Here is a 44625-nt window from a genome sequence, read left to right as displayed (position 1 = left end):
TGGCCAGAAGGGCGCGCGAGGCGGCGTTATGCGGCAGACAGGCGGCCTCAAGGCGGTGAAGGCCTAGGGTGTTGAAGGCGAAGGTGTTCAGGGCCCGCGCCGCGGCCAGGGTCAGTCCCCGCCTGGCGAACGGCTCGCCGCACCAGTAGCCCACGGTCCCCATTTGGGCGACGCCCCGGCGGATGTTGGACAAGGTGATGCCGCCGGTCATGGCGCCGTCCGATTCCTGGAAGACGAGGAAGCTGTAGGCTGAGCCCACCTCCCGGTCCCGCGCATAGGCCGCCAGGCGCCGGCGAAAGGCCACCCGGGTCAGGTCGTCCGCCGGCCAGGTGGGCTCCCAGGGCTGCAGGAAGGCGCGGGAGGCGGCGCGCAGGTCACGCCACTCCGAATAGTCGGCGGCCCGGGGCGGGCGGAGGAAGACCCCTGCCCCATTCACCCGCAAGCCCCCTTCCGAGGCGATCCAGTCCAGCAAGGCCATGGTGAGATTGCGGCTCCGATTGGCCAATCCGTCAAGAGAGACGGCGGTCTAGAGGCCTGCAAAAGTCCTGCGGTCGTCTTGAGCCCCTGGGCGATAACTCGCCAGAGCGGCCTGGCGGTTCCCGGCGGACGATATTGCAGACGCTCAGCCGAACAGGACCCGGCTGAAGGCTGTCGCGGCGCCGGCGGCCTGGCGGGGTCCGAGGACCGCGACGGCGGCGCGCCCGCTGGCGCAGAGATCTGCGCCCAGGCGGGCGAGGTCCTCAAGGGTCACCGCCTCGATCCCGGCGGCGATCTCGGCCGGCGGCAGGGGGCGGTCGAACAGCAGGAGCTGGGCTGCGGTCTGTTCGGCCCGGGCCAGCGGCGATTCCCGCATCATGAACATCGCCCCCCTGATCTGCGCCTTGGCGCGGGCGAGCTCGGCGGGCGTCACCGAACGCCCCAGGCCTGCGATTTCGCCCGCCGCCACCTTGGCCAGCTCCGCCGCATCCTTGGCCGCGCAGCCGGCGAACACGCCCAGCACGCCCTGGTCGGCATAGGTCTCGCTATAGGCGTCCACCGCATAGGCCAGGCCGCGTTTCTCGCGGGCTTCCTGGAAGAGGCGCGAGGCCATGCCGCCGCCAAGGATTTCGGCGAACAGCCGCAGAACGAAATAGTCGGGATCGCTCACCCCCACCGTCGGCAGCAGGAAGACGAGGTTGGCCTGTTCCAGCCGCTTGGTCTCCACCGCCTCGCCGCCCGAGAAGCGGGCATCCGGCGCGTGAGCAGCAGCGGGGGGCGGGAGCGCGTCGCCGAAATGTCGGGCGGCCAGGTCCAGCAGCTCGGCCTCGTTGACGGCGCCGGCGGCGCTGACCACCAGGCTGGCGGGGTCATAGAGGCGGCCGCGCCAATCTGCGAGGCTGGCGGGGTCGGCCGCGCCGATTGAGTCCACCGTGCCGAGGATGGAGCGGCCCAGGGGCTGATCCCCAAAGGCGGCGGTCTGGGCCATTTCGAACACCAGATCGTCAGGGGTGTCGGCGGCCTCGGCGATCTCCTGGCCGACCACCTGCTTTTCCCGGGCGAGGTCCTGGGGGTCAAGGCGCGGCGCCTGCACCAGGTCGGCCAGGACCGCGGCGCCCAGCGGCAGGCCGCCGGCGAGGCACCGGACCTGATAGCTGGTGCGCTCATAGCCGGTGGCGGCGTTGATCTGTCCGCCCTGGGCCTCGATGGCTTCGACGATCTCCATGGCCGAACGCTCGCCCGCGCCATTGAAGACCATATGCTCAAGCAGGTGGGACCAGCCCGAGCGCGGCGCGTCCTCGAACCGTGCGCCACGGCCGGCCACGACGCAAAGGGCGCTGGTCTCCAGCCCTGCAATCGGGTCGCAGACGACCCGGACGCCATTGGGCAGGCGATGGACCTTGGCCAATCCCTTAGGTCTCGGCGAAGGCGCGGACGCAGGCCTTGATGGCGTCTGCGTCAGCCGGCAGCCGGTCGAAGCGTTCCGGGCGATCGGCCAGGCTCTGGGTCCAGCGGGGCAGGTCCGGGGTCACAGACGTGGCCTGGGCGACCGCTTCGGGGAACTTGGCCGCGTGCGCCGTGGACAGGACGATGACCGGGCCCGCCAGGTCGCCCGCCCGACGCAGTGCGGCGACGCCCACGGCCGTGTGCGGATCGATCAGCTCGCCGGTCTCATTCAGCGTGGCCAGCATGGTGCGGCTGGTCTCCTCCTCGCTGACCGCGACGCCGGTGAACAGCTCGGCCATATAGGCCTGGGCCTGGGGTGGGATGTCGATATGGCCGGCCTCGCCAAAGGCGGCGAAGGCGCGGGCGGTTTCCACCGGTTCGCGCCGGACCGCCTCGAAATAGAGCCGCTCGAAATTGGAGGCCGACTGGATGTCCATGGCCGGGCTCTGGGTGGCGGTCACCTCGCCGCGGGCGTAGCGGCCGTCCTGGAAGGCCCGGGCCAGGATGTCGTTGGAATTGGTCGCCACCACGATCCTGGCGATGGGCAGGCCCATTCGGTGGGCCACATAGCCGGCGAAGGCGTCGCCGAAATTGCCCGAGGGCACGCAGTAGGAGACGGGCCGCTCAGGCGCCCCGACGGCCACGGCCGTCGTGAAATAATAGACGCTCTGGGCCACGATCCGGGCGAAGTTGATCGAATTGACGCCGGTCAGATCCACCGCCTGGCGCAGGCTCTGGTCCTGGAAGGCGGCCTTCACGATGGCCTGGCAGTCGTCGAAGGTGCCCTGGACGGCGACGCAGCGGACATTGGCCTCGCTCGCCGTGGTCATGAACCGACGCTGGACCTCGGAGATACGGCCCTCCGGGAACAGGGCGCAGACCCGCACATGGGCCCGGCCTCGGAACGCCTCAACCGCCGCCCCGCCGGTGTCGCCGGAGGTGGCGCAGAGGATGGTCTGGACGCGGTTCTGCCCAGCCAGCACATGCTCATAGAGCCTGGCCAGCAACTGCATGGCCACGTCCTTGAAGGCCAGGCTCGGACCATGGAACAGCTCGGCCACGAAGGCGTCGGGGCTGATCTGGACCAGGGGGACCACGGCGGCGTGGGCGAAGGTGGCGTAGGCCTCCTCGCACATGGCGTTCACAGCATCCCGGGGGATCTCGTCGCCAGCGAAACGCGCCAGGACCTCGGCGGCCACATGGGCGTAAGGCTTGCCGCGAAACGCCGCGATCTCGGCCGTCGTGAAGCTGGGCCAGGAGTCCGGCACATAGAGCCCGCCGTCGGGGGCGAGCCCAGCCAACACCGCGTCCACAAAGCCAACCGCCGGGGCCTGGCCCCGGGTGGAGACATACCGCATCAACTCTTCCATCTGCGCCTGATCACGGCGGCATAGACGGCGATCAGGGCGCCCGCAAGGCCGAACCAGGTCAGGGCGTATTCCAGATGGCGGTTGGCGATCTCGCCCGGCAGCGGGGTCGGCTCCAGGGCTGGGAATTCGGGATTGGTCGGGGTTTCCGCCAGCAGGAAGACCGGCGCCGGCGCGCTGGCCCCCAGGGTGGCGGCCATGGCCGCCACGTCGCGGGAATACCAGAGGTTGGTGTCAGGCCGGTTGTCAGGGGTGACGAAGTTGGCCGGATCGGGATTGCGCAGCAGGCCGATCACCTCCACGGGCGCCGTCGCCTGGGGGTCGACGGGGGGCCGCTCGGCCACCGTGTCGGGCACGAACCCGCGGTCGACCAGGATCGCCTGATAGCCCCCGCCCGAGACCGGGCAGGCCGAGATCAGCCGCTGACCGGCCTGGCCGTCCTTGATGGCGTAGAGTTGGACGAAGGGGGCGGTGGCGAGGCCCGGGCAGGTGAGGCTGACCCGATAGAAGCCCAGGTCTTCGCCAGACGCGCCCAGGGTCAGGATTTCGCCGGCCGGTCGCGGGGCGGCGTCGGCCCGGCTCTCGATCTGAGCGAGAAGCTCGGCCTTCCAGGTCAGGCGCTGCATCTGCCAGACGCCCAGGCCGATCAGGATGCCTAGGGAGATCAGGGTCGCCAGGGTCAGGCCGATGGGCAGCCTGCGGCTCGGGGGGGTCTCAGTCATCGGAGCGGGCCTCCGCGGCCCGGTTAGAGAACTGGGCCGCCAGCATGATTCCCTTCAGCGGGCGTAGCAGACCGATGGAGACGAACACCGTCAGCGGGAGCCAGAGCACAAGGTGAAGCCAGATGGGCGGGGTGAAGGCGAGCTCCACATATAGGGCGGCGAAGGCCACCAGGAAGCCGGCGATCAGAATAACGAACACCGCCGGGCCATCGCCGGAGTCGGCCTTGCCCAGGTCATAGCCGCAGGTCGAGCACTGGGGCGCGACCTTCAGGAAGCCGGCGAACAGCGCGCCCTCCCCGCAGTTCGGGCAACGGCCGCGCAGGCCAGAAATGAGGGGATTGGGATGGGCCATTTAGCTAGGCCCGTCCCGGTTCAGGCGATCTGGCCTGAACCGGGCAGGAGACTTGAAGCCGGCGCGGGCGGGAGGCGCGCGTCATCCCGCTGCGGTCGGCCACGGGCGCCGGCCTAATGTCCGGCGCCGCCGAACACCACGTAGATGAAGGCGAACAGGAAGAGCCACACCACGTCGACGAAGTGCCAGTACCAGGCGGCCGCCTCGAAGCCGAAATGCCTCTCCGGGGTGAAGCCGCCACGCATCAGACGGATCAGGCAGACCAGCAGGAAGATTGTGCCCACCAGGACGTGGAAGCCGTGGAAGCCGGTCGCCATGAAGAAGGACGACCCATAGAGGCCCGAGCTGATCGCCGCATCGTTGTAGAAATAGTTGTGCGACAGGATGTGGTGGTACTCGTAGGCCTGGATGGCGCTGAAGATCACACCGAGGATCACCGTCAGGATCAGGGCGAACTGAGCGCCCTTGCGGTCGCCTTGCTGCAGGGCGTGGTGAGCCCAGGTCACCGTCGTGCCCGACAGCAGCAGGGTCAGGGTGTTGACCAGGGGCAGGTTCCAGGCGGGCACCGTCTCGATGCCGGCCGGCGGCCAGGTGGCCCAGGCCTGACGGACTTCCTCGATGCTCGAGAGCGTCCGGGCCTCATGGAAGAGGGCCATTTCGAAGAAGATCCAGAACCAGGCCACGAAGAACATCACTTCGGAGGCGATGAACAGGATCATCCCGTAGCGCAGGCCCAGCGACACCACCGGGGTGTGGTCGCCGGCGTTGGCTTCCTTGGTGACGTCGATCCACCAGCCAGCCATGGTGATCAGCACCAGGGTCAGGCCGGCGGCGAACAGCCACCAGGTGCCCGCGGGAACGCCGAAGAGGCCCTTCAGCCACATCACCAGGCCGACGGCCATGACGGTGGCGCCCACCGAGGCCACCAGGGGCCACGGGCTGGGATTGACCAGGTGGTAGTCGTGCTTGACGCCTGCTTGGGCCATTTCGGTCCTAACCCCTCATAATATCGTCCCGCCGGCTGGGCCTGGAGGCGCCGCCCGCGGGTGGTCTTGATGGTGCTATAGCCCCGCCCCTTGCGATCCGCCAAGAGGGGAAGCCGCGGTGGCCGCCGGCGCATGCGCGACGGGCTGGACCGCGGCGTCCTCATCGGACGGATAGAAGGTGTAGGACAGGGTGATCTCGGCCTTGTTCCGGGTCTCGAAATCGTCGGCGTATTCGGGATCGACGAAGTAGACCATGGGGAACTTGATGGTCTCTCCGGGTCCGATGGTCTGGTCGGAGAAACAGAAGCACTCGAGCTTCCGGAAATAGGCGCCGGCCGCCTCGGGAACGACATTGTAGACCGCTCGGCCGGTCATCGGCGTGGCGCCGTTATTGGTGACCTCGAAGAAGGCCAGGCCCGTCTCGCCGATCTTGAGCTTCTGGGCGACATGCTCGGAGCGGAAGGTCCAGGGCAGCGTCCGGACATTGGTGTCGAATCGGATGTTCAGGGTCTTGTCGAGGACCTGGGTTGGCGCGGCCTCGGCCTGGCTGACCGTGCCGCCGAATCCGGTGACTTGGCAGAAGGCGCGGTAGAGCGGCACCGAGGCGTAGGCCAAGCCGATCATGCCGACGAACACCCCGGTGCAGATCAACCCCAGCCGCAGGTTGCGGCGGGCGGGGTCGGGCGCAGGGCGCAGCGGTTCAGAGAGGTCTGTCGAGGACATTGGCTCCCAATCGAACAACGGTGACGAGGAAGACGAGGATGGCGAAGGCGATCAGGCCCAGCGCCAGGGCGATGTTGCGGCCCCGGCGGGCCTGGAACCGGGGGTCAGGCCGTCCAGGGACGGTCGGCTCGGCAGACGTGACATCCTGGGGCGCTTCAGGCTCGCTCATCAGACGCCTCCAGGGATCAGGTTCAGGAAGGTGGGCAGGCCCAGGCTCGCCTCGACCAGCAGGGTCGCGAAGATCAGGGTCAGATAGAGGATCGAGAAGGCGAACAGGTTCCGCGCGTCCCGGGCGCCGGCCCGCACGTCATACAGACGCCCGTCCAGCCGGGGATCGGCGCTGTCGCCCGCCCGGCTGCGCATCACCCGCCAGGCCAGGATGAGGAAGACCAGCCCGCCCATGGCGGCGACCGCCAGGTACGGCAGGCCGCCCAGACCGGTGAAGGCCGGCAGCAGGCAGATGGGCACAAACAACAGGCTGTAGATGAAGATCTGTCTGCGGGTGGAGGCTGCTCCGGCGACGACCGGCATCATGGGCACGCCGGCCTTCTCGTAGTCCTCGCTGGAATAGAGGGCCAGCGCCCAGAAATGGGCCGGGGTCCACATGAAGATGATGGCGCAGAGCAGCCAGGCGTTCAGCGGAACCTCGCCGGCCGCGGCCGCCCAGCCGATGACCGGCGGCAAGGCGCCGGCCAACCCGCCGATGACGATGTTCTGCGCCGTCCAGCGCTTGAGCCACATGGTGTAGACGACGGCGTAGAAGAAGATGGTGAAGGCGAGCAGTCCGGCGGCCAGCCAGTTGACGGCCACCCCCATGAACATCACCGACAGCAGGGAGAGGATGATCCCCATGGACAGGGCCTCGGCCCCCTTGATTCGTCCCGCCGGCACAGGCCGGCCGCGGGTGCGGCGCATCTGGGCGTCGATGTCGGCGTCGTACCACATGTTCAGCGCGCCGGACGCGCCGGCGCCCACGGCGATGCACAGGACGGCCACCGCCCCCAGCAACGGGTGGATCGGCGCCTTGGCGCAGACCAGTCCCGTGGCGCCGGTGAACACCACGAGCGACATGACCCGCGGCTTGAGCAGCTGCAGATAGTCCTGCCAGCGGGCTGGGGAGTCCGTGGCGTCCGGGGTGGCGGTGATGGCGCTCGTCATGGTCGCCAAAGACATACTCCTAAACGGGGCTCTCACAAGACGAAGGGGCGCGGTTCGGGTGTGACCGAACCGCGCCCCAGGGTCATGGCCGGGCCGGCCGGTCAGTGGTGGCTGTCAGCCTTGATGACCGGCGGCTCGTTGAACTGGTGGAACGGCGGCGGCGACGGCAGGGTCCATTCCAGCGTCGTGGCGCCTTCGCCCCACGGGTTGGCTTCGGCCTTGCGGCGCATGATGGCGGCTTCCAGCAGGATCAGCAGGAAGACCAGCACGCCCACCGCGGTGATCGCGTAGCCCACCGACGAGATGTAGTTCCAGTAGGTGTAGGCTTCCGGATAATCCACGTACCGGCGCGGCATGCCCTGGAGGCCCAGGAAGTGCTGCGGGAAGAAGATCAGGTTCACGCCGATGAAGGTGATCCAGAAGTGGAGCGCGCCGGCCCACTCGCGGTACTTCACGCCGAAGATCTTCTCGAACCAGTAGTAGAAGCCCGCGAAGATCGCGAACACGGCGCCGAGGCTCAGCACGTCGTGGAAGTGGGCCACCACGTAATAGGTGTCGTGGAGGCTGTAATCGATGCCGGCATTGGCCAGGACCACGCCGGTCACGCCGCCCACGGTGAACAGGAAGATGAAGCCGATCGCCCACAGCATGGGCGTCTTGAAGCTGATCGACCCGCCCCACATGGTGGCGATCCAGGAGAAAATCTTCACGCCGGTCGGCACGGCGATGACCATCGTCGCGGCCACGAAGTAGGCGCGCAGATTGATGTTCATGCCCACGGTGTACATGTGGTGGGCCCACACGATGAAGCCGACGAAGCCGATGGCCACCATGGCGTAGGCCATGGCGAGGTAGCCGAAGACCGGCTTGCGCGAGAAGGTCGACACGATGTGGCTGATGATGCCGAAGCCCGGCAGGATCAGGATGTACACCTCGGGGTGACCGAAGAACCAGAACAGGTGCTGGAACATCACCGGGTCGCCGCCGCCGGCTGCGTTGAAGAAGGCGGTGCCGAAGTTACGGTCGGTCAGCAGCATGGTGATGGCGCCCGCCAGAACCGGCAGCGACAGCAGCAGCAGGAAGGCGGTGATCAGCACCGACCAGGCGAACAGCGGCATCCGGTGCAGGGTCATGCCCGGGGCGCGCATGTTGAAGATGGTGGTGATGAAGTTGATCGCGCCGAGGATCGAGCTGGCGCCGGCCACGTGCAGGGACAGGATGGCCAGGTCCATGGACGGGCCGGTGTGGCCCAGCGTTGAGAGCGGCGGATAGATGGTCCAGCCGCCGCCGAAACCGCGGCCCGGGCCGCCATCGACGAACATGGAGAGCAGCAGCAGCACCCAGGCCGCCACCAGCAGCCAGAACGAGATATTGTTCAGGCGGGGGAAGGCCATGTCCGGCGCGCCGATCATGATCGGCACGAACCAGTTGCCGAAGCCGCCGATCATCGCCGGCATGACCATGAAGAAGATCATGACCAGGGCGTGGGCGGTGACCACGACATTGTAGCCGTGCTTGGAGGCGTCGATCCAGCCGAGCTGGTCGAGGAGCGAGCCCTCGACAAACACCTGGAGGCCGGGCTCAGCCAGCTCCCAGCGGATCAGGCCCGACAGGGCGCCGCCCACGATGCCCGCCATGATGGCGAACAGCAGGTACAGCGTGCCGATGTCCTTGTGGTTGGTGGACAGGAACCAGCGGGTGAAGAAACCCGGCTTGTGATCGTGGTCGTCGTGACCGTGTGCGGCGGCGTGAGCCATCTTTACTCTACCCCTGGTCAGTTCGCGGCCGCTGCAGCGGCGGGCGCAGCGGTCTCTGGCGGCGGCGAAACAGCCGCATCTTCGGCGACGCCTTCGGTCGCCGAGGCGTCCGTGGCGGTCTGGGCGACGGCGGGCGCGGTGGCCTCGGCCTCGGTGCTGGCCGCAAGGCCGGCCGGGTTGCCGCCCTTGGAGGCGACCCAGGCGTCGAACTCGGCCTGGCTGACGACCCGGATCTCGATGGGCATGTAGGCGTGGTCCACGCCGCACAGCTCTGAGCACTGGCCGTAATAGACGCCTTCCTTCTCGGCGGTGAACCAGGTCTCGTTCACACGGCCGGGGATGGCGTCGGTCTTGAGGCCGAAGGCCGGCATGGCGAAGGAGTGGATCACGTCGGCGGCGGTGACCAGGACGCGAACCGTCTTGCCCACCGGAACCACCATGGGTTCGTTGGCGGCCAGGAGGTAGGGGACGCCAGCGGCGCGCGCCTCGTCCTCGGGCAGCATGTTGGAGATGAACTCGCCCACCTCGTGGTCGGGATATTCGTAACCCCAGTACCACTGATAGCCCACCGCCTTCACCGTCAGGTCGGGGCGAGGCATGTCGTGATAGGTGAACAGCAGCCGGAAGGAGAAGATGGCGATGAAGACCAGGATCAGCACCGGCACCAGGGTCCAGATGACCTCAATGGTGGTGTTGTGGCTGAACTTGGCCGGCACCGGATTGGCCCGGGCGTTGTAGCGGAAGATCACCCAGATCAGCAGCGCTGCGACGAACAGCGTGATGATGGTGATGATCGGCATCAGAATCACATCGTGGAAGAAGATCGCGTCATGCTTCAGCGGCGCAGCCGCCGGCTGAAGCGCAATCCCCTTGGGCGTGGGCTGGCCCATCAGGTCCTGGGCGAGCGCCTGGACGCCCCAGAACGCCGTCATTGCGCCCGCTGCGGCCCCGGCCGCCAACGTCCGCATCCCCTGCAAGCTCGACTTCATATCCCCTCGGTCTCTTTGGCGGGGCCGGCGTCGGGGAAATGCCCTGAGCCGATCCGCGACTGAAACGAGGCTCACGCAGCGAAAAGGCGTCCGCCGCCAGGCCCTCAAGGCGCGTGCATACGCGCTCTCCCCCAAATTGCCAAGGCGATAGCCCGCCACAAGGGCCATCACGTTTACGAGGCGATTTCGGACCAAATGACGCACGCCGAACCGGCGCCCGGACGGCGCCCCGTGACGAGACCCCTACGAGACCCTATGTCTTTGAGCAGGCCAGCCTGACGCCCCGCCGAAGGACTTAATGATGAACGCCCATATTTCCGCGCCCTCGATCCTGGACTCCTGCGGGGTCGCCCCGGAGCGGGCCCGGGAAATCCTCGGCGAGGCCCTGGCCGGCGCCGATGACGGGGAGATTTTCGCCGAGCGGTCGGAGAGCGAGTCCTTCCTGTTCGACGACGGCCGGCTGAAGTCAGCGGCCTATGATTCGACCGAGGGCTTCGGCCTGCGGGTGGTGGCGGGCGAGACGGCCGGCTACGCCCATTCCAGCGAGATTTCCGAAGCCGCCCTGCGCCGGGCCGCGTCCTCAGCCGCCCTGGCCAAGCGCGGCTATGAAGGCGTCGCTGCGGAGGGCCCCCGGGCCACCAACATCCGCCACTATGGCGATGACGATCCGCTGGCCGCGCCGGACTTCGCCGAGAAGGTCGCCCTGCTGCAGGAGATCGACGCCTGGGCGAGAGCCCGCGATCCCCGCGTCGTCCAGGTCATGGCCAGCCTTACGGCCGAGCGACGCATCGTGGAGATTCTGCGGGCCGACGGCCGGCTGATCCGCGACGTGCGGCCCCTGTCACGCATCAATATTCAGGTGACGGTGGAAAAGGATGGCCGCCGCGAGGCGGGCTTCGCCGGCGCCGGCGGCCGCGCCGGCTACGACGCCTGGATCTCCCCTGAGGCCTGGCGCGAGCAGGGCGAAGAGGCTCTGCGCCAGGCCCTGGTCAACCTGGAGGCGGTCGCCTGCCCTGCGGGCGAGATGGACGTGGTCCTGGGCCCCGGCTGGAACGGCGTCCTGCTGCACGAGGCCGTCGGCCACGGGCTGGAGGGCGACTTCAACCGCAAGGGCACCTCGGCCTTTTCCGGCAAGATCGGTCAGCGGGTCGCCGCCCCAGGCGTCACCGTGTTCGACGACGGCGCCCTGGCCGGACGCCGCGGCTCACTCACCGTCGACGACGAGGGAACGCCCACTGAGCGCACCGTGCTGATCGAGGACGGAATTCTGGTCGGCTACATGCATGACCGGATGAGCGCTCGGCTCATGGGCCTGGCCGTCACCGGCAATGGCCGCCGCCAGTCCTACGCTCACATGCCAATGCCGCGGATGACCAACACCGCCATGGAAGGCGGCTCCACGCCGCAGGCCGAGATGATCGCCTCCACCAAGCGCGGCCTCTATTGCGCCAATTTCGGCGGCGGCCAGGTGGACATCACCAATGGCAAGTTCGTCTTCCAGTGCACCGAGGCCTATCTGATCGAAGACGGCAAGGTGACCCGTCCGGTGAAGGGCGCGACCCTGATCGGCGATGGTCCCTCGGCGCTGACCCGGGTGACCATGATCGGCGACGACTTCGCCTTCGATCCCGGCGTGGGGGTCTGCGGCAAGTCCGGCCAGAGCCTGCCGGTGGGTGTCGGCCAGCCGTCCCTGAAGATCACGGGACTGACCGTCGGGGGCACCAGCCTCTAGGCGCCCGACGGCCCAGACCCACGATCTGCGAATCTGTCTCAGATTTAACTAGGGCGTAGGCTCGACCCTGGATCATCTGCGCTCCAGGAGACGCCCAGATGTATCAAAGACACCGCCTGGCTGCCCTGGCCGCAGCCTGCCCGCTCATCATCCCCGCCGCCGCCCTGGCCCAGGCCCCCACGGAACAGGCCGCCCCCGCCAGCACCCAGGGGGTGACCAGCTATGCGCCGGACTTCTTTGCCGAGGCCCGCCCGACCACGGCCCTGGACATGATCCAGCGACTGCCAGGCTTCGTCCTCGACGGCGGCGACAATGTCCGCGGCTTCGAGGGCGCGGCGGGCAATGTGCTGATCGACGGACGCCGGCCGGCCTCCAAGTCCGACAGCCTGGAGGAAATCCTGCGGCGCATGCCCGCCTCTCAGGTCCTGCGGATCGATCTGATTCGCGGCGGGGCGCCGGGCATCGACATGCAGGGCAAGTCGGTGATGGCCAATCTCATTCGCGCCGAGACCAACACCCTGCAGGGCCTGATCGCCCTGGCGGACCGGCAGGTCTATGACGGCCGCAATCTCCTGGGCTTCCGGGCCGAAGGCTCGGGTCGGGTCGGCGACCTGGCCTGGGAGGCCGGCCTGGTGGGCGGCCAGGGCGTCGATGACGGCGCCGGTCAGGGCCCCCGGGTCCGGGTGGACGCCCAGGGGGTTCCCCTCATCCTCAGCGATGTGGACAGCGAGGGGCTGGGGACCAATGCGGCCCTCACCGGCGCCATCGAAAAGCCCCTGCTGGGTGGCCAGTTCCGGGTCAACGGCCGGCTGTTCGTCGACAACTTCGAGTATGACGAACGCAATCTCGGCCGGGCGGGCGGACCTCTCGAAGTCTCCCACGACGATGTTGAACTCGCCGAGACCGAGCTGGGCGCCGCCTTCACCCGGCCCCTGGGGACCCGCACCAGCCTGGAGCTGATCGGCCTGCGACAGACCGCCAATGAGACCTTCGAGGCCACCTTCAAGGACCCCCTCGAACAGGTGCGGTTCGCCCTTGAGAGCGACACGGTGGAGACCATCGGGCGCGGCGTGCTGCGCTGGCGCCAGACGCAGACCCTGTCCTGGGAGCTGGGCGCGGAGACGGCGCTCAACACCCTGGAGAGCCGCACGCGGTTTGACCGCAACGGGACGCCCGTCGCCCTGCCCGCCGCCAATGTGGAGGTGGAGGAGCGCCGCGCGGAGGTCTTCCTGAAGTCCGCCTGGCGGGCCACCCCGCGGCTGACGCTGGACAGCGCCCTGCGCTATGAGGCCTCCGACATCACTGCCCAGGGCGACGTGGTCCTGGAGAAGTCCCTGGCCTTCGCCAAGCCGCGGCTCAGCATCAGCTGGGCGCACGACCCCAGGACCCAGTTGCGCGTCAGCATCGAGCGCAGCGTCGGCCAGCTCGACTTCGACGACTTCGTCGCCTCCTCGTCCCTGAACACCGGCGTGCTGACCGCCGGCAATCCCGACCTGGACCCGGCCCAGGAATGGCTGGTGGAGGCGGCGTTGGAGCGTCGGTTCTGGACCAGCGGCGCCGCTGTGATCACGCTGCGCCGCGCCGAGATCACCGATGTGGTCGATCGGGCGCCGGTGCGTCTGGTGGGCGGCGGGATCTATGACGCCCCGGCCAATATCGGCGAAGGGGTGCGCGAGGAGCTCGCCCTGACCCTGACCCTGCCCCTGGAGCGGCTGGGGGTGAAGGGCGCCCAGCTGCGGGGTGAGGCCACCTGGCGTCGCTCGGCGGTGGATGATCCCACCACGGGCGAAAACCGGGAGATCTCCGGCCTGCGCGCCCTGGAATGGGAGGCCCACTACAGCCAGGACCTGCCCGCCTGGAAATCGGTCTGGGGGATCGATGTGTTCGGCGCCTGGCGGGAGACCTATTACCGCTACGACGAGATTTCCACGACCAAGCTCAAGACCTTCGTCGTGCCCTTCGTCGAATGGAAGCCGCGTCCGGAATGGGCGATCCGGTTCGAGATTCCCAACATCACCGAGCGGGGCATGCGCCGCACCCGCACGGTCTATGCCGGCCCCCGCGACACCGCCCCCATCGCCTATGTGGAGGACCGCGACATCCAGTTTGGCCGCATGTACCGCCTGCGGGTCAGCCGGACGCTCGGCGGCTGACGGACGGACGGGCGGGCGGCCAGACCGGCCGCCCGCTCAACCGACCTGAGACTACCGATCATCCCGCAGGGTCTGAGGGTTCACCGCCTGGCGTTCCCCATCGACGGTGGGCGCGATGGGTTCCGGCGAGGGTCCATGCCCGGTCTCCACCCCATGCGCCCAGCCCTTGATGAAGAAGCTGAGCACGATGAACACCGCCCCCGCCGCCAGGCCCCAGTAGCCGAGCATCTGGAAGACCTCGAGTGAGGTTCGCAGCGCCGCGGCCGGGTCCAGCACCTGGCCGCCCAGGGTTTCGGTCCCGGCGAGACCGGCGATCCAGCCGCCCACATACTGAGCGATGGCGCTGGAGAGGAACCAGACGGCCATCATGAAGGACACCACCGAGGCCAGAGATAGTTTGGTGATCTCCGACAGGCCGACCGGCGAGAGGAACAGCTCACCCGTGGTGTGCAACAGGTAGAGCAGGCCCAGAACCATCAGCGGCACGCGGAAGCTGTCGTCGGCGAGCCCTGCGCTCCACACCACCACCATGAAGCCGAGACCGGCCTGCACCATGCCGAGGCCGAACTTCATGGTCGGATCAGGGTCCAGGCCCCGACGGCCGAGGAACGCCCAGAGGGCGGCGAAGATCGGGGCGAAGATCAGGATGAAGCCGGCATTGAACGACTGAACCTGGGCCGCGGCGAAGCGGGCGTCGATCCAGCTCCACCAGCTGTCGGTAGCGACGCCCGCCGCCGCCAGCTGTTCGGGCGAGCCCATGGGGATACCGAGGAAGCTTGTGGCGCCGTCTGTGACCGAGAGGTCCACATTGCGGGCCGCAAACAGATTGAGCGAGGTGCCGGCCTGTTCGAACAGGGTCCAGAACACCACCGAGCCGAAGATCAGGACGGTGGCCAGCATCATCCGCTGCCGCTCGACCTTGGTCTGGCAGACCTTGAGGATCACATAGGCGATGATGATCAGCGACAGGATGATCGCCACGCTCAGCACCCAGCCCACCACGGCGTTGCGCTGGACCAGCCACCAGACCGCGCCGATGGCCGGGATGGTCGACAGGTAGATCAGCCATTCGCGGTTGACGGGCCCAACCACCGGCTTGGCCAGCAGCTCGGGATTGGGCGGCTCGCCCTTCCCTTCCAGCAGGGGCTTGCCGAGGACGAAGACGATCCAGCCCAGGGCCATGCCGATCCCGGCCAGGCCGAAGCCGTAACCCCAGCCGAAATGCTGGCCAAGCAGGCCGCAGAGCACCGAGGCCCAGAAGGCGCCGAGATTGATCCCGTAATAGTAGAGGGTGAAGCCGGAATCCCGGCGGGGATCCCCCTGCGGATAGAGCTGTCCGACAATGGTGGAGATGTTGGGCTTCAGGAAGCCCACCCCCAGAATGATCAGGGAAACAGCCAGATAGAAGACGTTGACCCCCACGGGATCGACCGTCTTGACCATCTCATAGCTGCCCGCCGGCAAAACGGCCGGCAAGGGTGCGGTCGCCGGCAAGCCGACAATCTCCAGCCCGCCGCCGGCGGCCGGACCAAAGCTGTAGGCGTCGCCCTCCACCATCAGCCGGACCTGACGGTCGTCCATGCGGCCCTCAAGCGAAACCTCGTAGGTCTGGCCGGCATAGGCCAGGGTCTCGCGTGTGGGTTCACCTTCCACCGCCATCGCCAGATGGCCCGCCACCAGCAGCAGGGCGCCGAAGGCGACGGCCTTGCGCGTGCCGAGATACCGGTCGGCCAGGATGCCGCCGATCAGGGGCAGGAGGTAGACCAGGGAGGTGTAGGAGCCGTACTGGGCGTTGGCGACGTCGTCGTCGAACAACAGGTGCTGGGTCAGGTAGAAGATCAGGATGCCCCGCATCCCGTAGTAGGAGAACCGCTCCCACATCTCGGCGAAGAACAGGACGATCAGGCCTCGCGGGTGGTTGCGCATCAGCTGCAGCAACACAGGAAGGCCAGTGAGCAGCGTGATGATCACGCCGAGCACGACGACGATGTTCATGAATCGACTTCCGCTTGATCTGCGTTGAGCCGGCCGGCAGGCCTGCGCCGAGGTTCATTCAACCCGGGCGGCCCGGGAAAGCGGGGAGAAGATCACGCGTTCGCGCCAGAGACAAGCAAGGCTTGCCCAGGCGCTGGCCGATCACGAAGGTCTGGAGCCATGCAGGCGGTTGCCGCGTTCACCAGAGGCCCGAAGGAGAGCGTCCATGTCCGACACCAGCCCGAACCACACCCTGCAGATTCGCCCCGCTGCGGGCCGCATGCGGGCGGCCTACCAAGGTCACATCATCGCCGACAGCAACGACGTCCTGATCCTGACCGAAGGCGCCATGGCGCCGGTGGCCTATTTCCCCACCGGCGACATCGAAATGGGCTATTTCGCCCGCACCGACCGCTCCACCCACTGCCCGTTCAAGGGCGATGCGGCCTACTATACCGTGACCCTGGAGGGCGAGGTGCTGGAGAACGTCGCCTGGACCTATGAGGACCCGCTGCCCGGCGCCGTGCAGATCGACGGGCGGCTGGCCTTCTATGCCGATCGGATCGAGGTCTACGCGGTCAGCGGCGACACCTCGCCCCATGATCACCGCACCGATGTGGACGCCGTGGTCCAGCACACCGACTCCGGCGGCGGCCAGAGCCAGAAGGACCACTGGCCCACCAATGTGGAAGAGCCCAAGGGCTGAGACCTAGAAGGCCATCGTCTTGTAGACCCTGGAGAGATCGCCGGCCCAGGCGCCATGATACTGCTCGAGCATCCGCTCGGCGGGCGTGAGGCCGGTGTCGGCGATGTCTTCGAGCTCGGCCAGATAGCCGGTCTCATCGACCATGCCGCCGCTGAGGCGGTTGCGCGCCTTCAGCCCCTGGCGGGCGATGACCAGGACGTCCTTGGCCACGTCCTGCAGGGTGCGTCCATCGATCTGCGCCTTCAGACCGACCCTGGCCGCCTGGGCGCGCAGACCTTCGTGGTCGGCCACCGACCAGCCCTTGCAGAGATCCCAGGCCGCATCGAGCGCCGCCTGATCATAGAGGAGCCCCGTCCACAGGGCCGGAAGCGCGCAAAGGCGGCTCCAGGGGCCGGCGTCGGCGCCCCGCATCTCGAGGTAATATTTGAGCCGGACCTCAGGGAAGATGGTGGTGACGTGGTCGGCCCAGTCCTTGATGGTCGGGCGCTCGCCGGGCAGCTCCGGCAGTCGGCCCTCCATGAACTCCCGGAACGAGCGGCCGGCCACGTCGATATAGCGGCCCTCGCGCTTGACGAAGTACATGGGCACGTCGAGGGCGTAGTTGGCGTAGGTCTCGAAGCCGAACCCGTCCTTGAACACGAAGTCCAGCATGCCGGTCCGGTCGGGATCCACATCGGTCCAGACATTGGCCCGGGCCGAGAGGAAACCGTTGGGCTTGCCCTCGGTGAAGGGCGAGTTGGCGAACAGGGCCGTGGCCACGGGCTGCAGGGCCAGGCTGGTCCGGAACTTCTTGACCATGTCGGCCTCAGAGCCGAAGTCGAGGTTCACCTGCACGGTGCAGGTGCGGAACATCATGTCCAGGCCCATGCCGCCGACCTTCGGCATGTAGTTGCGCATGATCTTGTAGCGGCCCTTGGGCATCACCGGGATCTGATCCCGCGTCCAGGTGGGCGTGAAGCCGAGGCCCAGAAAACCCAGGCCCAGTTCATCGGCCACGGCCTTGACCTCGGACAGATGGCCCCCGGTCTCGTCGCAGATTTCGTGCAGGTCCCCCAGCGGCGCGCCGGACAGTTCGAACTGGCCGCCAGGCTCCAGGCTGACATTGGCGCCGTTGCGCTCCAGCCCGATCAGGGTGTCACCCTCGAACACCCCTTGCCAGCCGAACCGCATCAGGCCGGTCAGCAGGGCGTGGATGCCATTGGGCCCATCATAGGGAACCGGCGAATGATCCTTGAGATAGAAGGGGAACTTCTCGTGCTCGGCGCCGATGCGCCAGTCGGCCTTGGCCTTGGAGCCGTCGGCGAACCAGGCGACGAGATCCTCGAACACCAAGGGACGCTCGTCGCAAATGACGTCGGCCATGTCTCTCTCCCCAGCCCGACAATATTCTCGCCACGGCCAAGGCCCGATAGCGGCGGCGTTCTTTACGCCGTTCGCTGAAGTGGGCGCAACGATGGCGAAGCGCAATGGCCCCTCAATCAGAGGCGGCGTCTTCGCGCCAGTCTCCGCAGACGCTTTGCCACAGGGTCAGCGCGCTGATGGCTGCGGTGTCGGCCCGCAGAATCCGGGGGCCGAGCGTTGCAGGCACGGCCAGGGCCAGGCCACGCAGCCGGGCGCGCTCAGCCGGAGAAAAACCACCCTCCGGCCCGATCAGCACGGCCCAAGGCCCCGTCGGCTGTCCGCGCAGCGCCTGCAGAACTGGGGGGGCGTCGCCTGCCTCATCGCAAAACAGAAGCCTGCGGCCGGCCTCCCAGGTGTCCAGCACGGCGCCCAGGCGGGTCGGTTCCGTGATCTCTGGCAGGTCGATCCGTCCGGTCTGTTCGGCGGCCTCCACCGCGATGGCGTTCAGCCTGGGGAGACGGATGTGATCAGGATTGGTCCGCTCGGTGACGACCAGGCGCACCCGCCGCGCGCCGAGCTCGCAGGCCTTCTCGATGATGGTCTCCAGCCGCGCCCGCTTGACGGTGGCGACGATGAGGTCGAGGTCGGGACTCTGGACCTGAGGCTTCGTCCGGGCCTCGACCTGAAGCACCGCGCCACGCTTGCCGCTCTCGGCGACCACGGCGCGCCACTCCCCGTCCCGGCCATTGAAGACCAGCAGCGGATCGCCGGACGCCCGGCGCATGACGGCGACCACATAGCGGCTCTGGTCCGGGTTGAGGCCGAGCCGGGCGCCAGGCGCCAGGTCATGGGTGACGAACAGACGTATCATGATGGTCTTCTAAACAGGCGGGCGCGCAGTCGCATAGATCATGGCGCACCGACCCGTCTCCGGCGTAGGCTTTTCCCATGAGCAAAACCGCCAAGACCGACGAGACCTATGACGAGGCCCTGCCCCGCTTGCAGCTGGCCCTCGTGAAACTGCAGCAGCAGGCCCTGGCCGAGGGCCAGAAGGTGCTGGTCATCTTCGAAGGCCGCGACGCGGCCGGCAAGGATGGGACCATCCAGCGGATCACCGAGCACATGTCGGTCCGCGCCACCCGGGTGGTGGCCCTGTCCAAGCCTTCGGACGTCGAGCGCACCCAATGGTATTTTCAGCGCTATGTCAGCCACCTGCCCGCTGGCGGCCAGTTCGTGATCTTCAACCGCTCCTGGTACAACCGGGCCGGCGTCGAGCGGGTGATGGGCTTTTCCACCCTGGCCGAACAGGAGGACTTCCTGCGCGAGGTCCCGCTGTTTGAGCAGATGCTGGTGGCGAGCGGCATCCGCCTGGTGAAGATCTGGATGGATGTCAGCAAGGCCGAGCAGGCTGACCGTCTCGCCGAACGCAAGGACGATCCGCTGAAGGTGCTGAAATCGAGCCCGCTGGATGAGTTCGCCCAGCCTCGCTGGGACGACTATTCCGCCGCCCGCGACGAGATGCTGCGGCGCACCGACACCGCCCAGGCGCCCTGGGTCTGCGTCAAGGCCGACCACAAGAAGACGGCCCGGCTGAATGTCATCCGTCATCTGATTAAGGCCCTGGGGGAACCTGGCCTGGCGCGCAGCGTCGAGCCCCCGGACTCGCAGGTGCTCTTTCCCTTCGAGATCGCCGCCCTGACCGATGGACGCCTCTGTCCCTGAGACGCCGCGCAACCCCCGATCGGTTTTCTGTGGCAGAGGCCCCGTCCAGGTGGCTAGGTTAGCCTCCAACCAACCAGGAGCCCGGCGTTCGTGTCGTTGATGGATGGGTCAGGTCAGTCGGGCTTGAGTGATCGCCTGGCCTTCTTGCGGTCAGGCGGGGAGACAGGCGCGCTGATCGCCCAGAGGGACTGGTCGGCGAGCCCCATCGGCCCGATCTCGGCCTGGCCCCAGAGCCTCCTGGGCGCCCTCGGCATGCTGCTGCATTCTCCCACGCCCATCGTCATGCTGTGGGGCCCGCAGGGCGTCATGCTCTATAACGACGCCTATTCCGTCTTCGCCGGCGCCCGCCATCCCAGGCTGCTGGGCAGCAATGTGCTGGAGGGCTGGCCCGAGGTGGCCGACTTCAACGCCCACGTCATGGAGGTCGGCCTGGCAGGGGGCTCGCTGACCTACAAGAACCAGGAGCTCGTGCTCTATCGCAATGGCAGGGCCGAGAATGTGGTGATGAACCTCGACTATTCGCCGGTCTTCGATGAGGCGGGCGTTCCGGCCGGGGTGATCGCCTTCGTCCTGGAGACCACCGAGCAGGTGCGCGCCGAGGCCGCCCTGAAGGACGAGCGGGACCGGGCTCGCAATGTGCTGGAGGGCATGACCGATGGATTCATGCTGCTGGGTCATGACTTCACCATCCTGGAAATCAACGCCGAAGGGATCCGGGTCGACGGACGCCCCCGGGATACGTTCATCGGTCAGAACCACTGGGATGTCTGGCCCGACACCTACGACATGCCGCTGGGGGCGCTCTACCGGCAGGCCATGAGCCAGCGGACCGCCTTCGCCTTGGAGAACCGCTACGAGTTTCCCGATGGCCGGGTCGTCTGGCTCGACGTTCGCGGCAACCCCGTCAACGAAGGCCTGGCGGTCTTTTTCCGCGACATCACCGAGCGGAAGCTGGCGGAGGAGCATCTGCGCCTGATGGTCCATGAGCTGAACCACCGGGTGAAAAACTCCCTGGCCACGGTGCAGGCCATCGCCGCCCAGACCCTGCGCGGCGGCGGCGCCACCCCGGAGGTGCGCGAAGCGCTCACCTCGCGGCTCCTGGCCCTGGCGAAGGCCCATGACGTCCTGACCGACGCCAGGTGGTCGGGGGCGCGCCTTGAGGAGATCGCCGCCCAGGCGGCCGAGCCCTATGGGACTGAGCGGTTCGGCGTCGACGGCCCCGCCGTGATCCTGCCCCCGCGCACGGCCATCGCCATGGCCCTGGCCTTCCATGAACTGGCCACCAACGCCGCCAAGTACGGCGCCCTGAACAGCGCCGCAGGCCGGGTCGATCTGTCGTGGACCGTCAGCACCGAACATGCCTCGCCCCGGCTCCAACTGACCTGGCGCGAGACTGGCGGGCCGCCGGTGACGCCGCCCACCCGCAGGGGTTTTGGGTCGCGGCTGATCCAGCGGGGCCTCGCAGCCGAATTCGTCGGCGAGGTGCGTATGGACTTTCAGGCGACGGGCCTGGTCTGCCAGGTGGACGTGGCCCTGCCTGCGCCGGAGCCAGGAGACTGGGCTGAGTGGCCGGAGCGGTGAGCGCGTCCGTCGGCGAACATCTCAGCGCCGCCCAGGCCCGCCGCATCGCCCTGGGCGCTCAGGGTTTCGGACGCCCCCGGCCAGCCGCCGCTGGCCGCCGGCATCTGGTCGACACCATGGGCCGCCTGGGCGTGGTGCAGATCGACTCGGTCAATGTGGTCTCGCGCACCCACTACCTGCCGTTCTTCTCCCGCCTTGGCCCCTATCCCCGCGACGCTCTGGAGGGCCTGGCCTGGGGGAAGCGCCCGCAGTTCTTTGAATACTGGGCCCATGAGGCCTCGCTCCTGCCCCTGTCGGCCCAGCCGCTGCTGCGTTGGCGGATGGAGGATGCGCGGCAGGGCGTCGGTGTGTGGAAGGGGGTGGCCAGGTTCCTGCGGGACCATGCCGCCCTGATGGACCGCGCCCTGGCCGCGGTGGCTGACCGCGGCCCGCTGTCGGCCGCGGAACTGGAGCTCGGCGCCCGCGGCGCCGGCGGCTGGTGGGGCTGGAGCGAGGCCAAGCGGGCGGCCGAATGCCTGTTCTGGACCGGCGGCCTGACCACGGCCACACGGCGGGCGACTTTCGAACGGGTTTACGGCCTGCCCCACGAAGTGCTGCCGCCGGAGGTCCACGGGGCGCCGACGCCGTCGCGCGAGGACGCTCAACGGGCGCTGTTGCGGATCGCCGCAAGGGCGCAGGGCGTGGCCACTGAACGGGACCTGCGGGACTATTTCCGCATGGCGCCGGTCGAGACCCGGGCGCGGATCGCCGAATTGGTGGAGGCCGGCGACCTGGTTCCTGTCACTGTCCGCGGCTGGGACCAAGGCGCCTATCTCGATCCGAGCGCCCGCCGGCCCCGGCAAATTGGCGGCGCAGCCCTGCTCTCGCCCTTCGACAACCTGATCTGGTTTCGGGAGCGGACGGAGCGGCTGTTCGGGGTGCGGGTCCGGCTTGAGATCTACACCCCGGCCGAGAAGCGCACCCACGGCTACTATGTCCTGCCCTTCCTGGAAGGCGAAGAGATCACCGCTCGGGTCGACTTGAAGGCCGACCGCAAGGCTGGCGTCCTCCGGGTGATGGCCACTCACGCCGAACCGCAGGCGACCCCCGACACCCCTGAGCGCCTGGCCGCCGAGCTGCGCCTGATGGCCGGCTGGCTGGGCCTGGCCGAGGTGCAGACCGAACCCTGCGGCGACTTCGCCCCTGCCCTGGAATCCGCCCTCAGGCGTTGAGGGATTTCGGCCGCATCACCAGCCAGGGCGTGGGTCCAAGCCGCCACTCCCAGACCGCCAGCAATTGATCGAGGTGGTTCGACGCCATCAGCCAGTCCGGCAGGGGCAGGGTCCGCCCGCCCATAGGCAGTTCGGTGACATGATGGGTCGAGGCGAAACGCTCGGTCAGCCTCGCGGCCACGCCCGGCCGGTAGACCTCGTGGGCCTCCACGATGAGGTGCATGTGGGCCAGCGCCGGACTGAGATCGGGCCGAAGCAGGTCGTCCTCGGCGCCTTCAACGTCCATCAGCACCAGACGACGGGCCCCGGCGAACGCTTCAAAGTCCTCGGGCTTGAGCGTCTCGCCGATACTCACCCGGTCGCCGACGCCGTTGAGCGCCGCCATCCGGGCGCAGGCGGCCCGAGCCTTGGGCTCGGTGTCAAAGGCATGCACCCGGGCGGTCGGCGACAGCAGCGCCATACCAACGGCGTAATAGCCCTCGGCGCACCCCACATCGATCACGCAGTCGAGCCCCTCGGCGGCCAGGGCCATCAGATAGGGGTGCAGCTCGGCCTCATAGGTCCCCAGCAGCCTTGGCGCCAACGCGCCTTCGGCGGCGCCCTCCACATAGGCCATGCCGGCGAAGGGGCCTTGCAGCACCTTTCGCCCGTGGCGGGCCACGAAGGCGTCCACGATCGCCGAGGCGCGCCAGAGGGCCAGTACGCGGAGGGCCAGGGCCAGCTCGCGGGGCTCGGCCAGGGGCGGCGCCCGGTCGAGCCGCTCCCGCAACCAGCGCACGACATTTTCGGCATAGCTCAAGGGGCGCTCCGATCATCCAGAGCCCCACCCCGAGCTGACAGATCGTGACCTATTCCGGCCCCGACGTCACCCGCAACCTAGCCGAACCCCTCGGTGACCGCGTGCAGGCGCGCATAGGCCCCACCCTTGGCCACAAGCTCGGCATGCCGACCCTCCTCCACCACCCGGCCGCCCTCAAAGACCAGAATCCGGTCTGCGCCGCGGATGGTCGAGAGGCGGTGGGCGATGACGATGGTCGTGCGCCCGGCCATCAGCTCCTCCATAGCGGACTGCACGTCCCGCTCGGTCTCCACGTCCAGGGACGAGGTGGCCTCGTCCAGGACCAGGATCGGCGCATCGGCCAGGAAGGCCCTGGCCAGAGCCACCCGCTGGCGTTCGCCGCCCGACAGCTTCACCCCGCGCTCGCCCACCAGGGTCTCGTAGCCCTTGGGCAGGCGCATGATGAAGTCATGCGCCCGGGCGCGCCGGGCGGCCGCGGCCACCTCCTCCGGTCGGGCGTCCGGCCGCGCATAGGCGATGTTCTCCGCAATGGTGCGGTGGAACAGGGCCGGATCCTGGGGCACGAGCGCGATGGACCGCCGCAGGGAAGCCTGGCTCACCTTGGAGATGTCCTGGCCATCGATCAGGATGCGGCCCGACTGCACGTCGTAGAGCCGCTGCAGCAGCTTGACGAAGGTCGACTTGCCCGCCCCCGTCGCGCCCACGAGGGCGACCTTTTCGCCTGGCGCCACGATCAGGGTGAAGTTTTCATAGAGCGGTCCGGCCGCGGCCTTGTAGCCAAAGGTCACCCGGTCGAAGGCGATCTCCCCCCGTTCGCCGCGGAAGATGGCCGCATCCGGGGCGTCGGCCACCTCGGGCTCGGTGACGGCGTAGCGGGCCACGTCCTCCACGTCATCCAGGCCCTTCTGCATCATGCGGATGTTCTCGCCCACATTTCGCAGATAGCCGCTCATCAGCATGAAGGCGGTGATGGCGAACACCACGTCGCCCGCGCTGGCCTGGCCTTGAGCCCATAGCCGCAGGAGCAGGCCGGTCAGCCCCGCCTGCAGGCCAACCAGCAGCAGGTTGTGCCACAGCCAGACATTGATGAACCGGGTCCAGGTGATCAGGGTCAGCCGCCGCCACAGGGCCGTGACCCCGCCGATGCGCGCCTCTTCCCGGGCCTCGGCGCCGAAGGCCTTCACCGTCGGGTTGGAGCCGATGGAGTCTGACAGGGCGCCGCCGATCCGCGAGTCCAGCGCCACCGACCTCAGGTTGGCCGGCCGCACATAGACCGTGGTCAGCCAGAGGTTGGAGACCAGATAGAGGATCACCACCGCCAGGGAGAAGAAGCCCACCATCGGCCAGCGGGCGATCATCATCACCGACAGGCCGATCAGCACGATCAGGGCTGGCCCCAGCCACAGGATCACCGCGTCGGAGACCATGTCATAGCCCCACATGCCGCGGCTGAGCCGCCGCACCGTGGAGCCGGCGAAGGTGTTGGCATGCCAGTCGGCGGAATAGGACTGCACCCGCTTGAAGCCCTCGTCGGTCATGTCCTTCATGTTGGCCGCGGCCATCGGATTCCAGAACCGGAAGGCGATGTTGCGCACCACGGTGAAGGCGAAGAAGACCCCGATGAAAATCGCCCAGGCCCGCCAGGCGAGGTCGGCCTGGTCGGGACCTGCGGCGACAATGTCCATCAGCCGGCCCGCCGCCCAGGGCAGGGCGAGATCGAAGCCGATGGCCACCAGGGTGAGCACGACCGAGGTCCAGAACAGGACCGGCCGCCGCAGCCAGAAAGCGCCGATAAAGCCCAGCACCTGCCGGTTGGAGAGGGTCCGCTCGGCCAGGTCGTCGGTGTCGTCATAGTGTTCAGTCATGGTCTTCTCGATCTGGCGGTCATTCGGCGGCTTCGGAGACGGCGTGCAGGCGGGCATAGGCGCCGCCGCGGGCGAGCAGCTCTCCGTGGCGGCCCTCCTCGATGATGCGGCCCCGGTCAAAGACCAGGATGCGGTCGGCGCTGCGGATCGTCGACAGCCGGTGGGCGATGACGATGGTGGTGCGGCCGGACATCAGCTCCTCGGTGGCGGCCTGGACCTGACGCTCGGTCTCCACGTCCAGGGACGAGGTGGCCTCGTCCAGAACCAGGATCGGGGCGTCGGCCAGGAAGGCGCGGGCGATGGCCACCCGCTGCCGCTCGCCGCCCGACAGCTTGACGCCGCGCTCGCCCACCAGGGTTTCGTACCCCTGCGGCAGGCGGGCGATGAAGTCGTGGGCCCGCGCCCGGCGGGCGGCCAGCCCCACCTCATCGGGGCTGGCGTCCGGCCGCGCATAGGCGATGTTCTCGCCGATGCTGCGGTGGAACAGCGAGGGGTCCTGCGGCACCACCGCAATGGCCCGGCGCAGGGACCCTTGCGTCACATGGGCGATGTCCTGCCCATCGATCAGGATGCGGCCGCCGTCCAGGTCGTGCAGCCGCTGGAGCAGCTTGACGAAGGTCGACTTGCCCGAGCCCGTGGGCCCGACCAGGGCGATCCGCTCGCCCGGCGCCACAGCCAGGCTGAAGTCCTGATAGAGCCGCTCCCCCTGGCCGGCATAGCCGAAGCTCACCCGGTCGAAGGTCACTGCGCCCTCCAGACCCTGGAAGGGCGGCGCGCCGGGCTTGTCGGCCAGTTGCGGATCGGTGCGCATGTAGACGGCCACGTCCAGCAGGTCGTCGAGGCCCTTCTGCAGCATGCGGGTGATCTCGCTGAAGTTCCGCATATAGCCGGCCATCAGCATGAAGGAGGTGATGGCGAAGGCCACGTCGCCCGCCGTGGCCTCGCCTTGCGTCCAGGCCCACAGGATCAGCCCCGTCAGACCGCCCTGCAGGATGACCAGCAGGACGTTCTGCCCCAGGCCCACCAGGTTGAACCGGTTCCAGGTGCGGATCACCGCCACCCGCCACTGAGCCACCGTACCGGCGAACCGCTGGCCCTCGCGAGCCTCGGCGCCGAAGGCCTTGACCGTGGGGTTGGCGCCGATGGCGTCGGCGAGCGAGGCGCCAATCTGGGAGTCGAGCGCGTTGGACACCAGATTGACCGGCCGGACGTAGTAGGTCGCCGTCACGACGTTGTAGACGGCAAAGATGATCACCACCGTGGCGGTGAACAGGCCGGCCAGCGGCCAGCGCACGGTCATGGAGACCGCCAGGCCCCCCAGCACGATCAGGGTCGGCATGAGCATCAGGAGCAGGGCGTCAGAGGCGCTGTCATAGCCCCACATTGCGCGCGAGACCTTGCGCACCGTGGCGCCGGCATAGTTGGAGCCATGCCAGTCGGCCGAGAAGGACTGCACCCGCTCGAAGCCCTGGGTGACGATCCGCTCCATGATCCGGGCGTAGAAGCCGTTCAGGATGCGGAAGCCCGTAGTGCGGACGCCGTAATAGACCACATAGAGCCCGGTCAGGAACGCCCAGGCCGTCCAGGCCGCCTCTGTCAGTCGATCGGGCGAGGACACCGCGTCCACCAGGGCGCCGGCCGCCCAGGGGATGGACAGATCACAGGCCGTGCCCACCAGGAACAGGGAGGCGGCAGTGAAGAAGCGCGGCTTGTCCACCATCCATTGGCGCCACATGAAGCCGATCACGGCCATGTTGCCCAAGGGGCGGGGTCGGGTGACGCCTTCGTCTTCGTCGAAGAATTCGCTGGTCATCGGAGAGGCCAAACATCTGGGCCGCGGGTCATCAGACCGGCGGCAAGGGCGCAGGACCGCAGGCGCGCGAACGGGGCGCGGCAAGGGGCGGAATGCGAAGAGGGCCGGGAGCAGACGTCCCGGCGGGTGCGGACGAACACGGGGAAATTCCTGAGGGTCGGGAGCCTGGAGAGGCGCCGGCCCGGGAAGATCCGCTCGAGCGGGGCTCTGAGCTAGGTTCGGGTCGCGGCGACGCAGCGGTGAGGGTTCGGTGCAAACGGCATTTTCATGCGAACCCTCCTGTCTGGTCGCGGGTGGTGGACGGCCGGAAGCTAGGCGGGGCGAGAATCGCAGTCAACCGCGCGTTGAACATCGTTTTACCAACCGCTTTCACTGAGGCGCCGAAGACACGATCTGGTAGGACGAGGGGCATGATCGCCCCCTTGCCTGATGCGGCCCCCGACAACTGGGTGGACCGCCACGCGCCGCCCGCCCTGCGCCCCTGGTTGAAGCTCGGCCGCTTCGACCGTCCCACCGGAATCTGGCTTCTGATGCTGCCTGGCTGGCAGGGCGTCGCGCTCGCCGGCGCCATGGACGGAAAGCTGCCTGACTGGCGCTGGCTGATCGCCTTCTTCGTCGGCGCCGCCCTAATGCGGGCGGCCGGCTGCGCCTATAACGACATTGTCGATCGCGACTTTGACGCCAAGGTCTCGCGCACGGCGGGGCGGCCGATCCCGTCCGGGCAGATCAGCGTACGCCAGGCCTGGGCCTTCGTTATCGGCTGCTGCCTCGTCTCCCTGGCCATTCTGCTCGCCATGCCGCCCTTCGCCATAGCCCTGGGTGTCGGCTCCCTGGCCCTGGTGGCGGCCTATCCGTTCATGAAGCGGATCACGTGGTGGCCTCAGGCCTGGCTCGGCCTGACCTTCAACTGGGGCGCGCTGCTGGGCTTCGCCGCGGTGACCGGCGGTCTGCAGCTTCCGGCCCTGCTGCTCTACGCCGCCGGCATCTTCTGGACCCTTGGCTACGACACCATCTACGCCATCCAGGATCTGGAGGACGATGCGCTTGCCGGGGTGAAGTCGTCGGTGCGCCGTCTGGGGGAGGCCACGCCCAAGGCCGTGCTGGTCTTCTACGTACTGGCCTTCACAGCCGCCCTGGCCGCGGCCTGGGCCGGGGGCCTGGGCCCGCTCTTCCTGCCGCCCGTCGCCCTGTTTGGCCTGCACCTGTCGCGCCAGGCCGCCCAGGTGCGGCTCGACGACCCCGCCGGGGCCTTGGCGCTTTTCAAATCCAACAGCCTGGCGGGTCTCGCCCTTTTCCTGGCGCTCATCGCCGGCGCCTGGGCAGGTCCCCAGGGGCTGTTCTAAGGGCGCTATGACCTGAGAGGTCATTGAGGGGGCCGGGCGGCTCGGCCAGGATAGAGGCTCGACCTGCCGCCCGTCCTGGAGACCGCATGGCCCTTGTCGCCGCCCGGCCCGTGGCCGACTTCCCCGCCATGCTCGCGCGCCTGCGCCGCCAGCGCGGCCTGTCGCAGCTGGGCCTGGCCCTGGCCGCCCAGGTTTCCCAGCGCCATGTCTCCTTCCTGGAGACCGGCCGCACCCGCCCCTCTCGCGAGATGGTGGGGCGCCTGGCCCTGGCGCTCGATCTGGCCCTTCAGGATGTGAACGCCTTGCTGCTGGCCGCCGGCTTCGCCCCGGCGCACGGAGAGAGCGCCTATACCGACGAGGCTGCGGCCATGGTCCGGCGGGTGACTCAGTTGGCCCTGTCAGCCCATGAGCCCTTTCCCGCCTTCGCCGTGGACCGCGCCTGGCGGCCGTTGGCGGCCAACGCCCCAGCCGCCCTGCTGTTCGGCGCCTTGCTGAGCGAGGACGGCCTCGACCCCAAGATCAGCCTGATCCGGGCCGCCTGCGAGAGCCCAACCTTCCGCGCCGCGGTGGCGAACTGGGGTCAGTTGGTCGCCCATTTCCAGGCCCTGGCCGAGGCCGAGGCCTGGCGGGCGCCGCCAGGTCCCATGCGCGCCGAGCTGGACGCCACCGTGGCGGCTCTCAAGGCCCAGGGGTCCGAAGGCGTCGCCGTCCACGCCGCGCCGGGCGCAGCGCTGATCCTGCAGATCCGGGGCGCAGGCCTGAAGCTCGATCTCGTCTCCACAGTGGCGAGGTTCGGCGCCCCGGCCGACACGGCGGCCGACGACCTGCGGATCGAGTTCTTCTATCCCGCCGACGCCGCCAGTGAGCAGGTCCTGCGAAGCCTCGCCGCCGGGGCGGAGAGCGCCTGACGCAGCGTCATTCTACCGGGGCGTCAAAAACCATGGCAAACTGCGGTCATGGCCGTCGCCCCGCGTATAGATCCCAAGACCCTGTTCAGCGCCCAGGAATGGGCGAGCCTGTCCAACCGGTCGAACTGGAAGGGCCTGGCGCTCATCGCCCACGCCTGGGGGGTGATCCTGGCCGCCGCCGCCATGGTGGTGATCTGGCCGCTGACCCTGCCGTTGGCCATCATGATCATCGGCGGACGTCAGCTGGGGCTCGCCGTCCTGATGCACGACGCCGCCCACGGGGCCTTGCACCGGAACCTCAAGATCAATGACTGGGCCGGCGAGCACCTGACCACCGGGGGCCTGCATCGCTATCGCCCCTATCACCTGACCCACCACAAGTTCGTCCAGCAGACCGAGGATCCCGACCTCGTCCTCTCGGCCCCCTTCCCGATCACGCCCACCTCCCTGCGCCGCAAGATCGTCCGCGACCTGACGGGCCAGACCTGGTTCAAGCAGCGCTTCGGCCTCGTGCGCAGCCAACTGGCCGCCCGCAAGGCGGGCGAGCCCCTCCTGCCGATCCTGCAGGCCGAGATCGTGCGCAAGCGCCGCATGCTGACTGGCGCGGCCATCACCATCGCGCTCACGGCGCCTTTCGGCCTGTGGTGGGCCTGGTTCGTCCTGTGGCTCCTGCCCCAGGCCACCTGGATGCAGATGATCACCCGCCTGCGGAACATCGCCGAGCACGCCTGTGTGGCGCGGGACGAGCGCGACCCCTTCCGCTGCGCCCGCACCACCTATGCCGGGCCGGTGGAGCGCGCCCTGATCGCCCCCTACTGGGTGAACTATCACTGCGAGCATCACATCTTCATGCACCTGCCCTGCTACAACCTGCCCCGGGCCCACCGCCTGCTGCTGGCCAAGGGACTGGGGCCGCAGATGGAGATCCGCGGCGGCTATCTGGAGGTGCTGCGCCTGGCCGCCTCCAAAGGCGTTTCCGGCGGTCTCGCGCCCGCCTGATCATTCTCCTTGCCTGGACGGCTGTTCTTCGTCACTCGCCATGGACGCAAGGTGCAGGAGAGCGGCGTGATCGAGCAGACCCCCGAGGGCCGCCGCGCCTTCATCCTGGCCAATACCCGCCAGCAGGCGCCGCCGCACACCCCTGAGCTCGTCCTGCATCTGGCCGACGAGATCACGCCGATCTGGAAGATGACCGAGGAAGCCCTGGAGGAGATCGGCCTGCCGCCGCCCTTCTGGGCCTTCGCCTGGGCCGGCGGTCAGGCCCTGGCCCGCTACATCCTCGACAATCCCGACATCGTGGCCGGCAAGCGGGTGATCGACTTCGCCTCAGGCTCCGGCATCGTGGCCATCGCTGCGGCCAAGGCCGGCGCGGCCCATGTCCTGGCCGCCGACATCGACGCCTATTGCGGCGCGGCGCTGGCCCTGAACGCCCCCACCAACGGCGTGGCCTGCGACTATACCAGCGCCGACCTGCTGGACGCCCCGCCGCCGCCAGCCGACGTGATCCTGGCCGGCGATATCTGTTACGAAAAGCCCCTGGCCGCCCGGGTCATGGCCTGGCTGGGAGAGGCCAAGGCGGCCGGCGCTACCGTCCTGATCGGCGACCCTGGCCGCAGCTACTTCCCCCGCGAAGGCCTGGAGAAACTCGCCGAATACCAGGTCGCCACGACGCGGGAGCTGGAGGACCAGGAGGTCAAGAAGACGGCGGTGTGGAGCTTGCCCGCCTGACCTGGAGCCGACCGGTCGCCAGCGGCGCGGACCTCTGCCTATAGTGACGGCGCTGCTACATTTGATCCGGAGCCCGCCCATGCGTCGCCGCACCTTTCTGGCCGCCCTGCCCGCCGCCTTGCCCGGTGCGCTGATGGCCGGCGCCGCCCTGGGCCAGACGCGGAACGAGACGCCCAACCGCGACCGGCCCGATGTGGCCCCCGGCGACCGGATCGACGGGGCGACTTTCGCCAGCCGCAGCGCCGCCTGGGGGCTGCATGGGGCGGCGGCCACGGCCCACCCGCTGGCGACGCTCGCGGCCATCGACATCCTGCGGGCCGGCGGCTCGGCGGTGGACGCCGCCATCGCGGCCAATGCCGTGCTGGGCTATGCCGAGCCGATCGCGTGCGGCATCGGCGGCGACTGTTTCGTCATGCTGTGGGACCCGAAGACCAAACAAGTCGTCGGCCTGAACGGCTCGGGCCGCAGCCCCCGGGGCCTGTCTCTGGAAACCGTCCGCGCCCGCGCCAAGAACGGCCTCATCCCTTCGCACGGCGCCATCTCGGTCAGCGTGCCTGGCGCGGTGGACGCCTGGTGGGCCCTGCACGAGCGCTACGGCAAGCTGCCCTGGAAGGACCTGTTTGCGCCCGCCATCGCCCACGCCAGCGAAGGCGCGCCGATCAGCCAGAATGTCGGCTACTACCTGCAGCGCAGCTACGCCAACTTCACCGGCGGCAAACTGGGCATCGAGGAGGTCGACAACTTCAAGGCCGTCTGGGCGCCCGGCGGCGCGACGCCCCGCGAAGGCGAGATCTTCAAGAACCCGGCGCTGGCCCGCACCTACAGCCTGATCGCGCAAGGGGGCCGCGACGCCTTCTATGAGGGCGAGATCGCCCAGACCATCGAGGCCTATTTCCGCCGCATCGGCGGCTGGATGACGAAGGCTGACCTCGCCGCCCACCGCGCGGAATGGACCAAGGCCTATTCCAGCAACTATCGCGGGGTGGACGTCTACAGCCTGGGCCCCAACAGCCAGGGCCTGGCGACCCTGCAGCAGCTCAACATCATGGAGCGGTTCGACATCCGCGCCATGGGCTTCCAGTCGGCCGCCGCCATCCACCACGGGGCCGAGGCCAAGCGGCTCGCCTTCGAGGACCGCGCCCGCTACTACGCTGACCCGTCCTTCTATGACGTGCCGGCCGACTGGCTGATCTCCAAGGATTACGCCGCTGAGCGCGCCCGCCTGATCCGCCCCGACTCCATTCTGCAGACGGTCTTCGCCGGAAAGGCGCCGACCCGGGGCGACACCACCTATTTCACCACCGCCGACAAGGACGGGATGATGGTGTCGATCATCCAGTCCAACTATCGCGGCATGGGATCGGGCCTCGCGCCGGACGGTCTGGGCTTCATGCTGCAGAACCGCGGCGAGATGTTCGCCCTGACCGATGGCCACCCCAATGTCTACGCGCCCGCCAAGCGGCCCTTCCAGACCATCATCCCGGGCTTTGCAGTGAAGGACGGGGCGCCGTGGCTTTCGTTCGGCGTCATGGGCGGCGACATGCAGCCCCAGGGCCAGGCTCAGATCATCTCCAACATGGTCGACTTCGACCTCTCCCTGCAGGAGGCCGGCGACAGCCCCCGCTGGCGTCACGGCGGCGGCTCGGAGCCCACAGGCGAGGTCACGCCCGGAACCGGTCTGCTGCACCTGGAAAGCGGCGTGCCGGCGGCCACCCGCAAGGCCCTGGTCGATCTCGGCTGGACGATCGGCGAGAGCGACGGCAGCTTCGGCGGCTATCAGGCCATCGAGCGCTGGCCCGGCCGCTATGCCGCGGCCACGGAGATGCGCAAGGACGGGGTGGCGCTGGCTTACTGAGCAGGGAGGTCCCATGACCGAAGCCGAGATGCGCGCCATCATCTTGGCCTTCCCCGGCGCCGAGGACGGGACCTCCTACGGCTATCCGTCATTCAAGGTGCGCGGCAAGTTCTTCACCCGCCTGCGGGCCGAGGATGCGAGCCTGGTCCTGAGCGATGTCGGCTTCGATGAGCGCGAGATGCTGATGGCGGCTGAGCCCGCCACCTTCCACCTGACGCCGCATTACCAAGCCTATCCCACCGTGCTCGCCCGGATCGAGAGCCTCGATCCGGGTTCGCTGCACAGTCTCTTGGCGCGCCGCTGGCGCAAGCTGGCCACCAAGGCGATGGTCAGGGCCTACGAGGCGGCGCAGACGTCCACTTAACGGGCGGCGTACTGCCGGTTCATGCCGACGGCGATCCGGGCCTCAGCCAGGGTCTCCTGGTAGCAGTCAGACCGGGTCACTGTTTGTTTGAGCATCCGCACGCTGCCTTCGTGGCCGCCACAGGCGGTGAAGGCGGCGCGTTCCACCCGACGCTCCAGACGCTTGGCGTCATCGGCGTTGGCGGGGTTGAGATTGGCGACAATGACGGTGGCGGACCCCGTCTTGGCCGGTTCGGCCAGGACCGGAGTCGCAAGAACCGCCGCGGCAAGCGCGGCTGACACAAGCTTGAACATGGTCGTCTCCCTAATGACAGACTCCGCGGCGACGGCTCTGATGGCCGCTCGTATTCCGCTGGGTCACGCAAGGAAGATGGGGAGCAAATGGGGCCAGGGGAAGACCTGCGGCCTCAACCGTCATCCTGGGCCTTGTGCCCAGGATCCCTCGTGACGCTTGCGCCCGCCCTCGGCAGGGATGCTCGGCACAAGGCCGAGCATGACGATGGTGGGGGGAGCCAGCGCCTAGAACTCGTCTTCGATGGCCGAGCGGAACTGTTCGAAAATCTCGGCGGCCCGCTGGTTGTTGTAGGGCTCGGGCTCGTCCTCGGCCGCCGGCTCCGGCGCAGCCCCGCCGTGCAGTCGAGCGGCCACCGCGCCGCCCTGGACGAGGATCAGTTCTTCGCCCTCGGCGAGGCCGGTGAGCAGCTGGGCGACCCGGGGCGGCAGGTCATCGAGGTCGAGACGCTTCATGGGCGCGAAATCTAGCGGCAAGCCCGCCCGGCGCAAAGGGTGACACCGGGCCTGCGCCGCCCTAAGTCCTGGGCCTGAGAACACCCAGGAGGGCTCATGGCCTATCGGTCGCTGCGGGAATTCATCGCCAAGCTGGAAGCCGCCGGCGAACTGGTGCGGGTGAGCGAACCAGTCTCCACCGTCCTGGAGATGACCGAGATTCACCGCCGCCTGCTGCGGCAGGGTGGCCCGGCCGTCCTGTTCGAGAACGTCATCCGCGCCGATGGCGAGCGCTCGCCCATGCCCTGCCTGGTCAACCTGTTCGGCACGGTCAAGCGGGTGGCCATGGGCGTCACCCTGGAGGGGCGCGAACGGACCACGGCGGCCGACCTGCGCGAGGTGGGCGAACTTCTGGCCTTCCTGCGCAGCCCCGAACCACCCCGGGGGCTGAAGGACGCCCTGGACATGCTGCCGCTGGCCAAGACCGTCATGGCCATGCGCCCGGCCACGGTGAAGAAGGCGCCGGTGCAGGAGATCGTCTGGACCGGCGACCAGATCGACCTGACCAAGCTGCCCATCCAGACCTGCTGGCCGGGCGAGCCCGCGCCGCTGATCACCTGGCCGCTGGTGGTGACCAAGGGGCCGTCTGCCGAGCGGGAGGACGACTACAATCTCGGCATCTACCGCATGCAGGTGCTGGGCAAGGACCGCACCATCATGCGCTGGCTGGCCCACCGGGGCGGGGCCCAGCATCACCGGCGCTGGAAGGCGGCGGGCAAGCCCACCGCCCTGCCCGCCTGCGCGGTCCTGGGCGCCGATCCCGGCACCATCCTGGCGGCGGTGACGCCAGTGCCCGAGACCCTGTCGGAATACCAGTTCGCCGGTCTGATGCGCGGCGCCAAGGCCGAGCTGGTGGCGGCCAAGACCGTGCCCCTGATGGTCCCGGCCGAGGCGGAGATCGTCATCGAGGGTCACGTCCTGCTGGACGAATACGCTGACGAAGGCCCCTATGGCGACCACACCGGCTACTACAATTCGGTCGAGAAGTTCCCGGTCTTCCAGGTCAGCGCCATCACCATGCGCCGCGACCCCATCTATCTGACCACCTTCACCGGCCGGCCGCCGGATGAGCCCAGCGTGCTCGGCGAGGCCCTGAACGAGGTCTTCATTCCCCTGCTGCGCCAGCAGTTCCCGGAGATCGTCGACTTCTGGCTGCCGCCGGAGGGCTGCTCCTACCGCATCGCCGTGGTCTCGATGAAGAAGGCCTATCCCGGCCACGCCAAGCGCGTGATGATGGGCGTCTGGAGCTATCTGCGGCAGTTCATGTACACCAAGAGGGTGATCGTCGTGGACGACGACATTGACGCCCGCGACTGGAAGGACGTCATGTGGGCGCTGTCGACCCGCATGGACCCGGCCCGGGACATCACCCTGGTCGAGGGCACCCCCATCGACTATCTCGACTTCGCCTCCCCCGAGAGCGGCCTGGGCTCCAAGATCGGCCTGGACGCCACCAACAAGTGGCCCCCGGAAACCCACCGCGAATGGGGCGAAAAGCTCGACATGGACGAGGCCACCGTCGCCCGGGTCACCGACCGCTGGGCGAGCCTCGGCCTCCCGCCCCTGAAGGGCTGACGACGGAGGTCTGCACGCTCCAGGTTCCGACGCCCTCGGGCTTGACCCGAGGGCCTATGAACACCGCGCGTCGTCCGTTTCATGGATGGTCGGATCAAGGCCGACCATGACGGACAAGGGGATGATCAGTCCGCCGGCGGCGGGCAGCCCCCGCCCCGCAGCGATCGCCAGAGGATGATTGGACGAGGCCGGCCTTCCCCCTTGCCCTGGCGGCGAATTCAAAGTCCAACTGCGGGCCTTGCGCGGGGGCGCGGGGCGTCAGGGAAGGTCTTTCATGAATCTGGTCACATCGGGACACGCCGCAGCCCTCTGGACGGGCCTGCACCTCTTTCTCCTGTTGACCCTCTCCCTGCTGGTGGTCCGCCAGCGCCAGCGTCACAAGGTCGCCTTTGGCGATGACGGCATTCCCGAACTCGCCCAGGCCATCCGGGCCTTCGGCAACGCCACCGAATATGTGCCCGCCGGCCTGATCGCCATCGGCGTCCTGGCCCTGGTGGAGGCGCCGCCCCTGGCGGTGCACCTGGCGGGCCTGGTCCTGTTCTCCGGCCGTGTGATGCACGCCATCGGCCTCTCGCAAAGCGGGGGAGCCTCTTTCCCCCGGGCCATCGGCGTCACCCTGACCTGGATTTCCTACGTCTTCGCCGGTGTGGCCCTGCTGTTCTACGCCATCGCCTGAGGGCGGCGGCGTGCTTGCCCGAGGGCGCGAGGTTCGCCATATGGCAGGCATGGATCAAAACCTGCTCGCCGAGCTGATCGCCGCCGCCCGCAAGGCCGGCGCCGATGCGGCTGAGGCCGTCACCGCTGAACGCCAGTCCCTCTCCATCTCCGTGCGCGCCGGCGTCCTCGAAGAGGTCGAGCGCGAAGAGAGCCGCGACCTGGGCCTGCGGGTCTTTGTCGGTCAGCGCCAGGCCACGGTGTCGGGCTCCGACCTGTCGCCAGATGCGCTCTCCAAGCTGGTCGACCGCGCCGTGGCCATGGCCAGCCTCGCGCCGGAAGATCCCTATGCGGGCTTCGCGCCGGCCGAGCGCCTGGCCAAGGGACCGCACCGGAACCTTGACCTCTACGATCCCACCGAACTGTCCCCCGAGACCCTGGAGGACCGCGCCCGCGCCGCCGAGGTCGCAGCCCGCGCCGTGGACGGGGTGGTCAATTCCGATGGCGCGACGGCCGGCTGGTCCACCGCCAAATGGCTGATCGCCACCAGCCACGGCTTTGTCGGCTCCCATCAGGCCTCAGGCTTCTCGCTCGGCGCCTCGGCCATCGCCGGCGACGGCGAGACCATGGAGACGGGCTATGATGGTCGCTCTGTGCGCTGGCATGCCGACCTGCCCGGACCCGAGGGCATCGGGACCGAGGCCGGCCGCCGGGCCGCCGCGCGCCTGGGATCGCGCAAGATCGGCTCCACCACCGCGCCGGTGATCTTCGAAAACCGCCTGGCCATGTCGATCATCAGCCCGATGATCAACGCCATCGCCGGGCCCTCCATCGCCCGGGGCTCCTCCTTCCTGAAGGATAAGCTCGGCCAGCCGGTGTTCGCGCCGGGCGTCACCATCACCGACGACCCCCACCGGCCCCGAGGCCTGGGCTCCAGCCCCTTTGACGACGAGGGCGTCGAGACCCAGGCCATGGACCTGATCGACAAGGGGGTCCTCACCACCTGGCTGCTCAATTCCAGCTCCGCCCGGCAACTGGGCCTGGAGACCACGGGGCACGCCTCCCGCGGCCTGGCCGGTCCTCCCGGCGTCGGCGTCTCCAACCTGACGCTTCAGCCGGGGACGCAGGACCAGGCGAGCCTCATGCGTAGCGCCGGCAAGGGCCTGCTGATCACCTCCATGTTCGGCCCCTCCCTGAATGGCAATACCGGCGACTGGTCGGTGGGCTGCTCGGGCTTCTGGTTCGAGGACGGCGAACTGGCCTATCCGGTCAGCGAAATCACCGTGGCCGGCAATCTGATCGAGATGTACGCCCGCCTTGTCCCCGGCTCCGATCTTGAGATCCGGGGATCGTCCAATGCGCCGTCCCTGCTGATCGACGCCCTGGCGATCGCCGGCAAGTGAGCCCGAGCCCCGCCCAGGATCTGGAGCTTCTGGTCGCCGCCGCGGTGGAGGCCGGGACCCTGGCCCTGGATCTGCGGGCCCGGGGTCTGAAGATCGCCTGGAAGGAGGGCAATTCTCCGGTCACCAACGCCGACTTCGCCACCGACACCCTGCTGAAGACCAAGCTTGGCCAGGCCCGCCCCGACTATGGCTGGCTGTCGGAGGAGACGGCCGACGACCTCATACGCCTCCAACGGCGCCGGGTGTTTGTGGTCGACCCTATCGACGGCACCCGAGCCTATATGAAGGACAAGCCCTGGTGGGTGATCTCGGTGGCGGTGGTCGAGGACGGCCAGCCCATCGCCGGCGTCGTCTACGCCCCCCAGGTGGGCGAGGTCTATACGGCGCTCGCCGGCGGCGGGGCCAAGCTCAACGGCTCCCTGATCGTTCCGGCCCCGACCGTGCGCCTGGATGGCTGCGGCATGGTCGGTGATCAGCGGATGTTCGACCATCCGTCCTGGCCCCAGGCCTGGCCGCGCATGCGGGTGGAGTCCCGCAACTCCACGGCCTATCGCATGTGTCTGGTGGCCTCAGGCCAGTTCGATGCGGCGCTGGCCCTGGTGGCCAAGGCCGACTGGGACCTGGCGGCCGCCGATCTGGTGGCCCGCGAGGCCGGCGCCTATTGCGGTGACCACCTCGGGCGCGGCTTCGCCTATAATGAGCAAATTCCGGCGCAGCTGAGTCTGCTTTGCGCGGCGCCGCGATTGGCCCCATTGATCCTGGAGCGCGTCTCGCATATCGCCCTTCCAAACAAAGCCCTCATCTGAGGATTCCATGCCCGATAAACAGCTGTTGCACATCGTCATTGGCGGCGAACTTGAGGAAGTGGAGCATGTTCGTTTCCGCGACCCCTCCAAGATCGACCTGGTCGGCGCCTATCCCACTTATGAAGAAGCCCTGTCGGTGTGGCGCTCCAAGGCCCTGGCCACGGTGGACAACGCCCTGATGCGCTACTTCATCATCCATGCCCACAAGCTGCTGGATCCCCAGCTGGACGGCGAAAAGCCCGGCGGCTGAGTCCGCGCCAGCCGACAGCCCGCCCGGTTGTCGGAAAACTGTCATCCGTCCACGGCACAATGGGCGTGGCGGAAGGCTGCTTACGCCGCAGCCGGACGCCCTCGGCGCCCGCCGGCAGCGGTTGGCGTCTTTCGGCGCGCTGACGACGTGGCCAGCCGGTGGTAGCTTTGACCAGAGCGGTCAGGCCGGCGCCTTCCCCTTGAACGAGCGAGGAGATTTTCGATGAAGAAGCTTCTGGGCGTCTGCGCGGCCCTGGGCCTGCTGGCCGGGGCCGGACAGGCGCATGCGGCGCGCGACTATGTGTGGGCCGCCGGCTCCTCCACCGTCTTCCCCTTCACCACCCGGGTGGCCGAGAATTACGGTCGCAAGACCGGCATGAAAGCCCCGAAGGTCGAGTCCCTCGGCACTGGCGGCGGCATCAAGCTGTTCTGCAGCGGCGTGGGCGACAATTTCCCCGACATCGCCAACGCCTCGCGCCCCATGACCCGGGCCGAGTTCGACACCTGCGCGGCCAATGGCGTGAAGGACATTGTCGAGCTGAAGGTGGGCTTCGACGGCATCGTCATCGCCGCCGACCGCAATGCGCCCGACTATGCCTTCCGCCTGCCGCACCTCTATATGGCGCTCGGCGCCAATGTGCTGCGGGGCGGCAAGTTTGTGCCCAACCCCTACACCAACTGGAACGAGATCGGTCCCGGCCTGCCCGACAACCGCATCCTGGTCTATGGCCCGCCGCCGACGTCGGGCACCCGCGACGCCTTCGTCGAGCTGGGCATCGAGGCCTCGGCCCTGACCTATGCCGGCGCCCGGGCCCTGCGCGAGCGGAATTCCGATGAGTTCAAGCAGATGACCCATCCCCTGCGCCGCGAGGGCTGGGTGGATTCCGGCGAGAACGACAACGCTATCGTCCAGACCCTGACCAAGACCCCGGGCTCGCTCGGCGTGTTCGGCTACTCCTTCCTTGAGGAGAACGGCGACAAGGTGAAGGCCATGCCCATCGACGGGGTCGCCCCCACCGTGGCCACCATCGCCGAGGGGACCTATCCCCTGTCTCGCTCGATCTTCATCTATGTGAAGAAGGCCCATGTAGGCGTCACCCTGGGCCTGCAGGAATTCGTCAACGAGTTCGTCTCCGACGCCGCCACCGGCCGAGGCGGCTACCTGCAGAGCCGCGGCCTAATCCCGCTGCTGCCGCCCGAACATGAGGCGGTGAAAGCGGCCGCCACGCAGATGACCGTCATGCGTCGGCCAGACTAAGGGGTAAGCGGCGGGGCTCCGGCCCCGCCAAAACCTGCATCCCATGCCCCTGCAAGCCGATCTGAGCTGGCTGATCGCTGCGGTTCTGCTTGGCCCCTTTGTCGGCAGCTTTCTGGGCTTGATGAGCCTGAGACTGCCCGAGGGCAGGCCGGTCATCATGGGCCGCTCGGCCTGTCCGTCCTGCGGGCGCACGCTTGGCCCCGTCGACCTCGTTCCGATCCTGTCCTTCATCCTCCTGCGGGGCCGTTGCCGCACCTGCGGGGCGGCCATTCCGCGGCGCTTCCTGGCCCTGGAGCTGGCCTGTCCAGCCCTGGCCCTCTGGGCTGTCGCCGTGCATCCCTCTGCCGAGGGCTTCCTCGGCGCGGTCCTTGCCTGGCAGCTTCTGCTGCTGGCCCTGCTGGACGCCGAGCACTTCTGGCTGCCCCGCGCGCTTACCCTGCCCCTCATCGTCTCGGGCCTCGCCGTGGCCGCGGCCCAGGGCGTCCTGGTCGAGCACGCCCTGGGGGCGGCGATCGGCTTCTCCGCCCTGACCCTGCTGTCTATGGCCTATCGGCGTTTCCGCGGGCGTGAGGGTCTGGGCGGCGGCGACGCCTATCTGCTGGCCGGCGGCGGCGCCTGGTGCGGGGCGCTGGCCCTGCCGAGCATCCTGCTGATCGCCGCGGCCGCCGGGCTCGCCTTCGTCCTGGTTCAGCGCTGGCGGGGGCGGCCCGTGGGCGGCGACCAGCCGGTGGCCTTCGGTGTTTTCCTGGCGCTGGGCGTCTGGCTGACCTGGCTGTATGGCCCGCTGGGTCTCAGCTGACGCCCAGACGGCCGGCCACCTGGATCTGGCGCCCGCCCAGGGTCTGTTGCGCGCCGGCTGCGCCCAGGGCCAGGTCCACCTCCGGGCGGGTCGTGCGCACGGTCAGCCCCATCCGGTAGGCCCCGCCCGGGCTGATCCGCAGATCTCCCGCCACATCGACCCCTTCGGCCTGGCCGCTCAGGGGCATCACCAGATCAGCGCCAGCACAGGCGGGCGAGCCGTTCAGTGACAGGCCTGGCAGGTCCAGCCCGACCAGGCTGAGCTGGTCGAGCGCAACAGCGCCCTCGGCCGCCTGGCATTGGCCCCCGCGCAAGGCCAGACCGAAGTCCCGCAGGCGAACCCGACCTGCGAGGCCCGCGCCGGGCGCAAGGCTGGCCAAGGGCAGATCGGCATCCACGTCCCGCAGCTGGGTCCGACGCGGGCCCAGGCTGAGGCCGCCGCGCAGCGCCTCGCCCTCAAAGCCGAGGCGGATCCTGGCTGTCAGGAGGGCCAGGGGCGAGACGCCGATCCGCACGTCGCCCAGGCGGACCCCGCCGAAGGCCGCCTCTCCCAGCCGCCCGCGCCATACCGTCCCGCTCACCGTCGCCGCAGTCAGACCCGCGGCCTGGGCGCGACCGGCCACGACAAGGCTGAGCGGCGCCATGGCGAGCACCAGGATCATGGTCAGCGCGACAAAGACGCCGCCCAGGGCCTGTGCGGTCATCGGCCCATCCCAGCGCCTCATGGGACCAGGCCGACAAAGGTGGCGTCCACATCCAGCTGGCCCACATCCCCTTTGAGCAGGGTCAGATGCCGGGCCGCCACCGCATGTTCGGCTTGCAGCAGGGCGATCCAGGGCAGGACCGCCGTACTGGGCCCCGAAACTACAGCCTGAACACTGTCCCCGTCGGCCGCCTCGATCCGGATGACGTCCAGGCCTGCGCTCGCGGCCGTCTCCGCCACCAGCTGTTCGACAGGGGTCGAGCGACGTGTGGGCGCCCGCTCGCCCAGACGCGCAATCTCGGCCACGGCGGCGTCCACCACCGCCTCGTCAGCCAGGGCGCGCGTCAGGCGCGCCTCAGCGCCCCGGGCCGCGCCCTGCAATGGCGCGGCGAGTCCGAACCAGACCAGGAAGCCGGCCAGCAACGCCCCCAATAGGCCCAGCAGCCCCTGCTCGCGGGGGCTCCGGCCGATCCACCAGTCTCTCATCATCGCGCTCCCAGAATGACGTCGCTGATCACCCGGCCGCCCTCTTCGCGGGAGCCCTCGACCCGCACGGTGAGGCCTGCGGCCTGCAGCGCCTGGGCCAGCCCCTCCCCGTCCGAATAGGCGGCATGGCTGAGCGCGGCGCGGGCTGAACCGTCCGGCATGACGATCAGGCTTTCGACCTGCACCTGGTCCATGGGTTCGACGGCGGCGAACAGCTGGGCGGCCAGCCCGCTGGCCCCGCCGCCAGAGGCGAGGCTGAGGGCGTCCAGCTGCGCCTGGGCCTGGGCGGCCGGGTCGATGATCTCGGTTCCTGCCGGCAGCAGGGCTGCGACCTTGGCCTCGGCCCGGGCCTCGGCCTGCTGCGCCCGGAGGTGGTCGGCGCCGGCCTGGGCGGCCCACAGAATCAGCGGGCTGATCAGCAAGGCGAGGGCCAGCAGGGCGGGCCGGCGTAGGTCGCGGCGCCCCAGGGGCTCCCGCCGGTCGGGGTCAAAGGCCCCCTGAAGCAAATTGAGCGCGGGACTGACCGCCATGTCGGCCAGGGCGCGCTCCAGAGCCGGCCCAGCCAGAGTCTGAGCCGGCCGGGCCCCGACCACAACGGTGACGAGGTCGGCCTCGCCGGTGAAGGCCAGGCGACGGCCGCGCACGGCAGTGAGGCCGCTGAATTCCGCCGTGACGATGATCGAGCCCCCATCCGGATCCTCGGGCGGTTCGGGCAGGGCCAGGCAGTCGGGAATGACCAGATCCGGAGTGATCCCATGCAGGGCCGCGCTGTCGAGCCAGGCCTGCATCCGGGCCGCGGACACCACCGCCGCCAGCCGCTGACCATCGGCCTCGGCCGGACCCAGCGCCAGATGCGCCCCCGCCGCGCTGGTCATCTGGTCCTCAAGTTGCGCGAGGGCCGCCGCACGGGCCTGGGCCTCCGAGGCCGCCTTGACCTCGATCCAGCGGATCAGGACCTCGGCGCCTGGGATGACCAGCACGTTGCGCATGGGCGTGAGGGCCGAGGCCTCCTGCACCGGCAGGATGCCGCGCCCCACCACCGAGCCCAGCTCGTCCAGGATCAGATAGGTCGGCTCGGCGTCCGGCGCGGCGCCAGCGAGGACGATGCGGGTTCGGTTCATTCGTCGTAGGTCCATCGGCGGGCGACCAGGCGGACCTGGCCGGAAGGGTCGGCCTCGAACAGGCTGCTGGCGACCACCTCGGCGTCGAGATAGGTCACATCCGTCTGCAGGGCGAAGTAGCGGCTGGTTGTCTTGACCTGTCCGGGATCGCCGGGGATGTGCTCGGCCAGGGCCGGCGTGGCCCAGAATGACTCTACGCTCCAGCCGCCCGCCGGCCGGGACTCGACCACGCGCTGGGCGAGCGCCGGGCTCACGCCGCCCTCGGTCAGCATGGTGATCAGCACCGCCTTGTCTGGGGTCAGGGTGTTCACATTGATCGGCGACAGGTCGCTGGTCGGCAGGGCGCACGCCACGGGCCTGAGGCGGTCATAGATCGCCGGGGTGAAGCCGCGGATCGCCCGCACCTCACTGACCTCCGCCAGCAGGGTCCCGCCGGTGCGGTAGGCGGGCGACCCGGCCAGATAGGCCTCGTCCTCCGCCCCGCCGCTCTCGCGCACGCCGTCGCTGTCGATCCAGTCGGTGAGGGCCGCAGCCAGCATCTCACCCTCCCGCGGGGCCACTCCGAGCGCCGACAGCAGGGCGATGAACTGGGCGACCCCTGCCTCACGGCGACCGAGCACCTCGCCCACCCCCTGGACGACACTGTTGAGGTTGAAGCACGCCCCGCCATCGGCCAGACGGCCCTGGATCAGGCCGTTCTCCACCGGAAAGCTGAAGGGCCGGTCGGCCCAGCCGCCATCCAGGGTCAGGCGCTCCTGGCCACCGATCAGCCGGCCGATCTGTCCAGCCGCCAGGGTTTCAGCCCCCAGCGCATACCAGCGGGCCTGGCCCACGGCCTCGGCATTGGCGGCCCGGCGTATGCCGAAGCGGATGTCGTCGAGCACCACGGCGGCCAGCGTGGCCAGCACCGCCACCAGCAGCAGCACGGTCAGCAGGGCGACGCCGCGCTCGGAGGTTCTGTCGGCGCGCCCGCTCATGCGCCGCCACCCGGCAGCAGCACGAGCTGGGTCACCTCGCCGAAATCTTCCAGGGTCATGTCGAGGCGGATCGCCTGCGGCAGGGCGCGGTCCGCCGTCGGCGCCCAGGCCGGCGCCCAGCCTCCCCGGGCGTAGAAGGCGACGTCCAGGCTCCGCACCCCCCGCAGCAGCACCTGGGGCTCCCCCAACGCCGCGCCGTCCAGCGCCGGGCGGGCGCGGCGTTCCAGCCGGTCTTCCACCAGCCGGTACTCAACATATTGCAATGAGGCCCGCGGCGCGGCGTCGGGATTGTCCCAACCGCGGCGGGTGAAGGCCAGAACCGGCGCAGCGTCACTCTCGCCGCCTGACAGGCTGCGGCCGGGGGCGCCGCCATCGGCGCGGGTGCGGCGATCGGCGACCTGTTCAAGATCGGCCTTGATCAGGGCCCGCGCGCTCTGCAGGGCGGCGATCTCGTCCATCCGTTCACGCACGACGGCGCGGTTGTCGGCGGCGAAGCCCAGCACCGCCACGCCAGCCGCCGACAGCAGGCTGAAGACCAGCAGGGCCACCAGCATCTCCACCAGGGTGAAGCCCTTCATGCGCCCCCCCGGAAAACGGTGACATCGGCCAGCGTGCGCGGCTCACTGACCCCCAGGACCCGGATATCGATACGCAGCAGGCCCTGGTCGGCGGGCGCCGTGGTCCGTCGCCAGATCCAGTCCTGGTCACCGAGCCGCACCTCGCCCTCGGTCTCCCCGA

44 protein-coding genes are annotated in these 44625 nt (G+C 68.8%); 19 read left to right on the top strand and 25 right to left on the bottom strand.

Annotated elements, in window-relative coordinates; translation table 11 throughout:
• The 11 genes from Q8N19_RS12255 to coxB all read right to left on the bottom strand — a co-directional run.
• The coding region (locus Q8N19_RS12255) for a GNAT family N-acetyltransferase (RefSeq protein ID WP_305591036.1) at positions 1 to 478 on the bottom strand (478 nt) is incomplete at its 3' end.
• 144 nt (positions 479 to 622) lie between these two features.
• Complete coding sequence (locus Q8N19_RS12250) at positions 623 to 1885, bottom strand: pitrilysin family protein (RefSeq protein WP_305591034.1); 1263 nt, start codon at positions 1883 to 1885, stop codon at positions 623 to 625.
• A 4-nt stretch (positions 1886 to 1889) separates the two neighbouring features.
• On the bottom strand, positions 1890 to 3293 hold the full coding sequence (gene thrC / locus Q8N19_RS12245) for a threonine synthase (protein ID WP_305591032.1): 1404 nt from the start codon (positions 3291 to 3293) through the stop codon (positions 1890 to 1892).
• The gene (locus Q8N19_RS12240) at positions 3281 to 4012 is read right to left on the bottom strand and encodes an SURF1 family protein (protein ID WP_305591030.1); all 732 of its coding nucleotides are present in this window, start codon (positions 4010 to 4012) and stop codon (positions 3281 to 3283) included. Before Q8N19_RS12240 ends, thrC begins: the two co-directional genes overlap by 13 nt.
• A complete protein-coding gene (locus tag Q8N19_RS12235; protein WP_305591028.1) occupies positions 4005 to 4364 on the bottom strand; it encodes a DUF983 domain-containing protein in 360 nt (119 codons plus the stop codon). The genes Q8N19_RS12240 and Q8N19_RS12235 overlap by 8 nt, the downstream gene beginning before the upstream one ends.
• 113 nt (positions 4365 to 4477) lie before the next feature.
• On the bottom strand, positions 4478 to 5350 hold the full coding sequence (locus Q8N19_RS12230; protein ID WP_305591026.1) for a cytochrome c oxidase subunit 3: 873 nt from the start codon (positions 5348 to 5350) through the stop codon (positions 4478 to 4480).
• Positions 5351 to 5425: 75 nt separating this feature from the next.
• Positions 5426 to 6073 carry a cytochrome c oxidase assembly protein gene (locus Q8N19_RS12225; RefSeq protein ID WP_305591024.1) on the bottom strand — a complete coding sequence of 216 codons (648 nt, stop codon included), beginning with the start codon at positions 6071 to 6073 and terminating at the stop codon, positions 5426 to 5428.
• Entirely contained in the window at positions 6051 to 6242 is a 192-nt protein-coding gene (locus Q8N19_RS12220) for a hypothetical protein (RefSeq protein WP_305591022.1), read from the bottom strand. The genes Q8N19_RS12225 and Q8N19_RS12220 overlap by 23 nt, the downstream gene beginning before the upstream one ends.
• Positions 6242 to 7246: a heme o synthase gene (gene cyoE, locus Q8N19_RS12215; RefSeq protein WP_371133841.1), complete on the bottom strand. Its 1005-nt coding sequence runs from the start codon at positions 7244 to 7246 to the stop codon at positions 6242 to 6244. The genes Q8N19_RS12220 and cyoE overlap by 1 nt, the downstream gene beginning before the upstream one ends.
• A gap of 86 nt (positions 7247 to 7332) precedes the next feature.
• Entirely contained in the window at positions 7333 to 8988 is a 1656-nt protein-coding gene (ctaD, locus tag Q8N19_RS12210; protein ID WP_305591020.1) for a cytochrome c oxidase subunit I, read from the bottom strand.
• Positions 8989 to 9005: 17 nt separating this feature from the next.
• A complete protein-coding gene (coxB, locus tag Q8N19_RS12205; RefSeq protein WP_305591018.1) occupies positions 9006 to 9977 on the bottom strand; it encodes a cytochrome c oxidase subunit II in 972 nt (323 codons plus the stop codon).
• A gap of 301 nt (positions 9978 to 10278) precedes the next feature.
• On the opposite strand from coxB, the gene tldD reads away from it, so the two are divergent.
• Together tldD and Q8N19_RS12195 are read left to right on the top strand one after the other, a co-directional pair.
• On the top strand, positions 10279 to 11709 hold the full coding sequence (gene tldD, locus Q8N19_RS12200; protein ID WP_305591016.1) for a metalloprotease TldD: 1431 nt from the start codon (positions 10279 to 10281) through the stop codon (positions 11707 to 11709).
• Between the two features lie 98 nt (positions 11710 to 11807).
• Positions 11808 to 13862: a TonB-dependent siderophore receptor gene (locus Q8N19_RS12195; RefSeq protein ID WP_305591014.1), complete on the top strand. Its 2055-nt coding sequence runs from the start codon at positions 11808 to 11810 to the stop codon at positions 13860 to 13862.
• Positions 13863 to 13913: 51 nt separating this feature from the next.
• Here Q8N19_RS12195 and Q8N19_RS12190 read toward each other — a convergent pair whose 3' ends face one another.
• Entirely contained in the window at positions 13914 to 15857 is a 1944-nt protein-coding gene (locus tag Q8N19_RS12190; RefSeq protein ID WP_305591012.1) for a peptide MFS transporter, read from the bottom strand.
• Between the two features lie 205 nt (positions 15858 to 16062).
• Here Q8N19_RS12190 and Q8N19_RS12185 point away from each other — a divergent pair, with 205 nt between their 5' ends.
• On the top strand, positions 16063 to 16542 hold the full coding sequence (locus Q8N19_RS12185; protein ID WP_305591010.1) for a DUF427 domain-containing protein: 480 nt from the start codon (positions 16063 to 16065) through the stop codon (positions 16540 to 16542).
• Between the two features lie 3 nt (positions 16543 to 16545).
• Here Q8N19_RS12185 and Q8N19_RS12180 read toward each other — a convergent pair whose 3' ends face one another.
• Both Q8N19_RS12180 and Q8N19_RS12175 read right to left on the bottom strand, forming a co-directional pair.
• Positions 16546 to 17904 carry a glutamate--cysteine ligase gene (locus tag Q8N19_RS12180; protein WP_305591008.1) on the bottom strand — a complete coding sequence of 453 codons (1359 nt, stop codon included), beginning with the start codon at positions 17902 to 17904 and terminating at the stop codon, positions 16546 to 16548.
• 112 nt (positions 17905 to 18016) lie between these two features.
• Positions 18017 to 18754, bottom strand: a complete 738-nt coding sequence (locus Q8N19_RS12175; protein WP_305591007.1) for a 16S rRNA (uracil(1498)-N(3))-methyltransferase — start codon at positions 18752 to 18754, stop codon at positions 18017 to 18019.
• 77 nt (positions 18755 to 18831) lie between these two features.
• Here Q8N19_RS12175 and ppk2 point away from each other — a divergent pair, with 77 nt between their 5' ends.
• From ppk2 to Q8N19_RS12160, 3 genes are all read left to right on the top strand, one after another.
• Positions 18832 to 19605, top strand: coding sequence for a polyphosphate kinase 2 (gene ppk2, locus Q8N19_RS12170; protein WP_305591006.1), 774 nt, complete (start codon positions 18832 to 18834; stop codon positions 19603 to 19605).
• 123 nt (positions 19606 to 19728) lie between these two features.
• A complete protein-coding gene (locus Q8N19_RS12165; RefSeq protein ID WP_305591004.1) occupies positions 19729 to 21186 on the top strand; it encodes a sensor histidine kinase in 1458 nt (485 codons plus the stop codon).
• Entirely contained in the window at positions 21171 to 22397 is a 1227-nt protein-coding gene (locus tag Q8N19_RS12160) for a winged helix-turn-helix domain-containing protein (RefSeq protein ID WP_305591002.1), read from the top strand. Before Q8N19_RS12165 ends, Q8N19_RS12160 begins: the two co-directional genes overlap by 16 nt.
• Here the strand turns inward: Q8N19_RS12160 and Q8N19_RS12155 are convergent.
• The 3 genes from Q8N19_RS12155 to Q8N19_RS12145 form a co-directional block, all read right to left on the bottom strand.
• Positions 22387 to 23196 carry a hypothetical protein gene (locus tag Q8N19_RS12155; RefSeq protein ID WP_305591000.1) on the bottom strand — a complete coding sequence of 270 codons (810 nt, stop codon included), beginning with the start codon at positions 23194 to 23196 and terminating at the stop codon, positions 22387 to 22389. The genes Q8N19_RS12160 and Q8N19_RS12155 overlap by 11 nt on opposite strands.
• 77 nt (positions 23197 to 23273) lie before the next feature.
• Positions 23274 to 25061: an ABC transporter ATP-binding protein gene (locus Q8N19_RS12150; RefSeq protein WP_305590998.1), complete on the bottom strand. Its 1788-nt coding sequence runs from the start codon at positions 25059 to 25061 to the stop codon at positions 23274 to 23276.
• A gap of 19 nt (positions 25062 to 25080) precedes the next feature.
• Positions 25081 to 26874, bottom strand: a complete 1794-nt coding sequence (locus tag Q8N19_RS12145; RefSeq protein ID WP_305590996.1) for an ABC transporter ATP-binding protein — start codon at positions 26872 to 26874, stop codon at positions 25081 to 25083.
• A gap of 410 nt (positions 26875 to 27284) precedes the next feature.
• Between Q8N19_RS12145 and ubiA the strand changes: the two genes are divergently transcribed.
• The 6 genes from ubiA (at position 27285) to Q8N19_RS12115 (ending at position 33072) form a co-directional block, all read left to right on the top strand.
• Positions 27285 to 28217 (top strand): 4-hydroxybenzoate octaprenyltransferase, encoded by a 933-nt coding sequence (ubiA, locus tag Q8N19_RS12140; protein WP_305590994.1) that lies wholly within the window; start codon positions 27285 to 27287, stop codon positions 28215 to 28217.
• An 86-nt stretch (positions 28218 to 28303) separates the two neighbouring features.
• The gene (locus Q8N19_RS12135; RefSeq protein WP_305590992.1) at positions 28304 to 29125 is read left to right on the top strand and encodes a helix-turn-helix domain-containing protein; all 822 of its coding nucleotides are present in this window, start codon (positions 28304 to 28306) and stop codon (positions 29123 to 29125) included.
• A 48-nt stretch (positions 29126 to 29173) separates the two neighbouring features.
• A complete protein-coding gene (locus tag Q8N19_RS12130; RefSeq protein WP_305590990.1) occupies positions 29174 to 30124 on the top strand; it encodes a fatty acid desaturase family protein in 951 nt (316 codons plus the stop codon).
• Between the two features lie 66 nt (positions 30125 to 30190).
• Positions 30191 to 30853, top strand: a complete 663-nt coding sequence (locus Q8N19_RS12125) for a methyltransferase (protein WP_305590987.1) — start codon at positions 30191 to 30193, stop codon at positions 30851 to 30853.
• A gap of 79 nt (positions 30854 to 30932) precedes the next feature.
• Positions 30933 to 32708: a gamma-glutamyltransferase family protein gene (locus Q8N19_RS12120; protein WP_305590985.1), complete on the top strand. Its 1776-nt coding sequence runs from the start codon at positions 30933 to 30935 to the stop codon at positions 32706 to 32708.
• A 13-nt stretch (positions 32709 to 32721) separates the two neighbouring features.
• Positions 32722 to 33072 (top strand): MmcQ/YjbR family DNA-binding protein, encoded by a 351-nt coding sequence (locus Q8N19_RS12115; protein ID WP_305590983.1) that lies wholly within the window; start codon positions 32722 to 32724, stop codon positions 33070 to 33072.
• Here Q8N19_RS12115 and Q8N19_RS12110 read toward each other — a convergent pair.
• Both Q8N19_RS12110 and Q8N19_RS12105 read right to left on the bottom strand, forming a co-directional pair.
• Positions 33069 to 33365, bottom strand: coding sequence for a UrcA family protein (locus Q8N19_RS12110; protein ID WP_305590981.1), 297 nt, complete (start codon positions 33363 to 33365; stop codon positions 33069 to 33071). The genes Q8N19_RS12115 and Q8N19_RS12110 overlap by 4 nt on opposite strands.
• A 225-nt stretch (positions 33366 to 33590) precedes the next feature.
• A complete protein-coding gene (locus Q8N19_RS12105) occupies positions 33591 to 33818 on the bottom strand; it encodes a hypothetical protein (RefSeq protein ID WP_305590979.1) in 228 nt (75 codons plus the stop codon).
• A 96-nt stretch (positions 33819 to 33914) separates the two neighbouring features.
• On the opposite strand from Q8N19_RS12105, the gene Q8N19_RS12100 reads away from it, so the two are divergent.
• The 7 genes from Q8N19_RS12100 to Q8N19_RS12070 all read left to right on the top strand — a co-directional run bounded on the left by Q8N19_RS12100 (position 33915) and on the right by Q8N19_RS12070 (position 40601).
• Positions 33915 to 35432 carry a UbiD family decarboxylase gene (locus Q8N19_RS12100; protein ID WP_305590977.1) on the top strand — a complete coding sequence of 506 codons (1518 nt, stop codon included), beginning with the start codon at positions 33915 to 33917 and terminating at the stop codon, positions 35430 to 35432.
• A 274-nt stretch (positions 35433 to 35706) separates the two neighbouring features.
• The gene (locus Q8N19_RS12095; protein WP_305590975.1) at positions 35707 to 36108 is read left to right on the top strand and encodes an MAPEG family protein; all 402 of its coding nucleotides are present in this window, start codon (positions 35707 to 35709) and stop codon (positions 36106 to 36108) included.
• A gap of 49 nt (positions 36109 to 36157) precedes the next feature.
• A complete protein-coding gene (locus Q8N19_RS12090) occupies positions 36158 to 37489 on the top strand; it encodes a TldD/PmbA family protein (protein WP_305590973.1) in 1332 nt (443 codons plus the stop codon).
• Positions 37486 to 38295 (top strand): 3'(2'),5'-bisphosphate nucleotidase CysQ, encoded by an 810-nt coding sequence (locus tag Q8N19_RS12085; protein WP_305590971.1) that lies wholly within the window; start codon positions 37486 to 37488, stop codon positions 38293 to 38295. Before Q8N19_RS12090 ends, Q8N19_RS12085 begins: the two co-directional genes overlap by 4 nt.
• A gap of 7 nt (positions 38296 to 38302) precedes the next feature.
• Positions 38303 to 38545, top strand: coding sequence for a DUF4170 domain-containing protein (locus Q8N19_RS12080; protein WP_293317566.1), 243 nt, complete (start codon positions 38303 to 38305; stop codon positions 38543 to 38545).
• Positions 38546 to 38767: 222 nt separating this feature from the next.
• A complete protein-coding gene (locus tag Q8N19_RS12075) occupies positions 38768 to 39802 on the top strand; it encodes a substrate-binding domain-containing protein (RefSeq protein WP_305590969.1) in 1035 nt (344 codons plus the stop codon).
• Positions 39803 to 39845: 43 nt separating this feature from the next.
• Positions 39846 to 40601 (top strand): A24 family peptidase, encoded by a 756-nt coding sequence (locus Q8N19_RS12070; protein ID WP_305590967.1) that lies wholly within the window; start codon positions 39846 to 39848, stop codon positions 40599 to 40601.
• On the opposite strand, the gene gspN is transcribed toward Q8N19_RS12070, so the two are convergent.
• From gspN to Q8N19_RS16975, 6 genes are all read right to left on the bottom strand, one after another.
• Positions 40594 to 41304, bottom strand: a complete 711-nt coding sequence (gene gspN / locus Q8N19_RS12065) for a type II secretion system protein N (protein ID WP_305590965.1) — start codon at positions 41302 to 41304, stop codon at positions 40594 to 40596. The two genes, Q8N19_RS12070 and gspN, sit on opposite strands and share 8 nt — an antisense overlap.
• Before the next feature lie 17 nt (positions 41305 to 41321).
• On the bottom strand, positions 41322 to 41789 hold the full coding sequence (gene gspM, locus Q8N19_RS12060; RefSeq protein ID WP_305590963.1) for a type II secretion system protein GspM: 468 nt from the start codon (positions 41787 to 41789) through the stop codon (positions 41322 to 41324).
• Positions 41789 to 42910 carry a type II secretion system protein GspL gene (gspL, locus tag Q8N19_RS12055; protein ID WP_305590961.1) on the bottom strand — a complete coding sequence of 374 codons (1122 nt, stop codon included), beginning with the start codon at positions 42908 to 42910 and terminating at the stop codon, positions 41789 to 41791. Before gspL ends, gspM begins: the two co-directional genes overlap by 1 nt.
• A complete protein-coding gene (gspK, locus tag Q8N19_RS12050) occupies positions 42907 to 43887 on the bottom strand; it encodes a type II secretion system minor pseudopilin GspK (RefSeq protein WP_305590959.1) in 981 nt (326 codons plus the stop codon). Before gspK ends, gspL begins: the two co-directional genes overlap by 4 nt.
• Positions 43884 to 44465 carry a type II secretion system minor pseudopilin GspJ gene (gene gspJ / locus Q8N19_RS12045; protein ID WP_305590957.1) on the bottom strand — a complete coding sequence of 194 codons (582 nt, stop codon included), beginning with the start codon at positions 44463 to 44465 and terminating at the stop codon, positions 43884 to 43886. The genes gspK and gspJ overlap by 4 nt, the downstream gene beginning before the upstream one ends.
• The coding region (locus tag Q8N19_RS16975) for a type II secretion system protein (protein WP_371133842.1) at positions 44462 to 44625 on the bottom strand (164 nt) is incomplete at its 5' end. The genes gspJ and Q8N19_RS16975, both read right to left, overlap by 4 nt.

The sequence above is a fragment of the Phenylobacterium sp. genome, from assembly GCF_030693405.1.
In the GTDB taxonomy this organism is placed as follows: domain Bacteria; phylum Pseudomonadota; class Alphaproteobacteria; order Caulobacterales; family Caulobacteraceae; genus Phenylobacterium.
Note: the sequence above shows the minus strand (reverse complement) of the source record. Positions and strands in the feature narration are given on the sequence as shown.

Bases quoted from the DNA above. Each gene is read 5' to 3' on its own strand.
- thrC (WP_305591032.1), bottom strand. From the start codon at position 3,293: ATGGAAGAGTTGATGCGGTATGTCTCCACCCGGGGCCAGGCCCCGGCG.
- Q8N19_RS12240 (WP_305591030.1), bottom strand. From the start codon at position 4,012: ATGACTGAGACCCCCCCGAGCCGCAGGCTGCCCATCGGCCTGACCCTG.
- Q8N19_RS12235 (WP_305591028.1), bottom strand. From the start codon at position 4,364: ATGGCCCATCCCAATCCCCTCATTTCTGGCCTGCGCGGCCGTTGCCCG.
- Q8N19_RS12230 (WP_305591026.1), bottom strand. From the start codon at position 5,350: ATGGCCCAAGCAGGCGTCAAGCACGACTACCACCTGGTCAATCCCAGC.
- Q8N19_RS12225 (WP_305591024.1), bottom strand. From the start codon at position 6,073: ATGTCCTCGACAGACCTCTCTGAACCGCTGCGCCCTGCGCCCGACCCC.
- Q8N19_RS12220 (WP_305591022.1), bottom strand. From the start codon at position 6,242: ATGAGCGAGCCTGAAGCGCCCCAGGATGTCACGTCTGCCGAGCCGACC.
- cyoE (WP_371133841.1), bottom strand. From the start codon at position 7,246: ATGTCTTTGGCGACCATGACGAGCGCCATCACCGCCACCCCGGACGCC.
- ctaD (WP_305591020.1), bottom strand. From the start codon at position 8,988: ATGGCTCACGCCGCCGCACACGGTCACGACGACCACGATCACAAGCCG.
- coxB (WP_305591018.1), bottom strand. From the start codon at position 9,977: ATGAAGTCGAGCTTGCAGGGGATGCGGACGTTGGCGGCCGGGGCCGCA.
- tldD (WP_305591016.1), top strand. From the start codon at position 10,279: ATGAACGCCCATATTTCCGCGCCCTCGATCCTGGACTCCTGCGGGGTC.
- Q8N19_RS12195 (WP_305591014.1), top strand. From the start codon at position 11,808: ATGTATCAAAGACACCGCCTGGCTGCCCTGGCCGCAGCCTGCCCGCTC.
- Q8N19_RS12190 (WP_305591012.1), bottom strand. From the start codon at position 15,857: ATGAACATCGTCGTCGTGCTCGGCGTGATCATCACGCTGCTCACTGGC.
- Q8N19_RS12185 (WP_305591010.1), top strand. From the start codon at position 16,063: ATGTCCGACACCAGCCCGAACCACACCCTGCAGATTCGCCCCGCTGCG.
- Q8N19_RS12180 (WP_305591008.1), bottom strand. From the start codon at position 17,904: ATGGCCGACGTCATTTGCGACGAGCGTCCCTTGGTGTTCGAGGATCTC.
- Q8N19_RS12175 (WP_305591007.1), bottom strand. From the start codon at position 18,754: ATGATACGTCTGTTCGTCACCCATGACCTGGCGCCTGGCGCCCGGCTC.
- ppk2 (WP_305591006.1), top strand. From the start codon at position 18,832: ATGAGCAAAACCGCCAAGACCGACGAGACCTATGACGAGGCCCTGCCC.
- Q8N19_RS12150 (WP_305590998.1), bottom strand. From the start codon at position 25,061: ATGACTGAACACTATGACGACACCGACGACCTGGCCGAGCGGACCCTC.
- Q8N19_RS12145 (WP_305590996.1), bottom strand. From the start codon at position 26,874: ATGACCAGCGAATTCTTCGACGAAGACGAAGGCGTCACCCGACCCCGC.
- ubiA (WP_305590994.1), top strand. From the start codon at position 27,285: ATGATCGCCCCCTTGCCTGATGCGGCCCCCGACAACTGGGTGGACCGC.
- Q8N19_RS12135 (WP_305590992.1), top strand. From the start codon at position 28,304: ATGGCCCTTGTCGCCGCCCGGCCCGTGGCCGACTTCCCCGCCATGCTC.
- Q8N19_RS12130 (WP_305590990.1), top strand. From the start codon at position 29,174: ATGGCCGTCGCCCCGCGTATAGATCCCAAGACCCTGTTCAGCGCCCAG.
- Q8N19_RS12120 (WP_305590985.1), top strand. From the start codon at position 30,933: ATGCGTCGCCGCACCTTTCTGGCCGCCCTGCCCGCCGCCTTGCCCGGT.
- Q8N19_RS12115 (WP_305590983.1), top strand. From the start codon at position 32,722: ATGACCGAAGCCGAGATGCGCGCCATCATCTTGGCCTTCCCCGGCGCC.
- Q8N19_RS12110 (WP_305590981.1), bottom strand. From the start codon at position 33,365: ATGTTCAAGCTTGTGTCAGCCGCGCTTGCCGCGGCGGTTCTTGCGACT.
- Q8N19_RS12105 (WP_305590979.1), bottom strand. From the start codon at position 33,818: ATGAAGCGTCTCGACCTCGATGACCTGCCGCCCCGGGTCGCCCAGCTG.
- Q8N19_RS12100 (WP_305590977.1), top strand. From the start codon at position 33,915: ATGGCCTATCGGTCGCTGCGGGAATTCATCGCCAAGCTGGAAGCCGCC.
- Q8N19_RS12095 (WP_305590975.1), top strand. From the start codon at position 35,707: ATGAATCTGGTCACATCGGGACACGCCGCAGCCCTCTGGACGGGCCTG.
- Q8N19_RS12090 (WP_305590973.1), top strand. From the start codon at position 36,158: ATGGATCAAAACCTGCTCGCCGAGCTGATCGCCGCCGCCCGCAAGGCC.
- Q8N19_RS12080 (WP_293317566.1), top strand. From the start codon at position 38,303: ATGCCCGATAAACAGCTGTTGCACATCGTCATTGGCGGCGAACTTGAG.
- Q8N19_RS12075 (WP_305590969.1), top strand. From the start codon at position 38,768: ATGAAGAAGCTTCTGGGCGTCTGCGCGGCCCTGGGCCTGCTGGCCGGG.
- Q8N19_RS12070 (WP_305590967.1), top strand. From the start codon at position 39,846: ATGCCCCTGCAAGCCGATCTGAGCTGGCTGATCGCTGCGGTTCTGCTT.
- gspN (WP_305590965.1), bottom strand. From the start codon at position 41,304: ATGACCGCACAGGCCCTGGGCGGCGTCTTTGTCGCGCTGACCATGATC.
- gspM (WP_305590963.1), bottom strand. From the start codon at position 41,789: ATGAGAGACTGGTGGATCGGCCGGAGCCCCCGCGAGCAGGGGCTGCTG.
- gspL (WP_305590961.1), bottom strand. From the start codon at position 42,910: ATGAACCGAACCCGCATCGTCCTCGCTGGCGCCGCGCCGGACGCCGAG.
- gspK (WP_305590959.1), bottom strand. From the start codon at position 43,887: ATGAGCGGGCGCGCCGACAGAACCTCCGAGCGCGGCGTCGCCCTGCTG.
- gspJ (WP_305590957.1), bottom strand. From the start codon at position 44,465: ATGAAGGGCTTCACCCTGGTGGAGATGCTGGTGGCCCTGCTGGTCTTC.